The sequence below is a fragment of the Pseudanabaena biceps PCC 7429 genome (genome assembly GCF_000332215.1).
In the GTDB taxonomy this organism is placed as follows: Bacteria; Cyanobacteriota; Cyanobacteriia; order Pseudanabaenales; family Pseudanabaenaceae; genus Pseudanabaena; species Pseudanabaena biceps.
Genome location: NZ_ALWB01000007.1, coordinates 1 through 53,035, shown reverse-complemented (window position 1 = coordinate 53,035; position 53,035 = coordinate 1). Strand labels below are relative to the sequence as shown.

Here is a 53,035-nt window from a genome sequence, read left to right as displayed (position 1 = left end):
TACCGCCCGCTACGCGGGCGGTACGCTCTTCTAGGTTTTAAGTTTACTTATGCTTAGTTACTTATAAGAAGAAGGTGGCACAAAGTGCCACCTTCTTCTTATTAACTGTGACTCCCGCGCAGCGGGAAACATAGTCAAAATTTAATTGCTCATGGCAGCTTGCTTATTAAAGGCAAATTGTTGGAGAATGCGATCGCAGATTTGACCGCTAGATAGACCGAGCGCATTAAAGGACTGCTCTGGGGAAGCATGTTCGACCAGAATATCGGGAACGCCGATACGATAAACGGGAGCCAGCACATTCGCATCATTCAAGGCTTCCAAAACCGCACTACCAAATCCACCCATCAAACAACCTTCCTCAAGGGTAACCACCTTACCAATTTTTTGAGCAAGGGGCAGAATTAGCTCAGTATCGAGAGGCTTCGCAAATCTGGCATTAACCACCGTGGCGCTAACTCCATGCTCGTTGAGAAGTTCCGCAACCTGTAGAGAAGGATAAACCATCGAGCCATAGGCTAGGAGCAGTACATCCTTCCCTTCGCGCAATACTTCAGCTTTGCCAATTGGTAATGGCTCGATATCTTCGTCTTGTAATGGTGCGCCTACGCCGTTACCGCGAGGATAACGCATGGCACTCGCGCCATTGTGAGTCAAGCCCGTAACGATCATGTTCTGCATTTCTGCTTCGTCCTTAGGAGCCATCAGCACTATGTTAGGAATGCAGCGCAGATAGGCGATGTCATACATCCCTTGGTGCGTAGGTCCATCAGCGCCAACGATACCTGCGCGATCGAGACAGAAGAACACGGGCAAATTCTGGATACAGACATCATGGATAATCTGGTCAAAGCCACGTTGGAGGAAGGTGGAATAAATGGCAGCAACGGGGCGCATTCCTTCGCAAGCCATACCCGCAGCCACGGTGATCGCGTGCTGCTCAGCAATGCCGACATCGATAAATTGATTAGGTAAAGCGGCTTGGAATTTGTCTAAACCTGTCCCCGTAGACATGGCGGCGGTAATGGCAACAATGCGCTTGTCATGCTCGGCAAGTTTGATGAGCGTATCCGCAAAAACCTTGGAATAGCTAGGAGGTTTGGGCTTGCTGGAAGTGGATGGCTTCGCTTTGCCTGTAGCGAGGTCAAAGGAATTTTGGGCATGATAGCCAACGCGATCGGCTTCGGCATAGCTGTAACCCTTACCCTTAGTGGTGCTAACATGAACCATGACAGGACCCGTGAGCGTATGCGCCATCTTAAAGGTATCGATCAATTCCCTGAGATTATGACCGTCCACGGGACCAATGTAAGTGAAGCCAAGTTCTTCAAATACGGCTCCCACCTTATTTTGAACCATGGTTACAATCTTGAGATTGTCTTTGATGCGCTCGATTTCGGGACTGATTTGTTCGCCAACAAAGGGAATATTGCGGATTTGTCCCTCTAGATTGTTGGTGATAAATTTCATCGGTGGGCTGAGGCGCATTTTATTCAGATACTTAGGGATTGCGCCCACGTTGGGGGAAATCGACATTTCATTGTCATTGAGGACAACTAATAAATTAGTTTTGGGAAGATGTCCTGCATGGTTGATCGCTTCGAGAGCCATCCCGCCCGTCAAGGAGCCGTCACCGATAATCGCTACGGTTTTGTAATTATCGCCTTGCAAGTCGCGGGCGATCGCCATACCCAGAGCCGCCGAGATGCTAGTAGAAGCGTGCCCAGCCCCGAAATGATCAAATTCACTTTCGCGACGGTTGAGATAGCCTGCAATCCCGTCCTTTTGACGTAAGGTATGAAAATTTTTGTAACGACCAGTGATCAGCTTGTGGGGATAAGCCTGATGTCCCACATCCCAAACCACCTTGTCTCGATCTAGATCAAGGGTTTGGTATAAAGCGAGGGTTAGCTCGACTACACCTAGTCCTGGTCCGAGGTGTCCGCCTGTCGCAGCAATGGTTTCTAAATGTTTTTGTCGAATTTCACGGGCAATCACTTCTAATTGCGAGATCGTCAGACCATGCAATTGGTTGGGATGGGTAACTTCACTTAACCGCATATATACTTATTTTTTTAAAATGGCTTTCTTTAGTTTAACTGAAGCATCACCCACAAACGTTCATTGCGATCGCAGTTCTTAAAACCAAAAAGAGAGGGACGCTATGCACCCCTCTCTTTTTTGGGAGTTTTGTTATTTCGATAAAAGTGACAATACTGCTTGGCGACATCCCATACAGTCACAGCCCAATTTCTGAATTGCCATATCACCAATCCGATCGCTAGTCAAAATATTAGCGCGATCGTCGGAGGAGATATCTTTAGAATCAAGGCTTTGAGCGGTTCGCGTAATGACAATTGAGGAACTATAGGAATCAGAATCTTTGTTTAAGCTGCTAGAGGGATTGGCATGGGCGGGAGCGCTTGCGAGCAAGATAGCTGCAAAAACTGCGGGGCTACTAATCAGGGCTAATGAGGATTTTTTCATGGGTCACAAGAATACCGAATCGCATTCATTAATTATTAGAGATAATAGCATCTCTCAGAAAGCATGGGCGGGCTTTAGATGCTGCCACTTTTTTGAGTTAGCGATCGCTATATACTAAGATTTAAGCCTTTCCCTCAACCGATTAATGCTCTCCGCTAGTCCCGACCTCATAGCCCTAGCTCGATCGCAAATTATATTGCTGACCCAAAGTTTGGGTGCAGTCGCTAGCGCTATGTATATCACCGAAAATGTGGCGGATGGGATGCCTCCCCACCTAATTGAGGTGGCTGTTTTTCCAGAAGAGGGGGCGATCGCTTTACCAGAAGCTTTTTCGACCGAGGCTTTACCGATCCTGTCGATGGGGGCTGGGGGCTTGGTAAGACAACGCCGTTTTGTGTTGCCTTTGATCTACGAAGAGGCAATTTTAGGATTTTTAATGACAGGGCGGGACGATCGCGATTGGCTGGACTACGAACAATCGCAAATTCAGCAAATCGCCAACACATTAGCGATCGCCTGCGCCCTTGATCGCCGCAACCAATGGCTAGCAGCTAACCAACAACGCAGTTACGAAGAGCAAAATAATTTTTTAGCTTCACTACTACATCAACTCCGCAATCCCCTCACTGCCATTCGTACCTTTGCCCAACTGCTGTCGCGGCGCATCGTTGCCGAAGATCCGAATCAAAAATTTGTGACGGGTATTTTGCGAGAGACCAAGCATATTCAAGATTTACTCAGCGAAGCCGATCGCCCTATACCATTGTTGCTATCTGAAGCCGAGCATGAAAAGGCGCTCCTACCTGCGGCAATGGAACTTACAGAGCTCGATCTCAGCGAAATTTTGGATGCAATTACTAATTTTGCCAGCGCGATCGCCCAAGAGCGCAATATTCAATTTCTATCGAATATTCCTTTGAATCTACCCAAAGTGATCGGTCATGAATCGGCGTTGAGAGAAGCGCTCGGAAATTTGGTAGAAAATGCCCTCAAATATACACCCGAACGAGGCTATGTATTTCTAGGAGCAGATGTGAAGCCCGACACGGTTTATATCTATGTTCAAGACACGGGTGTGGGAATTCCTGAAGCAGATCTGCCCCGTTTATTTGAACGCAACTTTCGCGGTAGACAGGCGGATGGTGATATTTCAGGAACGGGACTGGGATTAGCGATCGCTAATGAGTTAGTCCAGAAAATGGAAGGAAGCATTCATGTAATCAGTCAAGTGGGCAAGGGAAGCACTTTCGCCGTAACGTTGAAGCGGAAAGGATAGGTTTATTGAAGCAGTCCTTCCCTTTTGAAAGTTGGGTACATGAAGATTCTTTCTCGAAGAAACTGGATAAAGCTCTACAGTGGCATCATGATCACCCCTCGCAATTATCGAATCTAGACCTATCATAATTCAGCCTATTGAGCAATCAGCGATCGCATTATAAAATTGGCGATCGCATTCATCCTAAATCTTCTAGCTCCTCAGAATGGAATGGACATTATTTGATTGACCCATTCTTCAGCAGTAGAGGCTTCCCAAATGAGGATAAGTGCATCAATTGCGTCACTAACTGGCAATTTCTGGGAAAGAATCAAAACCTCTGAACTGTTTTTTGTCATGATAAATTCGCCAAATTCAGCAGGCATCGTTTTGCGATCGTGGGTCACAAGTACTCTCCGATCTTGTGCTGCTATTGCTAATACTTCTGGGTCTTTCTTGCCTTCAAGTTTGGCACTGTACGCTGATTGAAAACTCAGATTGGGTTGTCTACATCACCAGTAACAATTGCTTGATTAAGGTCAGCATCAGCTTGAAAGTGAACTACCGTCATGATTTGATTAGCTTCTGGGTTTGAGCGGTTTTCAACTTCTGATACAGAAGTGGATTTGTTTGTCTACAAGACTTTTGCAATTTCTCAAATTCTTCTTCACCTTCCTTGAGATATGCGTCAATTAACTCTCGACTGCCAAGATAAAAGGCGATCGCTCCATAAACCTGTTCTAGTGAGAGTAATGGGAAGTCTTGGGCAATGCTTTCAGGTGATTTACCATTCAAAAAGGCATAAACAACTGAATCAAGAGAAATACGGGTTCCTTCGATCCAGTATCCTCGATCGCGTTGCTCGATATATCGTTTTGCTAAGGTTGGTGCTGCGGTCATAAAGTTTTTGGCTACTCTTTATATAACTATTTTAAGCGATCGCTCGTCAGTCTAGGAGTTAAGATGCAGAGTCAGAGTTTTTGTGCGAGTGCAGATAGCTTTTGCTAGTCATACAAAAAGTCGGGATCTGGGCATTTACAAGTAAGTTACTTTCTGGACAGTAAATTACAAGATCACCAAATTACAAGATCACCAATCGCACTACTTCCCGAGGCAAAAAATGATATAATTTACTGAAATTACTGCTATTTTTTCCTATGAAAGGCATTGAATATATCATAGATGACCAAGGAGAGAAGACTGCCGTTGTCATTAATTTGGAGCAATGGGGTAAGGAATGGGAATCGTTTTACAATCTTTTATTGAAGCAATCATTCCCTTCTGAAAGTTGGGTGCATGAGAATTCTTTCTCGAAAAAACTGGATAAAGCTCTACAATGGAATCATAATCATCCCTCTCAGTTATCAAATCTAGACTCATTAGAAACTCAACTATTGAATAATGAGTAGAATTTTACTCGATCTAAATAATCCTGTTTTTCAACAAGACTTGTTTGTTTTGCCGAAGTCTGAGGCTCTTGCAGCCTTGAAAATCCTCAGAAAAGTTTCTCAGTTGACTTGGGAGCAATTGTACAAAGATCAGGGCTTAAAATGGGAATTGATTCGTTCTAAGCAAGGAAAAAATGGTGAAAAACTCTATAGTTTGAGAATTACTCAAAAATGTCGAGCCGTTGCTGTACGGGAAGGTGATTATCTAAGATTTTTATCTTTGCATTCCGATCATGATTCAGCCTATTGAGCAATCAGCGATCGCATTACAAAATTGGCGATCGCACTCAAGAAATTTTAAATAAATAACCAACCTCGTAGCGTGCGTTAGCGAAGCGTAACGCACAAACAGTTAGCATTAAATAAGTAAATTAAGGTGCGTTACATTCCATTAACGCTCCCTACACGATTCGCACTAAAGGTGATGTCAAATTATCGAAGACCAACAATTACGGGAGGAACTTATTTTATTACCCAAGTTACCTATCAGAGAATTCCTTGGTTTTGTAGTGATTTGGGACGGATAGGCTTGCGAGAGGCGATCGCTAAAGTTCGGGAGAAATATCCATTTGAAATAAATGCTTTTGTTCTATTGCCTGATCATTTCCATTGTTTGTGGACTTTACCAGAAGGAGATAAAGATTTTTCTGTGAGATTACGACTAATCGAAACCTATGTCACCAAGCACTATGGGGATAAATTAGGTATTAATGCAGAAGTTTCTCTATCACGACAAAAACGACAAGAAAAGAATCTATGGCAGCGTCGTTTTTGGGAGCATCTAATCCGAGATGAGCGAGATTACGCTCTCCATTGCGATTATATTCATTACAATCCAGTACGACATGGATTATGTGCAAAAGCAGAAGATTGGCAGTTTTCCAGCATTCATCGTTTTATTGCACAGGGGCAATATCCAACCGATTGGGGAGTCACAGAAGTTCTAGAAAAGCCCCAAGATATTTGGGATGAATAGCCATTTCGGTAGGGTGTGTTAGCGTAGCGTAAAGCACAAACATTTGTTATGGCAAAGGTTGTAAAAGTTCATCTAATTGATATTAAAAGGGTGCGTTACATTTCATGAACGCACCCTACAAAATCTGGAATCACACTAATCGGATAGACAAATCTCACCGTTTCTTTTTCTTGGCGACTGCATCAGCAATAGAGAGACCTGCACTTGCAGCTAAATAAGTCCCGTAGACGGGTAAAGCCGCACCACCTGTTAAAATACCAACTCCTCCAGCAGCCAAAATAGAAAGCCAGTGAATTTCGACTCCTCTGGGATCTTTTTCTATTAACTCGTGCGGAATGTGGACATGGGGACGATGTGTGTTGTTGCTCACTTTGGTTCCTCCAAATAGACTGTCTAACTATGAATTAGCCAGAAAAATTCTGTCTAATTTGAATATAGGCGATATAGGCTGAATGTCAAGGTTCTTTCTACATTGCTTATACGAGATCTTATGCAGAAAAATCCTTTCTAAAACACCATTTTAGGGTAGTTATACGGAAAGATTCTACCTAATTACCTGAATTGGGATATTACGCAGAAAAGATTATGCCTAATATTTTTTTAAAATAAAAAGATACAAAAAGATATTTTTATTTACACATATAATAATTTTTGGCTCAATAGGTGATTCGGGGAGGTGAAATAAAGGAAGAAATTGATAATATAGTAGCAACAATAAAAAGCAGCGAACACAATGCTGAGCGTGAACTTAACGCATCTAATCGATGATGAAAATGTTACGAAACAGTGCGTCAGATGCGATGGGAAAGAGGAGTATGCTGTCCCAAATGTCAAAGCTTAGGGGTGATCAAGCGAGGCAAAGATGAAACACAACCTGCTCGCCAACGATACCAGTGTAAAACTTGCAACACCAACTTTGACGATCTAACGGACACAATATTTGCAGGACACCATCAACCCTTACGGATGTGGATATTGTGTCTGTATTTGATGGGATTAAATCTCTCGAATCGACAAATTGCCCAAGAACTAGACCTAGATAAAGATGTGGTGCAAGATATGACCACGCAATTGCGAGCAGGTATTGACCAAAGCAAGCCAGAAGTAAACTTATCTGGTGCGGTCGAGTGTGATGAAGTGTATGTGACGGCAGGACACAAGGGCAAACCCGAAGAAGTTAAAAAAAAGGGCGTAAAGGAAGGCGTAATCGGCTCAAGGGGGTTCGGGGGCGGGGGACACTCGAAAAAGAAAAACCACCTATCTTCGGCATGATTCAGCGCGGTGGTGAAGTGGTAATTCGTATGTTAGAAAATGTGCAACAGCGCACTATTGAGCCTCTGATTAAAGCAACAATTGCTCTTGGTACTTTGGTTTACACGGACGAATACGCTATCTATAACCCTTTACAAGATTGGGGCTATGCTCACAAAACTGTTTGTCATGGCTCAGGAGAATATGCTAGAGATGAAGATGGTGATGGCTTTTGCGAGGTTCATGTCAATACGATGGAAGGCTTCTGGTCGCTTTTGCGCTCTTGGTTACGTCCTCATCGTGGCATATCTCAAGAAAAGTTGCCTTTGTATTTAAGCTTTTTTGAGTTTGTTCATAATGCTAAGAGGAGGGGCAAAGCTTTGCTCAGTGCTTTGCTCCACTCTCTACTTTCCTCACCTCCCTGATTCACCTATTGAGCCAGATTGTATTGCAGGCTTAAAAATATCAGATAGAAAATTCCAAATATGTGTATGAGGTTCCAAGATTAAGATTTTTATACAATCATCGTAGTTATCAAATTTTAGAGTCACGCTCTCAATAATTTTTGACAAACGAGATTTGATCATTGTAATTGATTCATCTATTTGTTTTTTGTTATAAAAACTTGATATTTTTTCAGCCGAACGCCTATACAGCAATCTTTAGGTGCATCTTCTTGTTGCACGAAAGCCCCCCCAAAGATGAGTGGCGGCGCGAAGCGCCGCCACTCATCTTTGGGGTTTTATGTCCTAAGCAAATTGTTAGGGTTTAGCTACTTAATTTATTAGTTTAGTTGATTAGTTTTTAATGGGTTGATCGCGATACCACCAAGAGAGAATTTGCACCCAATTCCAGCCATTTTCAGCCATCTGTTGCGTCATTTCTTGATCGAGGTGTTGCCCGTCGGAGACAGGCATATATCCACCACCCCAACTAATCCAGTTGCGGGGAAGACGGGCGCGATAATAACCCTTAAATCCTGGGCGAAGCATATAGCCCGCCGTAGAAGCAACTGCCTGATCGCTACGACTATGAATTAGGGCGATCGCTTGCCCTGTTTTGGGGTCGAAACGATAGAAACCTTTATATACCTGATCGCGCGTATCACTGACTAGATCGTAGGGAGCCTCACCCCATTTGCGTTGCCTTTGGGTATTAACAGCATAACTACGAGCAGCCACTGCTTGCGCCATTAATGCGTCCATATGCCAACTGGCAGGCATTTCACTGGGAACCACACTACGAAGATATTCCTCAAGGGAGAGTACGTTAACAGCGATCGCCTTATTATTCCAAGCACGAAGTTCAATTTCACCTGGATAAAGATTACTGCCAACCTGAACCAATCCGTTATTGCTAGGGGTAATGCGATATGCCGAGGTAAGCGGTAGCGTATACCACTTACCAGGATCGAGACGACGGCTCGCTTGTCCTGAAGTTTGTAGAGTTGCTGGTTGAGTCACAGCTACAGACATTTTAGAGCCATTTTCCTCTCTGACCAAAACCCTCAATAAGTTTGCGGCAGCGGCTTGGGAAACCCCTGCAACAATTACCAACATCAAGGACAAAATCAGCGTGTACATCCCTTTGGAGAAGTGTTTCATCATTTAGTTAGTCACTCACACCTGATAATCAAAGAATGTAAAATTGTTTATATGAGTTGGGCATTCAATATTAAGGCTTTTTAAGATTAGCCCCGAATAACCAGATAGTTTAGCAAAACAACTTGATTTTGATAAACATTATTTCCGCATACTTATACCAGTTTTTACATGAAATTATCGAATTAATGTATTAATTATTTTTGCTAAGTACCTCAGCATAATTAAAATCCAGAGCTAAAACTTGCGGCGCACGCTGCGCGTGCGCCGCAGGTTTTAGTTTTTTTAGATTTAATTAAGCCCACTTAAGTAGCTGGGCATAATTAAAAAACAGAACTAAGACCTATAGCACAGGCGCAGCCTGTGCTATAGGTCTTAGAGTTTTATATTTAATTGCGCCCAGTTACTTACTTAATAATTTTTTGCAACCATCGCCCAACCCAAGAATACTAGAGAATGCTAGAAGCCACACTTTGTACCGTAACGTTCTTTAGTACATAATGGTAATAAGGGAGAGCAAGCGAGTGGTTGCGAAATCTGACTCAAAAGTCATTGCAAAATGTTTTTGAGTATCGGTTTTGAGGAAAGTCCGGGCTTCCATGAAGATCAGGCTGCTGGATAATGCCCAGTGCGAGCGATCGTGAGGATAGTGCCACAGAAAGATACCGCCAGTTGAGAGATCAAATGGTAAGGGTGCAAAGGTGCGTTAAGAGCGTACCAGCAGAGTCGTGAGGCTCTGGCTCGGTAAACCCCAGTTGGAAGCAAGGCGAGAGGATATAGGTGTTGCGATCTTCAGTCGATCCTATGTCCGTTACTTAATGCGATTATTTAGTGAAAGCTAGGCGATCGCAATTGAGTGTGTGCCGCATGAGGTGTTTGGTAACAAACATCCCAGATAGATAACCGCTAGGGTAGTTGATAAAACTCCCGAAACAGAACCCGGCTTATGTCTTACTCTCCCTATTCAAATTAATGATGAATTTTAATGATGAATTAAGTAGCTAGGCGCAATTAAATATAAAACTCAAAAACCTGTAGCGCACGCGCAGCGTGCGCTACAGGTTTTGATTCTGGGTTTTAATTATACCCAGCTACTTATAACGATAAATTATCTAAATCAAGAGGTCAGGGGCTATGGTATTTGCCTCGCCCTCTAGATCACAGAGCTTAACCGCAGCTATGTCCATAATCTTTCATCAAGTGATCGGTTCGAGTTACGCTCAAATTCCTATCTCAAAATGATACTGAGATGTTTTTTGCCCCATGCCTCGAACCAAGCTTGTACAGATCTTGAGCCAATCTTAGGCAGTCGCATGAGTAGTTGCTTAAGTAGTTGCTTAAGTAGTTGCTTAAGTATTTACTTATGGTCAGAATGTCTGATTTCTAAAGCCTTGCGCCAATCGACCTCAAAATAGTGACGAGATTTTGCGTTTATTGATTGAAATTAACCTTGAAAATCTGGTACATCTAGAAGTCTGAATGAGATCGCCAGATCGCCTGAATTATAAATTTAAGCTGCATTTGTTCTTACGAACCTTTTTAACTAGAGTAATCAAACTATGGGAATTGCTCCCAACCACTCATCTCTGCTCCCTAAAACGACCCATCGCATTTCCCGAAAGTGGTCTGGTAGAGCGGTTATAGGAATTACCTTTGTTTGCCTAATTTCCTCCCTCAGCATTCGCTTTTATTCTGAGCCGAGGTTAGACATTGGCACTTTTGTCGATCAAGATTTGCGATCGCCTAAAAGTATCGAAGCAACTGACATCGAAGCAACTAGACAGGCAAAGGAAATAGCCAAACAGCAAGTGATTCCTGTCTATCGCAGCAACCCTGAGTTTGATGCTAGTGCTGTTAAGCATCTTGAAGAACTATTGCAGGTAGGGGACAACTTACGCATATCATCGGGGAATTTGCCCTATGTAGATCGCCAAATTCTTAGCGATGACGTACAGCGATATCTCAGGAGGATTTCTGAGCCTGAGTGGGTGCAGTTACAAGATAAAGCCAATAAACTTGCTACTAATGTTAGCAATCAGGGCTCGATATCAAGTGCAATCACAAGTGCAATCAATAGAGACAAAGAGTCACCTTCCGTAGCCTTAGCCGAGTTAACGACCTATAAACTCAATGCGCTTCCTCAAGACTACCAAAGGCTCCTCAATAAGATAACTGAGGTTCGTAGAGCCTATGCGATGACTCAGGATAAGGCGGCAAAAGGACCAGAAATGTTTCGCGATCGCCTCTTAGAAATGTCCAATGAGGAATGGGAAAACTGCAAGAAACTAACGCGACAAGCCTTGCTTGATGTACAGTCCGCAGGCATTGTCGCAGGGTTGCCAGACGATATGCTGTTAAAACGCCTTACCAATCTGAGCAATCTACCCATCAATGAAGATCATCGCATGATGGCGATCGCCCTAATTCGGTCTACAGTTAAACCCAATCTAACCATTGACTATGTTGGTACAACCGAAAGAGCGATCAAAGCCTCAGAATCTGTCCAAACCCAGCGAGTGGCTCTGCAAGTTGGGGACTTGATCGTTAAAGGCGGCGAAAAAATTACGGAGCGACAGTTTGTCATTTTAGACGAACTAAAAATGACCCAAAGACAGGTCAATATTAAGAGGTTAGTTTTACTGACGTTAACCACAGCACTTGCTTTCGGCATCTTTGGCTATGCTAACCAGCGATGGCAATATTTACTAAAGGTCAAACTCCATGTCAAAGATCTGTTAGCGCTAGGCATAGTTTGTACGGGTAGCACCCTTGCCACCGTCATTATGGCTCCCAATATGCTCGTATTTGTGCCCTTAGCGAGTATGGGCTTAATTATTGGCAGCTTTTATAGTTCGCGGCTTGCACTCCTAATTACTTTGCTGATATCAGGTTTATTAACGATCGCCATCAGTGCCAATTTGTTATCCCTCGCGCCTGTATTAGTGGGCGCAATTGTTGCGGCAGCAATCACAAATCGACCTTTAACGCGATCTCACCTTGCGGCAACGGGGCTATTAGTAGGATTTTTGCAGGCATCAGTATATATTGCGATCGCGATAATCGCAGGATCGACTCCCCCCGTACTTATGGCGATTACTGCACTTCAGTACGCATCGGGAGGCATCATTGCCGCGATCGTTGCCCTCGGCGCAATTCCCTACCTTGAGCATATTGCCTACGCCTTAACCCCCTTCCGTCTAGCGGAGCTAGCCAACCTCGATCGCCCCCTGCTGCGCCTTTTGGTAACTGAAACTCCTGGTACTTTTCAACATACCTTATTTGTAGCCAATCTCGCCGAAGCAGCCGCTCGCGAACTGGGTGCAGATACCACTTTAGTCAGAACGGGTACGCTCTATCACGATATTGGCAAGACCCTGCGCCCAGAATATTTTATTGAAAATCAAATGGGACAACCCAATCCCCATGACCTTCTTAACGATCCTTGGGAAAGCGCCCAAATTGTAAAAGAGCATGTTTCAGGTGGCATAAAGCTCGCTCAAAAATATCATCTTCCTGAAATGCTACAAGCCTTTATCCCCGAACATCAGGGAACGATCGCAATTACCTACTTTTATTGCCAAGCCCAAAAGCGATCGGATCGAGTCTATGAGTCAGATTTTCGTTATGTTGGTCCCATTCCCCAATCTCGCGAAACTGGAATTGTAATGCTGGCTGATGCCTGTGAAGCAGCTTTGCGATCGCTTGGGACAGATACCACACTTGAAGCCGCAAAGAGCCTGCTTATGAGAATCTTTGAAACCCGATGGAATGATGGTCAACTCAAAGACTGCTCCTTAACTTGGGAAGATTTAGACCGCATTGCCCCCGTATTTATTAAGGTCTGGCAAGAGCGCAATCATGGCAGGATTAAATATCCAAACCTAGCGAACAAACTCGATCCGTCGGGTTCTGCCTTGCCCGATCATCTTTGCGAAACCAATGATTTAGAAACATCGGCAAGTCAAACTGCCGTTCCCAAGAAGATAGCCTTAAAATAGTTAACCACCCAGCTATCTCTTACGTTGCTATAGGTTACATGTTTTTTACTCACAAATTATTAACAAATATTCACAAAATATAGCTATTTTCCAGAAATCATTTTTTGGAGTTCACTTTACACTAACTAATACCAATTCACGAAAGTGTGACAACACTTTTGTGAATTAAAAACCCAGCCTCATAAGGGTTTGAAAAACCAAAAATGGCGTTGCCATTTTTGGTTTTGGTATAACTCAAGCATTGATATATAGCAATAAAAAAGATAATAGGACAAATCAAACTCCAAAAGACAAGTTACGGCGCTTCGCGCCGTAACTTGTCTTTTGGAGTTTACATTCTAAATAACTCTTTCGTTACGATAGATAAAAAGAAACTATTTATAAATACTAAATATAAATACTAAATATAAATACTAAATATAAATACTAAATATAAATACTGCGTATAAATACCACACATAAATACCACACATAAATATGCGTATAAATACTCACTGGGATTACAAGTAAAGTGTTTTTATTCTTTTTTATATTTTCTTAATTATTAACGCGTTTGATTTCTATTTGTAAATATCCTAAAAAGATTGTTAGCAAAGCATTACAGAAGTCAGTTAAGACATTATTAAATTCAAATGGGGGTGGGGATCGCTGAAATAGCCTCTAAGAATGAACTTGAGTGCAATTTATCCTCAATTATCAACCTGACATAATTGAATTATTAATAGATTTTTATATTAAGTTTGGCAAAGTCAGACTAAGACCTATGAACTCTTCAGACAATTCGGTTACAGCTTGTCGATTGTGTCAACATTACAGTCCTGAAGGTCGGAGAGGGGGATTTTGTGGAAAATTAGATGTTCCTGTAAGCCCATCATGGGAGGCATGTAGCTTAGCGGCTCATCCCTTTGAAGCATCATGGCAATCGATGAACAATTTCAATTCACTTTTACATGATTCATTACATGATTCATTGCATGAAAAGGTTGAGATAAGCTGCGAAGAAATGACCGATCTCCAAAACATACAAGGTCAAATGCAAGGTCAAATACACGGTCAAATACACGGTCAAAATATTCACGAGCGATCGCTCAGCTTGTCAGACTATTAGGATCGGTAATTAAATCGATGATCATTTATCTTCTTGTTTACATTTTTTAGATATTAAATCAAATCTTTACTTCTAAATAAGTCAGGAATCAATATTTTGATCGTATTAAATCTTTTTTAGAAATACCAAATACTCAATATTTAAAACATGTAAAATTACTGATATGTAAAATTACTAAGTCATTCGTGATATTTATCACTCAGCTACTCCCTTCCCAGTCAAGAAATAGCGGTGCGGGGCTTTGCTCCGCACCGCTATTTCTTGGTTTTATATATCGATTTCTTTAGTGGGAAGGGAGTAAGTGGGCTTGATTAAACATAAAACCCTAAGCCCTGCGGCGCACGCTGCGTGCGCCGCAGGGCTTAGGGTTTTATGTCCTGACCTAAGTAAATATAGCTATATGAGAAAAATAGAGCTTCGACTTCGGTTAACCAACTTATCCCGATTGCTACAGCGCATTGCGCTCAAACGAACCACAATAAATTTACACTCGTAAATTTACTGTGATATTCTTTATTAACTAAGAATTTGTAAACCTAATTTTCACAGGTCAAACGTGTTAGCAAGGGTTTGGAGTGCAGCAATTTTAGGGATCGATGCCATCCAAGTGGGGGTGGAGGTAGATGTATCGGGAGGACTGCCTGGAATCACTTTAGTAGGATTACCAGATACCGCAGTTCAGGAAAGCCGCGAACGGGTAAAAGCAGCTATCAAAAATGCAGGTTTCGCCTTCCCCATGCGAAAGATCGTCATCAATTTAACCCCTGCCGATCTTCGCAAGGAGGGACCAATTTTCGATCTGCCAATTAGTATTGGGATCCTTGCCGCTTCGGAACAGGTCAATCCCCAATTATTAGGAGATCATCTATTCTTGGGTGAGGTTTCCCTTGATGGCTCACTACGTCCAGTCTCAGGGGTATTACCGATCGCTGCCGCCGCCCAACGTTTGGGGATGATGGGGATCGTCGTACCCAAGGAAAATGCCCAAGAAGCAGCCTTAGTTAAGGGACTAGCTGTATATGGTTTACAAAGTATTACTGAAGTTGGCGATTTCTTAGCTAATCCCAACAAATATCAGCCAGTGGTCATTGATTCTGAACTGAAATGGCATGACAGCGACTTTAAGCTCGATCTCAAAGACGTTAAGGGGCAGCAACATGCCCGCCGTGCTCTCGAAATAGCGGCTGCTGGTGGACATAATCTCATTTTTGTCGGGCCTCCAGGATCGGGAAAAACCCTTTTGGCAAGACGATTGCCCAGCATTCTGCCCAACATGAACTTTGATGAAGCCCTAGAAGTGACCAGAATTCACTCTGTCGCGGGACTATTAAAAGGTAAAGGACTTGTCAGCGATCGCCCCTTTCGCAGCCCTCACCATTCCGCCTCAGGTCCATCCCTAGTCGGTGGCGGCAGCTTTCCCCGTCCTGGAGAAATTACCCTTGCCACGAACGGAGTACTATTTCTGGACGAGCTAACCGAATTTAAGCGGGATGTCCTAGAATTTTTGCGCCAGCCTCTAGAGGATGGATTTGTCAGTATTTCCCGCACCCGTCAATCGGTTACCTTCCCAGCGCAATTTACATTGATCGCTAGTACCAACCCTTGCCAGTGCGGATATTATGGCGACTCGGTGCAGCCTTGTACTTGTACGCCACGACAGCGCGAACAATATTGGGCAAAGCTCTCTGGTCCCCTAATGGATCGCATCGATCTACAGGTAACAGTTGCTCGGCTCAAACCCGAAGAAATGACGCGATCGCCTGAAGGGGAATGCTCCAGTGCCGTTAAAGAGAGAGTACAAGCATCGCGAAAAATTCAACAGAGTCGGTTTCAGCAAGAAATAAAAATAAACTGTAACGCTCAGATGCAATCTAGACATCTACGCCAATGGTGTGTACTGGATCATTCTTCTCGGGAGCTTTTAGAAACCGCCATTAAGCGTTTGGGTTTATCAGCCAGAGCTACAGACAGGATACTCAAAGTATCCCGAACAATCGCCGATCTCGCCCATGCCGAAAACATTCAGCTTGCCCATGTCGCGGAAGCTGTCCAATACCGCACCCTTGATCGAGTTACTTAAAAATATCTATCGAAAATCGATCGACGGTTAATATCGATGGCGATCGGGAAAAGTCTGATTTCACAAGATGAATAAAAATTCTTTGGCTTTAATGAGGGCACAAAGCACTATACGTGCTATTTTGTGACTTGACTTTCGGCTCTAATCTAAATCTCTAGAAAGGAGAAGACTAAGATATGAACAGTTAGATAAAAAATTAACCGCTAACTTAAAATTAAGATGGGCAAAGCACAATGCCAATCATTTAACCCTAATATATTCGTTTGGTGAGTTGCTAGTGGAAGAATCCTATCGGGGCATTCATGTATGAGTACAGTTCTGGTGGTTGAAGACAGCGTGACACAGAGAGAAATGATTGAGGACTTACTTAAAGGCAGCGGTCTAAATGTTAAGACAGCAGGCGATGGTGTAGAGGCCCTCGAGCAAATGCAAGGCAGTTGCCCAGACATCGTCGTCATGGACATTGTCATGCCCCGCATGAATGGCTATGAGCTGTGCCGTCGCATTAAAACCGATCCCAAAACCGAGCGCGTTCCTGTCGTAATGTGTTCGTCAAAGGGTGAAGAATTTGATCGCTACTGGGGAATGAAACAAGGGGCTGATGCCTATATAGCTAAGCCTTTTCAGCCTCAAGAATTAGTTGGCACTGTAAAACAGTTATTACGAAAAACTTAATAATTTCACGAAGAATGCTAAAACTATGAACAATTCTTGATTATTTAAGGGCTGTTGGTTAACATCAATACCTTAAGATTTTTTCAATATTTTCCAAGGTTTTATTTCCAAGGTTTTATTTCCAAGGTTTTATTTTCAAAGTTTATTTCCAAACTTTGAAAATATTTAAGACTTCCTAGACTCGCTATTAAAAATTGCTATTTTGCAAGGTAGAGATCCTCAAATTATGGTAGGAAACCAAGAATTCTTCCCTGGCATCGGACAGGATCAAGCAACTGACTTCGATCAAGGTATTGAAGCTCCAGAGGGTGAGCTGCATTTAAGATTTTTTGTAGCTTCTGGAATTGAATTTGCTTTACCTGCAATTGGGGTCAGTCAAGTTTTAGAATATGCGCCCGATCGCATAAATCCGATGCCTAATGTCTCCCCCTTATTGCTAGGTACAGTGAATATTCGGGGTAGAGTAGTGTGGGTAGGCGATCTCGGTCAGTTCTTGGGAGAAACCCCTCCCGTGAATACGGATCGGGCAGAAATCTCGATTATTGCCATTGAGGATCAGGGCATGATGTTAGGCTTAGCAGTAGAGCAGATTGGTGTAATGGCTTGGCTTGATTCTTCAAAACTCAATGTATCTAGAAATAGCTCTGACAGTATGGCTCCGTTTATCAAAGGTGAGTGGATAATGGAAGACAGCGAGCCGTTAAAACTGCTAGATCAAGTCAATATTTTGAGATCGGCGCGGTGGGCATCCTAGGCAAAGTCGATGCACTATATGTAGATGCACTATATGTAAATGACATAAAGCATGGCTAGGCACAAAATATTAAGAAAGTAATTTCAAAATGATTTCGCACAAATGGCAGAGATTTTAGGGATTTTAGGAGAAAGCAAATGGCATCTAGTACGCAATACCAAAAAGAATACGAAAAAGCTTCCTTAGCCTACATGCAGGGAGACTACAATCAAGCTGGGAAATTGACGCAAGAGCTTGTTAAAGCTTGCCCTAGCGATCCGATGTATCGCTTACTCCATGCCCATATCAATCTCGCCCTAGAGCGCTATCAGGATTCAATTGGTGAATACCAAACGGTTTTGCAGCTAACTGACGACAATTCAATTTTGGAGTATGCCCATAGTGGTATTGCGGCAGCCAAAGAAAGATTAGATATCAATGATGATAGTTACAACCTTGGAGCCTTAGGAAGCGCTAACGATGATTTTAGTAGTAACCAGTACGGTTATGAAAGCAATCGATATAACCAGTCAAACCAATCCACCTATATGCAGGGTTCTTGGTCAAGTAATGACAGTGGTGGACAAAGTACTGGTTCGGGGCGTTCAGAAGATTTTGATTTTGAGGATTTTAGTTCTAACTCTTCACTAAATGGCTCTAGCCAGTATAGCTATGGTGCTGAAACTCAAATTACGGGTGACTCTGGATTTAGTTCTAGCTATAAACCCAGTAGCTCTTCGGGTAGCCTAAACGCCGATACCGATGTAGTCTTTATGGATGAATTTGATGACTTTGATGATATTAGTGAGTCATCTTTTTCAAGTTCTTTTGGCGAATCCGATGCAACTCAGATGGTGTCCGACCGATCGCTAAATGATTTTGGCGGTCAGGACTTTACTACCTCTTCTAGTCGTAATACCACTTCGGTAGCCAGTCAGGACATCGCGACTGCAAGGTTTAACCAATCAGAAAACGAAGCAGAGCTATTTGGATTGGGGAATATCAATACGCCCGTTGGAGCCAAGCGTGGTGGCGTTGATATTGTCACCGAAGCCTCTGACCAAGGTGGATTGTTTTCTCCCTTTGACAATATGCCCCTCAAAACTAAAGGGCTAGTCACAGCGATCGCCGCAGGCGTGGTGGCTATGGTCGCCGCAGGTGTGGTTACTAATTTCGCAACAGGCACGATCAAAGACCAAGGACAACGGGAACAGGTGCGCAATACTGGGTGGATGATGGCTGGAGCCGCCGCCTTAGCAAGTGGTGCGATCGCTTGGGGCTTGGGCAAACGTTCCACCAGAATAATTGACCAATCGACCGCCAACTTGCAAGCTCAGTTTGAAGCCGTAATTCGTGGCGATATGAGCCCCCGTGCAGTGGTTTACAGCGAAGATGAGTTTGGTAGATTAGCAGCTAGCTTTAACCAAATGATTCAATCGATTGTATCTAACACCAATGAAGCGCAACGGAAAGCTGCCGAGCAAGAACAGGCTAAAGAAGATTTACAGCGTCAGGTAATTCGTTTACTTGATGACGTAGAAGGCGCGGCAAGAGGTGACTTGACCGTACAGGCTGAGGTAACTGCTGACGTACTCGGTGCGGTTGCTGACTCCTTTAACCTGACCATTCAAAACCTTCGTGAGATCGTTAACCAAGTAAAAATTGCGGCGCGTCAGGTAAACGAAAGCTCCCGCGAAAACGAAGCATTTGCCCGCAGTTTGTCATCGGACGCATTGCGGCAAGCCGAAGAATTGAGCGTGACCTTAAATTCAGTACAGATGATGACCGAATCAATTCAACGGGTAGCAGAGAGCGCTCGTGAAGCCGATCAGGTTGCTAAGCTTGCCTCTGAGACTGCGATTAAGGGCGGTGATGCGGTAGAACGTACCGTAGCAGGTATTCTGGACATTCGCGAAACGGTTGCCGAAACTACAAGAAAGGTAAAGCGTTTGGGCGAATCTTCACAGGAAATTTCCAAGATCGTTGGTTTGATTTCCCAAATTGCTTCCCGTACCAACTTACTCGCGCTTAACGCTAGTATTGAAGCAGCCCGTGCAGGTGACGCGGGAAGAGGTTTTGCGATCGTTGCAGATGAAGTACGCCAATTAGCGGATCGGGCGGCAAAAGCATCTAAAGAAATCGAACAGATCGTATTGCAAATTCAGAGTGAAACCAGTAATGTGCAACAAGCGATGGAAGTTGGTACTCAACAGGTTATCGATGGTACAAAACGTGCTGAACAAGCCCGTCAGTCCCTTACTGATATTATCCAAGTTTCCCATCGCATCGAAACCCTCGTGCTATCAATTACCGAAGATACGGTCAAACAAACCGAGACATCAAGAACCGTATCGCAAGTTATGCAATCAGTTGAGTTGACCGCCCAAGAAACTTCGCAAGAGTCTCAGCGGGTGTCAGCCTCTCTACAAAATCTAGTAGGTGTTGCACGCAGTCTACAGGATTCAGTAGAACGATTCCGCGTTGATTCGGGTGATAAAACAACGGGAGGTCGTTAGGATTATTACCTCTAGCTCTAGCTACTCACACCCTAATCTTTGAGAGGATTCTGTCATGAACTCGGAACAACAACAGCAGCGCATCATGGGTTACTTCATCGAAGAAGCCCGAGAACATCTTCAGACAATTGAGCAAGGCGTTTTAAACTTGCAAGAAATCCTAGATGATTCCGAATCAATTAACGAACTTTTTCGGGCGGCGCATTCGATTAAGGGAGGAGCCGCCATGTTGGGTGTGGGGAGCATCCAACATGTAGCCCACCGCTTAGAAGACTTTTTCAAGATCCTCAAGGAAAATTCACAGATAAATGTTGATGAGCGTTTAAAAAGCTTACTACTAGCTGGTTTCGATCCTCTATCAGAACTCCTTGAAGAATTGCAAGGGGGTTACAAAATATCCGATGAGCTAACTGCTGAAACCAATAATCGTGTTAAGCCTGTATTTGCCGAGTTAGAAGCCTATCTCAATCAGTTAGTCACCGAGGTAGATGGCGAAATATCTACCCAAACACCTGCCCAAACATCTAGTCAAAAAGTCCCAGAAAAAGCAGTTGCTACCATAGAGCAACCCGATATTGTCTCCCAAAAGTCGATATTTCAAAAAGAAGTTACGACCAAAATGCGAGATATGTTGCAGCTATTTCGCTCGGCGGATACGCCCGAAAGCCGATCGCAGTTACAAACGGTTTGCAATTATTTTCAAGAAGTTGGCAATAACTTTGATCTGCGAAATTGGACGAATTTGGTCATCCAGATTAAAAATGCGATCGCTCAGCCTAATAACTCCTACAGAACCCTCGCGCCAATTTTAATCAGAGAATTAAAGGAAGCTCAGGATTTAGTACTTGACAATCGTGAGGCGGAAATAGTGGTCTCCTCGCAGATTCAAAATCTATTGCCCTATAGATTTTCCGAACCAGAAGATGACGAGGTCAGCACAATCTTCACGACTGCTTCTGGAGATATTGGTTTTGATAACGAGCCAATTGCCGAGGATAAGTCGATTACTGATCACGATAATATAGCTCTCGACCTCAACCCCATTGATATCGACCTGTTTGCCGATGATGCTAGTGAAGTCAACGAAGAAATATTCGATCTGTCCGAGGTCAATGAAAGCCAAATCGATCAGATAGATTGGATGGATGGTGAATATGAGATCGCCGAAAATCAACATATTGATGGGCCAAAAGTAGGGGCTTCAGAGTTGAAGTCCTTGGCAATTCTCTTTGAAAACGACGACATTGACTTTGATGCTGCTTGGGAAGACATCGAATCCAATGAAACAAATATGTCAAACCAAGGAGTCACAAGCGCATCTGAAAATCGCGATGATTTTGCCGACCTACTTGGCAATGCTTCTAGTAATGATGATGAGACAATCCCCAATTTAAATAATAAGGAATCTAGCATCGATCAGTTGTTTGGTGATTTTTCCACGGAAGACTCAGCTGCTGAAATTAGGGCTGAAGAATCTGACGACTCCCTCTTCCCATCTGAGGACTCCCTCTTCCCAGACGATCTAGACGGTGTATTAAACCAAGTTACTGACAACTTCTCAGAACTTGAGACAGATGTTGATGCTGAAGATGCTCAAACAAGTCAAGCGAGTATAGAGGAGCTGTTTAGCAATGATTTTGGCAAGGCCACAGATCTAGATGAGCAGTTTGATATGGACTTAGGGTTGGATCTTTTAGAGGAAAACTACAATCCTCAAATCGAAAATAACCTATCAAATAGTGATCGCATTGACCAAATCGATCAGATTGATCAGATTGATCAAATCGATCAGATTAACCAAATCGATCAGATTGATCAATTTGACCCATTTGATGACATTAACATTAGTGAGATCAATACTGATGATATCGATTTTTACGATTTATCAGAATCATCCGCCGAGCAATTAGACGATCTTAGCGACAGCTATCTTAGCGATCATAATCCTATTATTGATGCTCAGGATGAATCCGACTCTCTCTCTAGTGAAGAATATTTTGCTGAGATTGCCAGACAGGAAAATGCCATTGCGAATGGTAATAATGATGGTTCTATGGAGCCATTTGCTTTGACTTTTTCTGAAGAAGGGATGACCTTACTTGAGGATCCCTTTGCAATTGATGAAAATCTTGATGGATTTTTGTTAGGTGATTCCGCATCTGAGTCTCCTCAAGAGGCAAAATCTGAGAGCAATGACGCTGACCCTCTCGATACTACTGGATTAAAGATATTTGACGAACTCGGCTTTGATAGTGATGAGTTGGATGAATCAGTAACATTCAAAGAAGATGTCAGAATTCATGACTCTTCAACATCGATGGATGAAGAAACTAACGAAGATCTGGGTGGTTTCTTTGCAGGTATTTCCGATTTAGATGATACGAATCAAGCAATCACGAATTTGAGTGAAGCTACCGATGATATTGATCTTATTGGAGAAGATGGTTTAGAGAACTTCTTTGATGGTATTAGTATCGATAGTCCCGATAATAACAATGCTATAAACACTGATGCTACCGATGATATTAGTAGCGAAGATGGCTTAGAGGAATTCTTTGATGGTATTAGTACCGATAGTGCCGATGCTATAAACACTGATGCTACCGATGATATTAGTAGCGAAGATGGCTTAGAGGAATTCTTTATAGAATCAGCCAATAATGCTGATCATAACGAGATATCTAGTCTTTCTGATGCTATTGATGAATTTAGCGAGTTGGATAGCGACGACAATTTAGATGATTTCTTTGCAGCTAACAACTCTTTCGATAGTTCTCTCGCTACCGATCCTTTGGTAGATGATGTTTCTACGGACGAACCAGCACAAGATTTGGGCGATCGCATAGAAGACAACTTTAGTCAACTAGATCAATCCGAGCAACTAGATGATGATTTCTTTGTTAACTCGGAACTCAGTTCCGAATCTATTAGCTCCGAATCTATTAGCGCTGAATCTATTGACGATCTTGGCGATATTACTGTCGATCATGATGAGCAAGAATTTAGTATTAATGGCGATCCTGATGAATTTCTGGATCGCTCTGAACAGATCGAAAACATTACCTTCACCAGCAAGGAACTAAGTTATGAAGATGACTTAGCAGAGGAAATCAGTGATGCTGAATCCTTGGCTGATTTTTTTGCTGAATCCGAAAGCCCTGCAATTGCATCTAGTCACAATATTAATGATGAAATTAATGATGAAATTAATGATGAGCTAGACGATCGCCATCTAGCTAGCTATTCTGAGAACATCACCAATACTGACGATCTTGGCGATTTCTTTGACGTAGCGGAAGATCCTCAAGATTTAAACAAACAGGAATTTGTAAATTTTGGGGAATCTGAGGATGTCAATTTAGACTTCTTAGACATGGTAACGGATGAAGAAGTACCCGCAGAAAGTTCTGTCGATTTAGCGATCGAGCCCTTTTCTGAAGAGTTACTTTCTGAAGAGTTACTTTCCGAAGAGCTACTTGCTGAAGAGTCACTTACAGACAACTCCGACTTAGCAGATTTATTTGTTAATGCTGGAGAAGAAGACCTAACGGTATTGGAAAGTGACTTCGAGTTCGATGGCAATGGAGAACTGACACAAAGCGATGAATTTGCCGATTTAACTAGCGTGTTAGATGGCGCGTTAGATGGCGCGTTAGATAGCGCATTAGATAGCGCGTTAGATAAGGAATTTCAAGATTTTGAATTAGAGTCCATAGAAGCCAATTTGACAACTCAGGAAGATATCGATCTCGAAGTTGACAGTCCAAGCACTGCCACTACAACCATTGACAACCTAGTGGACTTCTTTCAAGGTAATGATGAAATAGAAGATAATTCGCTATCCATTGAAGAAATCGTGAGTAGCGATTTGGCGATTGACGAGTCAATAGTTTTTGATGAGTCTGATCCTCTCTCTGATTTGAATCAAGATGATTTAGGCGTAGATGATTCTTTCACCCAAGATACTCAGACAAAGCCCACCTTAGAAACTGAGAATCAATTACCACCAGAAGAACTCAATGGAATTGATGACAACTTCGATTTCGATGATTTAGAAGCCATGATTGGCAGTTCTATTAATGTTGCTGATGAGGGCTTAAATAGTGAGCAGACCCAGCAATTCAGTAGCTCTATTAACTCTATTAATAGCAATAGTACTAGTCAAGTAGCTCCCTCTGTCAATGTACCAAGGAATCATCAAGATGTAGTCAATCCCGACAATGATGATATGGATTTTGATGCCTTAGAAGCGCTTCTGGGCGATGCGGATACCATCGATGCGGAAACAAACGCCGCTAACAATTTCACCTCCATACCTCCTGTACCTTCAAAGCCTCCCGATGACTTTGACGAATTAGAAAATATGCTTCAGTCAGCATTTGCGAAGGATGTTGGCCCAATCAAAACTAAAGCGCCCGTGCGACCTCCTACGACTACCCGTAAGCAGAGGTTGACCGATACGACTATGCGTGTTGATGTCAAGTATCTAGATAGTTTAAATAATCTAGTTGGGGAGCTGGTTGTCAACCGTAATCTGTTGGAGCAGGATCAAGAGAGACTACAGCAGTTCATTACCAATTTGTTACATCAAGTGCAATTACTGAGCGACGTATCCCAAAGAATGCGGGATCAGTACGATCGCTCCTTACTGGAAGCTTCGTTAACTGCTGGAAGAGGTCGTTCTTACAGTAGCTTTGAGACTTCCTATGCCAATGATGGCGCAAACTCGAATAGTTCGGTTAGCAATGATTTTGAAGGTATTGAGTTCGATCGCTACAACACCTTCCACGTTCTCTCGCAGGAAATTATTGAGTTAATTGTCCGAGTTCGCGAATCTGCTTCCGACATTGAGTTCGTGGTTGGGGAAACGGATCAGGTAACCCGTCAGTTGGGAACGATTACCACCCAAGTCCAAGATGACCTCAAGCAATCGCGCATGGTTCCCTTCGCGCAGATTGCCGATCGCCTGCCAAGAGGTATTCGCGATCGCGCCCTTAAAACTGGCAAACAAGCCGAATTGGAGATCTTTGGACGGGAAACCCTGATCGACAAAGCGATTTTAGAATCCTTGACCGACCCACTTACCCACCTTGTCAACAATGCGATCGACCATGGTTTAGAAGATCCCGCTACCCGTCAAGCAGCAGGGAAATCGGCGACTGGTCGATTAACGGTACGCGCCTATCACCAAGGTAACCAAACCGTCATTTCTATTAGCGACGATGGCGCGGGGATCAGTCCCGATCGGGTTAAGAAAAGTGCTGTTTCTAAGGGAGTGCGATCGCAAGCTGAAGTTGATCGCCTTAACGATACCGAGGTTTATGCGCTGCTGTTTGAGGCGGGCTTTAGTACAGCGGCTCAAGCCGATGAATTTAAAGGGCGCGGCGTTGGGTTGGACGTAGTCAAAACCTGTCTTGATGATATTCGTGGTGTCATTATCGTAGAATCGGTAATTGGCAAGGGAACCACCTTTACCATTCGCTTACCGCTGACCTTAAGTATTTCCAAGGCGATGTTCTGCATTAGCGATCGCGCGAGGATTGCCTTCCCCGTTGACGGTTTTGAAGATATGGTGGAAGTACCACAAAGTCAAATCGTTCTTAACGAAAAAGGACAGCCCTGCTTACCTTGGCGCGATACGATTTTGCCATTCCAGCATCTCTCGAATCTGCTCTCCTATAGCCGTCATCTCAGCCGCAGCAGCATCTACGGTAAGCAGGAAAACGACGAACTCTGCATTATCATTCTTCGCAACGATACGAGTTACCTCGCCCTACAGGTCGATCAATTCCTCGGTGAATACGAGATCGTAATTAAACAGTTAGAAGGTCCCATTCCCCAACCTGCGGGAATCGCAGGTGCAACGGTACTTGGGGATGGTCGCGTTATGGCGATCGCTAACGTTTTAGAGCTATTCGATATCGCTAGCGGTAGATTGCGTCCTTCCACCTCTGGCGCACCAATTCAGCCAACCGTGGAAGAAGATGTTGCCGTCGATCCGACCGTACTCATTGTTGACGATTCGATTACGGTACGCGAACTACTGTCCTTAACTTTTGCGAAGGTGGGCTATCGTGTCGAACAGGCAAAAGACGGGCAAGACGCATGGGAAAAACTCCGTGCTGGGCTGCCCTGCGATATGATCTTCTGTGATATTGAAATGCCACGGATGGATGGATTGGATCTGCTCTCAAGATTGCAGAAGGATTCCCGACTCAAGGAGATTCCTGTGGCGATGTTAACCTCGCGAGGAGCCGATCGCCACCGTCAGTCAGCCATTCAGCTAGGAGCAAAGGGATACTTCACTAAGCCCTATCTCGAAGAAGAATTACTAAGTGCATCCAAACGTCTTTTAAATGGAGAAACCTTGCCGATCTAAAATACAGTCCTTCTCCCTATCCTATGCTGCGGAATTGGGAAATCAAGTTTTCTCCTAGGCTTACGGGAAGGAAAACAAGGGTAAGGGCATGATAAGAAAAACCTATGTTGCTGAGTCTCAAAATCGAAAATTTTGCTCTGATTGATCGCCTCGAACTAGAGCTATATGCGGGATTGAATATTCTCACTGGAGAAACAGGTGCGGGTAAATCAATCGTCTTAGATGCTCTAGATGCAGCACTAGGAGGTAAGGTATCGTCGCGGATGCTTAGAACTGGCTCCGAGCGGGCAAATATCGAAGCAACTTTTTCTACAAATCAAGCGATCGCGCAATGGCTAGAGCTACAGGAAATTGATGCCCTAGATGCTGACACGCTCATCTGTAGCCGCGAGATTACAGCCCGCAGCAATCGCACCCGTGTTAATGGCGTGGTCGTCAACAAGCAACAAATTCAAGAACTACGCGATCGCCTTGTCGAAATTACTGCGCAGGGGCAGACCATTTTGCTCAGTCAAGCTACGCAACAGCGAGAATGGCTGGATAGCTTTGGTGATCGGATCTCCGATCAGGCTTTATTTTCACAACGGCAAAAAGTTGCCAGACTATTTGAAATAAAGGAGCGATCGCGCAAAGCTTTATTAGAAAGACAACAAAACGAGCGCAATCGCTTACAACACCTTGATATGTTGCAATATCAGTTAAAGGAACTGGAAGCCGCAAATCTAGGAGATCCCGAAGAGTTAGAGCAGCTCGAAGGCGATCGCAAACGGCTCGCCCACAGCGTGGAATTACAAAAGCATGGCTATGCAGTCTATGAAGCCATCTATCAGAATGATATTGGTAATGCCTGTGCCGACCTATTGGGACAAGCCGAGTCAACCCTTACGGAAATGGTCACCCTCGATCGCGAAGCAGCGGGAATCCTCGAATTAGTTTCGAGCGCCCTCGCCCAAGTGGAAGAGGCAGGACGGCAAATCAATAATTACACCCATCGTCTCGAATCAGATCCTGAACAATTGGAAATAATCGAACAACGAATTAATCAGATCAAACATATTTGTCGCAAGTATGGCACGCTCCCCGAGGCGATTGCCTATACCCAAAAATTGCAACAGGAACTCGCCGAACTGACTGATCGCGGTATTTCTATAGAAGATTTAGAGCGTAAAGCTGAAGCGGATTTGCAAGCTTTGCTCAAAGCTTGCAAAAAGCTCACGGAACTACGCAATCAAGCAGCCGTTGCTCTAGAAAAAGCCCAAATCGAAGCATTAAAAATGTTAGCAATGGAAAAAGTTCGCTTTCAAGTGGGAATATATCCGAGCGAACCGACGGCTTTAGGTAGCGATCGCATTGTATTTGAGTTCAGTCCGAATCTTGGCGAACCCCTACAACCACTAGCGGAGACGGCTTCGGGCGGGGAAATGAGTCGATTTCTTTTAGCACTCAAAACTTGTTTTGTTCACCAAAAAAGCAACGATGCTCGATCCCTCCCCGATACCTTTGCCCATGCCCATGTCGGCACGATGGTGTTTGACGAGATCGATGCAGGAGTATCTGGTCGGGTCGCTCAGGCGATCGCCACCCAACTATGGCAGTTGAGCCGCAGTGCTCAAATTCTCTGCGTCACCCACCAGCCGCTAATTGCGGCGATTGCCGATCGCCACTTTCATGTCAACAAACAAATCGTAGCCGATCGCACGCAAGTACAAATCCGCCTGTTGGAGTTGGAAGAGCGCAAACAGGAACTTGCGCAGATTGCTTCGGGTATGACGGTTGAAGAAAGTTCAGAAACGCAGGCAAGGAAAGAAATCAAGAAAAAGACCAACGGCAAAAGCCCTAGCAAAGAATTTGCCAACGCTGCGGCTCAAGCGATCGCCTTTGCCGAATCGTTGCTAGAACAGGCTGCCGCCATCAAATCCGAGCGATAGATACTTCTTTTCCACTCGAAGAGTAGATCCAAATATTAGTGCGCGGCTTTGCCGCGCACTGATATTTAACGTCAGTTCGGATTAAGCTGGCAAATTCTCAAAGCCCAAAAGTAAAAGCCTTGCTACGCAAGGCTTTTACTTTTGGGCTTTGAGGAAGGGTTTGCTACGCAAAACCTTCCTCAAAGCCCATTTCAAATTATCCCGAAATCACGTTAAGTAGCTAAGTTGAAACTAGAGCTCGTACCGCTCGCTACGCGGACGATACGCTCTCTAGTTTTGATTTTTAATTATGCTTAACTGCTTAATACTCTTTTCATGACCTCTTGGTATGCCTCAGCAACATTACCGAGATCCTGCCGAAAACGATCTTTATCCATAATCCGCTCGGTAGGATCGGCGATCGCTTTATCCCAAAGGCGACAGGTATCAGGACTAATCTCATCGGCTAGCAATAACTGCCCTTTGCGATCAACACCAATTTCCACTTTAAAATCGACGAGGATCAAATTGCAGCGATCAAAAAATGTTTGCAGGTGTTGGTTAATATTTAGGGCAAGTTCTTTGAGCTGGACAACCTGCTCTGGTGTGGCGAGATCGAGCATGGCAACATGGGCATCCGTGATTAAGGGATCGCCAAGGTCGTCATTTTTGTAAAAAAATTCAACTAGCGGGATCTTGAGTGCTTGCCCTTGTTGCAAACCGAGCCGCTTACAGATACTGCCTGCGGCGATATTGCGAACGACGACCTCAATGGGTAATATCTTGACCGCAGCAACCTGCATTTCATTGGGGGAAACTTGCTGGATAAAGTGGGTCGCAATGCCTTGAGTTTCTAAATACTGAAAAATGTGAGAGGCGATCGCGCAGTTCATTTCCCCCTTGTTGGTGATCGTACCTTTTTTTAGAGCGTTGAAAGCGGTTGCATCGTCTTTGTAGCGAGACAGCAAAATATGAGGATCGTCTGTTGTAAACAGAATTTTGGCTTTGCCTTCGTAGAGCTTGTTTCCACTCATGGATATATTGCGATATTAATTTCTTAAGTATTCTATCGCAATTTAAAACCAATGAAGACTATGGGCTTGTGGGACAAATGATCATGACTTCATACTTTTTTGATGGCTTTTTTGATGACTTAATTTATGACTTGATCTGACGACTTAAATAACTGAAGTGACTGAGAGATAATTGGTAACGAATGGCGAATTGAACCTTAATTAGCAGTTAATTAGCAGTTAATTAGCAGTTAATTAGCAGTTAATTAGCAGTTAATTAGCAGTTAATTAGCAGTTAATTAGCAGTATAGATTATGGCAACTTTGTAGAAAGCGATCTAAATCGAATTTAAAATCAGAGAATATAGCAATTTCACACTATTTGTCTGGATTGTTGGCAAGATTTTATCTCATCAAATAATGCGATTGCTTACTGCGATCTTTTTTGCTATTAAAGCAAATATTGGTTTCTGAGCTATAGATATATTCTATTTCCTCTTGAGACAAGACAAGTTCTAAATAAAGTTCCCCTAACCAGTCGCGAATTTTACTTAGCCTAAAAAATAGGTAGAGTTGCCGTTCGGTTAACATTGTTTGTGTTTTCTCTATTTGTACAGGAGTCATTGATTTGTCCCTCCCTTAATTTACCTATATATTGTGCATTGAAGAAAGGGATTGCTATGTGATGATATAGGCTCTAATTGAGAGATCCTTGTCTCAATAATTAAGCGATCGCGATCACACCCCCCCAGCCAACAAATTGCTATAAACTATGTTTTAGTGTGCTTTAGATATAACAAATATTTTTTAACTAAGACTAAGAAAATATGTAAAAAATAGGATTGTCAAACCCTAGATTAAGTTTGCTGAAAATATATAGTTAGAGTTATATAATTTTTTGTTATTTGTCTTTTTAGTAACAATTTCCCTGCAACATTTATTAGGTGGCTTGAGACTATAGCAGTCCTATTTCATTTACGAGAAAAATAGGGCTTCTACTTCTATCAGACAAATTATCCTGAAGGCTAGGGGAAGTCAAAGCTTCTCATAAATCATTTAGAATTTCTATATCTTGAGGCTATTGATTAGCGATTTTACTAGTAAGTAGCTGGGCGCAATTAAATATAAAACCCTAAAACCTATATGGTATGCTGCGCGTGCGCTATAGGTTTTAGTTCTGTTTTTTGATTATGCCCAGCTACCTATTCTAAAAATAGTATTTATTTAATAGACTAACTTAGGTAGTTTTTAGGCGATATTTATTTTAAGAAAATATACTTAAAGCCCTATTTATGTATAACTTATATATAACTTACGTATAACTTTGATGATTGTCTTTTTGTCGGCTTTTAGTGATTATATTAGGTATTAATTTGTTGGTTTCCCTGTTCAAAGAACCTTAATAAGTTGAAGGGATGATGGTGATGCAAAAGGAAATCCTGATGTTTCAGTTCCTGGCTTCCCTCTTCCAACTCGTTCCCAAGGTTATTTGAAATCCACTTTCTGAGTACAAAGCTATGGCGACATCTAGAGCATTGGAATTGAAAACATCTTCTTCCTCTTCCGATATTGAAGATAATAATTCAGCATTAACTGACCAAAGATATCAATCAGGATGCCAATCAGAGCGTGATTCTCCCAAAATATTGGTGTCCTTATTGGTTCCAGCCTACAATGAATCTTCCATCATTGAAAAAAACTTAGGAATCCTTTGTAAGTATATGCAATCCCTAGAGAATAAGTTTCAATGGGAGATGGTAATCGTTAACGATGGAAGTAGAGATGATACCTATGCCAAAGCTTTAGAGTTTGCTAAAAATCGCGAAAATGTTTTAGTTTTACATCATCGCATAAATCATGGGCTAGGTCAGGCTTTGAGGTACGGTTTCAAAAACTGCCAAGGCGACTACATTGTTGTTGTCGATTTAGATTTAAGTTACTCTGCCGACCATATTGGCGATCTATTAGATCGCATTGTCAAGACTCAAGCCAGAATCGTTGTGGCATCTCCCTATATGCGTGGTGGTTCTATCTCTAATGTTCCTTGGTTACGAAAAACTCTCAGTATTTGGGCAAACCGATTTCTCTCTTTTACCGATAAACGTAGTCTCGCAACCCTAACAGGAATGGTTAGGGTATACGATGCTCAATTTCTCAAAAGACTTAATCTAAGATCGAAGGGAATGGAAATAAATCCTGAGATCATCCATAAAGCAAGACTGTTAGGGGTGAGAGTTGAAGAAATCCCTGCCCATCTTTGTTGGCTCCCTCAAAAAACAGAGGAAGTTAAGCGAGTTTCGAGCATGAAGATCGCTAAGCAAACCACGGCTGTTTTAGTTTCTGGCTTTTTGTTTAGACCCGTAATCTTCTTTTTGATTCCCAGTCTGATTCTGTTTTTGCTATCTGCCTATGCTGACTTTTATGCAATGTTGCGCTCTTGGCATAACTATCAACAGTTGGCATTGTCTCAGCAATTTCCAGATTTTACTGATGCGATCGCCATGGCATATAGTCAAGCCCCACATACCTTCTTTATTGGCGGTATAACTTTGATCTTGGCTATTCAACTGTTTAGCTTGGGAGTTTTATCGATGCAAAGCAAGAACTACTTTGAAGAGATTTTTTATCTCGGTACAGCTATTTATGAAAACAATAGTAGTATCAAGAATGAATCTTGAAGAGGGTGATGTGGCATTATTTTGTTGATATTTATGTTAATTAAAGAATCAATTTGTATCCTTTAAGTCTTTATATTTTAGAAATAAATAGTATTTTTAAAAAGTACTGTTTGAGGCTTATAAATAAAAGAGTGCATTAGATATATTGCTACCCAAGTGAATTAAGTCAGTGAATTAAGAAACAAACCCAGCAAGGTTTGGAGATCGCAAAATGGCATTGACATTTTAGGAATTGGTATTAAAAATGGTATATAAAATGTATTTTAAGTGGTGCTGAAGCCTATGCCCACAATAATTGATTCCTTGCACTTGCAATTGATTCCTTAGTTCTAAATGTATAAATATTTAAATTAAATATTTGAATTAAATATTTGATTCAAATATTTGAATTTTAAATAAAGCTATTCTTAAGTAACTAACGAGTTGCCTTGCAAAAGTGTTACTTCATTATCTAAAAAGATAATTACAAAGAATAAAGATAAAGAATAAAAGCGAAGAATAAAAATAGATAAATTAAGAGATATTAAGATGAGTGAATCTACACCAACACTGACAAAATTAATACAATTGCCTTCCGATCAAGATGCATCTGGGCGGACTCTAGGCGAAGAAGAGATTAAATTGCTATCCGAAGCGATTCGCAGCGGTACTCTCACCAGCACCAAAGGAAGTTTTGTCAAAGCCCTTGAAAATCAGTTTGCCGAAATGATTGGTGTTAAATACGCCTATGCCTGTTCTTCAGGATCAGGGGCTATTCATACTGCTATTTCGGCGATCGATCCCGAACCTGGTGATGAGATTATCACCACTTCCATTACCGATATGGGTGCTTTGACTCCGATTCTCTACCAAGGTGCTATTCCTGTATTTGCTGATGTCGATCCCAGAACTTGGAATGTCACTGCCGAGTCAATTGAATCTTGTTTAAGCGATCGCACAAAAGCGATTATTGTCACCCATTTATTTGGCAATCCCTGCAATATGACTGAGATTGTCCAACTTGCTGAATCTCGTGGTATTCCCATCATTGAGGATTGCGCCCAGTCATTTTTAGCCGAGCACAATGGCAAAAAAGTTGGAGCGATCGGTTCCATTGGTTGTTTTAGTTTGCAACAGGGTAAACATATTACAACGGGAGAAGGCGGGATCGTCACGACCAATGACGATGCTTTTGCTAGACGAATGTTTTTATTTGTCAACAAAGCTTGGGGCTACGGCGATCCCCAACCCGATCATTACTTTCTCGCACTCAATGGAAGGATGTGTGAATTGCAAGGAGCGGTTGCAGTTGCCCAACTTGATAAACTCGAGGGGATTGTCCAAAATCGTCAGGATGCGGCTAGCAAATTAACTGGCAAGCTACAGGGACTGAATGGAATTTCTACGCCGCAAATTGATGCTAGAAATACTCATGTCTATTGGAAATATTGCTTGAGCGTGGATAGCAGTAAAATTGCTGATGGCGCTGTAGGATTGGCAAAGAATTTAAAAACCAAGGGTATTTTCTCTGCCCCCCGCTATATTCAAAAGCCTGCATTTATGTGCGAGATTTTCCAGAAACAACGTACATTTGGTAATTCACGCTTTCCCTTTACTCTGGCGAGCCCTGAGGCTGTGGATTATAATGCGGCAAAATTTGCTGGTACCTATGCTGGTTTAGAGGCTGTATTGGTATTGCCTTGGAACGAACGTTATACCGATGAACATATTGATTATATTGCTGATGCTATTCATGAAGCAGTCAAACAACTCAGTTACTAATTCTTAAGTATCTAGGCGCAATTAAATATAAAACCCTAAAAGCTGTAGCGAAAGCTGCGCGTAAGCTACAGCTTTTGACTCTAGTTTTTAATTATGCCCAGCTACTGGGTAATACCAAGTTAAGAAATGGCGTAGCCATTTTGAACTTTGAAAACCCCTATACCAATTCACTGAAGTGAGCCAACACTTCAGTGAATTGAAAAACAAGCCCAGTAAGGTTTTGAGATTCCCAAAATGGCAACGCCATTTTGGGAATTGGTATTACTTAATATGAAAAATCGTACTTCACATTTGCATACTGTATACAATAAACTAAGACTGAGGATAAGCATTATCCAAAGTTATTTATCTTCCTAAACCCATAATTTTCAGCCTATCTTTATGACAGTATCCAACGGGACAAGACATGTATTTATCTGTGGTTCGGCACTGCGCGGACAACCAGATCATGGCAATTTGCAGAACGCAAAATTTATACGTGCGGCAAATACTCAGTCACGTTATCGCCTTCATGCCGCAGGAGATGCATGGCATCCCGCAATTTATGAAGTTGAGACAGGTGGAATTTCTATTCCTGGGGAGGTTTATGAGATGCGTGACGATGAATTTGAATATCTTGCCAAAAACGAACCACCCCATATGTATCCTACGGACGTTTATCTTGAGGATGGCGAGGTTCTTACCGCCTTTTTCTATCCTCAAGAATTAATTGAAAAGTTCAATTGGATTGATATTTCTCACCTTGGCGGTTGGGCAGCCTATAAAAGAACTTTAGTTACGGCTTAGTAAGTACCTCAACCTGCGGCGCACGCGCAGCTTGCGCCGCAGGTTTTAGGGCTTTATATTTAATAACATTTTTTGAATTGTTGCCACTAACTGACGAAATTTGACAGGCTTAGCAACATAATCATTTGCTCCTGCTTCCAGACATTTTTGGCGATCGCTTGCCATAGCTAGAGCCGTCATCGCAATAATTGGAATATCCTGCAAACTTGGATCGAGACGAATTATCTCAATTGCCTTCAGTCCGTCCATTTCGGGCATTTGGATATCCATCAAAATCATATCGGGACAAAATTCCTTAGCAAAGGCGATCGCTTCCCGACCGTTCTTAGCAACGCAAACCCGATATTCTTTTGCCTCAAGGTAGGAAACCGTTGTCAAAATATTTGACTCATTATCTTCAGCCAACAGGATTAGTGGATGGACTTGAGGGTTAGTGGGAATATCTGACTGTATATTCATATCCATATCCATAGTCTGTTTGGTTGCAGGGGAAGATCCAAAATTATTCTCAAAGGGAAGATCGAAGGTAAAACAACTGCCCTTTCCCAAAATGCTATTTGCCTCTAACTTGCCATCATGTAGCTCTACGATTTGTTTGACAATTGCTAGTCCCAATCCCAGACCTTCATATCTACGACTGAGCGTACTATCTATTTGCATAAAGGGCTGAAATAGTTGGGAAAATTTCTCTAATTCAAAGCCAATACCTGTATCGATAATCGTAAATCTCAGCCAATTACTGAGATTGAGATTATTGACATAGGTACTGACCTCAAGACGAATAGAACCACTTTCAGGGGTGAATTTAATAGCATTGTCGAGGAGATTGAGTAAAACCTGTTGAATTCGGGTGCTGTCTATTACGATCGTCGATAGGCTTGGCTGAATGTTTAGTTCCAAGCTTAGATGTTTTTTAGCAGCCGATCGCTCAATTAGATCTAAACTGTTTTGGCAGAGATGATTAATGTCGGTTACCTCAAAATTCAGTTTGAGTCTTCCCGCTGCGATGTTTGTCAAATCGAGAATATCATCGATCAGCTTTAACAAATGAGAGCTACTGAGATCAATTGTTGTAAGAGCGATGATCTGTTGTGGATTGAGACTCCCAAATATTTCATCCTGCAATAGCTCGGTCATACCCAGAATGGCATTAAGCGGAGTACGGAGTTCGTGACTCATCAGCCCCAGAAACTCATCCTTCAATTGGTTAGCTTTGACAAGTTCGGTATTGGATTTCGCGAGTTCCAGTTGCGCTTGCTTAAGTTCGGTGATATCGCGGACTATTTTGGAAAAGCCGATAATCTCTCCATTTTTGTCAAATAAAGGTGAAATTGTCGCTGAAATATCACTATAGGAACCATCTTTACAAATGCGGACTGTTTCAAAATGTTCGACCCTTTCTCCTTTTTTAAGTCGGGCGAGTATGAGTTTCTCTTCTTCTAAGCGATCGGGTGGGAAAAGCATAGAAATGGGCTTGCCGATCGCTTCCGATTGCGAATAGCCGAATATATTCTCGGCAGACTGATTCCAGCTAGTAATAATTCCCTCTGAGGTCTTCGTAATAATTGCATCATTACTTGACTCCACCACTGAAGCCAAAAGTCGAGAAGATTCTTCCTTTAGCCTTAACTCAAATTGGTCGATGACCAATCGACTGAGAGATTCTAATTGCTTGATTTGGGTATGGGTTAATTCGTGCGGCTGGCGATCGATCACGCATAAAGTCCCCAAAGTATAATTATCTGGTGTTGTTAATGGGGCTCCAGCATAAAATCGAATATAGGGCTCTTGCGCTACGAGCGGATTATCCGAAAAACGCGGATCCTTGGAGGCATCTGGAACAATCAAAAGGGCATTTTCGGAAACCGCATGACCGCAAAAGGAAATATCGCGAGGAGTCTGCGTAACATCGAGTCCAATATGAGATTTAAACCACTGACGATCTTTATCGACTAAGGAGATTAAGGCGATCGGCGTTCCGCAAATGTCTGCTGCAAGTTGGGTCAGGTCATCATAGACCTGCTCGGTTAAGGTGTCGAGAATTTTGTACCGATCTAGCGCCACTAAACGTTCGCTTTCATTTTGTGGAATTTCTGGTATCTTCATGTAATTCCAAAATTTGTTTGAGAATAATAAAAATTCGCCAAAGTAATTAGTAAAAAGTAGCTTTTAAAATTATCTTTTTAGTTCGGCTTTACTAAATAAATATGCAAAATTAGAAACTAGATTTAAGTTCTGGGTGTCATCCTGATACCCATCTAAAGGCTTTGGGTTTTTATACTTAATTGAAATTCACTTTTTAAGAAAGAATTTTTTTAGTCAATCAAGGTTTTTTAATAACAGCTCTAGTTTATAAGTTAAATTTGGTAGTTAAGTTAATTCCTTCATTGTTATTAACATAGTTATTAACATATAATGCAGAATATAATGCAAGAGAAATATTGTTGATTTATAAAACCTAGATATCCAATGAAATCTGGATCATTTGCAGGTTTAATAGGGATTTTTCTCAAAATATAGCAATTTTAAATGAGTTGTGAGACCCTACGATTTCGCTCAGCCAAAGTATCCCGATGGCTGAGCACAGTCGTAGCCCTAATTTGCTCATACATGATTTGGGACTGCTATATTTTTAGCTTTAGGTTTAATTATTTCTTGCTCAGACTTTATTGCTGTATGTAATAGGATATAAACCCCAAGAATTGACTAGCGGCGCAAAGCGCCGCTAGTCAATTCTTGGGGTTTGATTTGCCCTAAATCAAGTGGCTGTAGCTATAAATAACCTCATCCAATTATTACTAAGATAATCCCTTAAAGCTAAGAAATATTGCGCTGTTTTTGGGCTTTAAGGGATTATCTTGATAAGAAAAATAGTCGTCTTTCTTAATCTGGCTTGTGGTGTTTATACCAATGATTGGCAATATCGATACGGCGGCAGAGCCAGACTCGTTCGTGTTTCTGCACATAGTCGAGAAATTTTGCCAAAGCAGCCGCTCTGCCAGGTCGTCCGACTAATCGGCAATGCAAACCGATGCTCATCATTTTAGGTGATGTTTCTCCTTCCGCATAGAGAACATCAAAGGCCTCGCGCAAATAAGTAAAAAACTGGTCTCCTGAATTAAATCCTTGGGGCGTAGCGAAGCGCATATCATTATTGTCAAGGGTATAGGGAATGACCAGATGTGGCTTGCCATATTCATAATTCCAATAGGGAAGATCATCGGCATAGCTATCAGAATCATAGAGGAATCCACCTTCTTCCACGACCAACCTTCTTGTATGCGGACTAGTCCGCCCCGTATACCAACCGCGAGGACGCTCACCTGTAACTTGTGTATGGATAGCGATCGCCTTTTGCAGATGTTCGCGTTCTTGTTCTGCTGAAAAATATTTGTAATCAATCCATCGATAGCCATGGCTGGCAATTTCCCAATCGGCTTCAAGCATTGCTGCTACGGCTTCAGGATTGCGAGTGAGAGCCATCGCGATCCCATAGATCGTGACAGGGATATTGCGATCGCAAAACATGCGATATAAGCGCCAAAAACCCGCTCGACTTCCATATTCATAGCAGGATTCCATATTCATATGCCGTAGTCCTTGCAGAGGGATCGCACCGACAATTTCAGAGAGAAAAGTCTCCGAACTACTATCGCCATGAAGGATACAGGTTTCTCCTCCCTCTTCGTAATTAATAACAAACTGGACGGCAATAAGGGCATTATCTTTCCATTTTGGATCGGGAACAAACCTCCCGTAGCCGATCATATCTCTTGGATAGTTCATGGGTGATTGGTGATGGGGAATTGGTGATTGGTGATGGGGAATTGCTAATCGCTAATTGCTAATCGCTAATTGCTAATTGCTAATTGCTAATCGCTAATCGCTAATTGCTAATCGCTAAAATCAACCGCCATCTGGCAATCTCGATAATTTCGGCGATCGCTTGTTTTTTTTCGGTATCTAAATTATTTTGGAGCCTTTCCATAAAATTCATCAGAATCGTGTCTTTAGTATGGTTGCGGACGGCAATAATATAGGGGAAATTAAATTTTTCTTTGTAGGATTGATTGAGTTGTTGAAAGCGATCGTATTCTTCTATTGATAGGCGATCTAATCCAATAGTGGACTGTTCTTGTACGGAAGCATCTGCCATTTTTACCTTACTCCCAAGATCGGGATGGGCGCATATGAGCTGTAACTTTTCGGTATCGGTCATTTTCATCACGATCGCTGCCATAGTTTGATGCAGGTTCTCGATATCTGCAAAGGGACGAGCCTGCCATGTGGTAGTGGCGATTGCTGGGGTATGTTCAAAAATACTGCCGAGGGCTTCGGTGAATTCGTCTTGGCTCATTTGGTTGAGCCTGTCGAGGGTATAGATTAATGGCAAACTCAATGTAAAGGTCCCCCGCTAATAATTTTGGCGATCGCTGTGGTGACATCTAGGGGATTTTCTTGGGCAAGTTGTTCGTACCACTTTTGCGTAGCTGCGGGATCTTTACCATGGATCGTTTCAGCGCGATTGCGGGCTTTGTTCACGATTTCGGTAGTGCGCGTTTTGCGTTCAGCTTCGTATCGGGTTAAGGCATCAACTACACTCACATTCGTAGATACGAGATAATTTGTCAATACCAACCCATCTTCCATCGCTTGACATCCACCCTGACCGAGATCGGGACAGGTAGCATGGGCGGCATCACCAAGGAGAGCCACTCGTCCTTGCACCATTTTGGATATAGGTCCTACATCATGAATTTCCACGCGGGCAACGGTGGCGGGATCGAGGCGATCGATCAGTAACTGTACGGGTTCCGCCCATCCTTGAAAGTAGGCTTTCAACTCAGTTTGATAGTTTGCGCGATCGCTCGTCGTTCCCTTAGCTAGGGGCACATCAAAAAAGAAATAGAAGCGATCGCCTGCTACGGGCATCATGGAAGCCCTCTTATGTTCTCCCACGTAAATCGCCCACATATCCGCAGGTGCAAGATCTTCGCTGATAGGAACCAATCCATTCCAATTCACATAGCCGCCATACTGGGGACTAACCCTTTCCTTGAGAATATATTCTCTGAGAATAGAATGTACGCCATCAGCAGCTACTAGTACATCGCCTGTAGCCGTACTTCCATCCTCAAACTTTGCCGTCACATTGCGATCGCTTTCCACAACCTCGATACATTTTGCCCCAAGGGTGACTTTGCTTCCTAAGGATTCAAAGGATTCTAGTAACATATTTTGTAAATCGCGCCGCGCGACTGGATAGGGGCGCTGTCCAACCGATGCGATGAGGGGGGCAAGGGAGATCTCGTTAAGCAAGTTTCCCGATAGATGGCGATATTCCATGCGGTTCATCTGTCCGCCGATCTCCGCTATTTTTTCCCCTAGTCCCAATCTGTTTAAGACCTTGACTCCATTTGACCAGAGAGATATTCCCGCACCAATGGGACGGAGATCGCGAACGCGATCATAGATTTCCACTTCATAACCCGCCTGCCGCAGGGCAATTCCTGCCGTGAGTCCACCAATACCCGCACCAATTACTATTGCCTTTAAGCCGTACATTGCAATAAACCCACATTTTGTATACAGTATACACGAACGATACACGAACGTTTTTTGATGCGTTCGCACATCTTAAATAAATATCGGCTGGATAACTGTGCTTAGAATTGCGTTTCTGCCTTTGCACACATCTTGTATAGCTACAGTCACTTGAATGAGGACAAATCAAACCCCCAAGAATTGAGTGGCGGCGCGAAGCGCCGCCACTCAATTCTTGGGGGTTATGTCCTAATACACTTGGCGACAGCTATAAGTAGCTAGGCAAGTAAACTTAAAACCTAGAAGAGCGTACCGCCCGCGCAGCGGGCGGTACGCTCTTCTAGGTTTGGGTGGCTATACCCAGATATAGGTTGTGAAACCCCTATATTGTTGTGTTCCATGCGATCGCAGATGCAGATAAGATTGTGAAGTTCTTCAGCGATCGATAGCGATCAAGTATTGTATGGATTTTAAAAGTATTATTCGCGATATTCCCGATTTTCCTCAAAAAGGTATCATTTTTAGAGATATCACGCCTTTACTAGCCCATCCTCAAGGTTTAACAGCAATTATTCAAGGATTTCAAACTAAATTTGCCGAATTAAATATTGACATCGATGCGGTGATTGGGATTGAGTCGAGGGGATTTATCCTCGGCGCACCACTAGCGATGCAATTAGGGGCAAGCTTTATCCCAGTTCGCAAGCCTAAAAAATTACCATCAGCCGTATTTCGCGTTGAATATGCGCTGGAATATGGAACCGATACGCTAGAGATTCATCAAGATGCGATCGGGGTGGGAAAACGAGTAATCATCATTGATGATGTGATCGCCACAGGGGGAACGGCAGCGGCTACCGCTAAATTGGTCGAGCAAACTGGAGCGAAATTGGTAGGTTATGGATTTTTAATTGAGTTGGATTTCCTTAATGGCAGAAAGGCTTTGCCAGAGGTTCCAATTGTTTCTTTAGTTAATTATTAAGTAGTTCGGCATAATTAAAAAACAAAACCTAGAAGAGCATACCGCCCGCGCAGAGGACGGTATGCTCTTCTAGGTTTTATAGCTGTCGTCAACTGTATCAGGAAACCCCAAAAGAGGGTTGCCGCGCTCCGCGCGGCAACCCTCTTGTGGGGTTTCATACCAAGTTAAGAAATGGCTACGCCATTTCTTAACTTGGTATGAGGCTTTAACAATTAAGCCAAGCGGGAATCAATTGCCATGCATGATTCAGCGATTTATCTAGAGATTTATAGTTAGGCTCAAACTTGCTCACCAACTTCCAAAACCGATCCGAATGATTCATATGGACGGTGTGGCAAAGCTCGTGGATCAGCACATACTCCACGACATTCGCTTCGAGAAAAAGTAACTTGTAGTTGAGACTAATATTGCGATCGCGAGAACAGCTCCCCCATAGAGTTTTTTGATTGCGCACAGCGGTAGTTCGATAGGGCAACTCAAGACGAAGACTGGTTTTGCGCAACCACCGAAATAGATGATTTTCTGCCTTTTTCATCAACCATTGCTTCAGAAAAAATTTGCAAGCTTCGACATCCGTAATATTGCCATTGACCACTAACTTTAACTCAGTTCTCTTTTCTTGGATGGCGATCGCCCCCGATTTAGTAAAGGTCGGAGAATATTCAATCTGCCATTCCTCACCCAGCGATCGCAAATTGATCCTGTCAGGCAATTGATGGGGCGATTGAGATTGAAAGAAGGCTTCGCGCTGATCGAGTTTGAGTTGATTGCGGGCAATCCAATCTTTTTTTTTCTGAATCAGTTCGGGAATGTTCTGGCGATCGTAATCTGCGGGGATCACCACCTCTAAGCCAGCTTCTACCGAGAGAGAAAGGCGCACTGATTTGGCGCGATCGCTTACCCGCACCGTATAGGTTGGTAAATTATTATTACCCGAAGGTAAAAAACCAGATGCCATAGGGTTAATCGTTAACTTTAATCTTGGAGTAGAATCGTGCCAACAAAGCGAGCATTTAGGCGATCGCGTTCGCGATGGGCATTGCTCCGATTACTATAGGTGCGTACCTGAATGTAAGACTTCCCTTTAAAAATAGTCACAAAAGCATCAGGAGCCAGTTCCCGTACCTGCGCTAAGGTATTTGCATTGGCATTCGGAACGAGAACACGATAGATAGTCGTACCCGTTCCTGTCGTGGGCTTTGATTGGTTGGAAATAGGAACAGAATTAGTGGGTAGCGATCCCGTCGAGTTTGCGGTCGTATTTGTATTTGTATTTGTAGATGCGGTAGGAGAAGCAATCAAAGATGCCCCAATTACTTGAGCACCTAGTCCCTGCCCCCGCAGCTTTGCCGCGATCGCATTGGCACTCTGTTGGCTCGATAGGGGCGCAGCTAAAATGACCGAACGATTATTAAAAGTCGCCAGTAAAGTACTCTTTCCTGATAAAGATTGTACCTGTTGCATTTCCAGATTTGGATCTTTGCTCATCTCCACTAAAATCACGGCAGCCTGTAAGTTAGCAGGAACATCATTGACCTTAGCGGAAAAAGAATGAATTACCGCATCAAGCCCTAACTCTCGCAGTTGATTTGCCCGAAACGTAGAAGACTGAGCATTATCAAATCCACCAAAGAAGGTCATGGAAGTATTGAGATAGCTGCAAGGGGCCGCGGCAATGGCAAGAAATTCGGGTAACTGGGGCAATTGGTTGGCAGCACGATCCAATATGACTACATAGCGGCGATTGGTTAGCTGCGGACAGGTTTGCGTACCTATAGGCTGAGCGATCGCTGTAGAGCCACCAAAATTATCACTGAAGGTAAAACCAGCCAGACAAAAGGTGCTTACGATGCAGATCGCCCCTGTCCAACTCCCTTTAGTAGAAATTCCCAAGGATTTCATATTGATAGACCTATTCCCTCTAACACAGTGATTTTGCTCATCTACAATCACCAATTTGTCATCAATAACTGAGATATACCACTATATGTTGCGAATTGTCATAACTATGCCAAACTTTTCGGTCTTGGATTACTGTTAATTTATTATCAAACAAGATGTTACTGTCTTTCCACGCATTCAATAATCGTTTTTGTGAGGCTTTGACCAAAAATAACCATTCTTGAATGGCAAGGCAGCAGTCATCGGTAATCGACGGTAATCGACATTGAGAGGGGGAGCTAATTGCTAGGTTTTAAATTTCATTCTGAATTTTCATTCTGAATTTTCATTCTGGCTTGTTATACATAGACGCACTGACAATGGAGCCAAGATCTTGGCAAATCAAGAACATATAACACAATTGCAACAAGGGGTAAGTTGCTGGAATACATGGCGATCGCAAGAGCATCGCTTGCAAATCGATCTTGTAGAAGCGAATCTTGCCTATGCTGAAGTAAGCAAAGCCAACTTCAGCGGTGCTGACCTGAGCTTAGCAAATTTGGGCGGTTCTAACCTAGTTGGGGCAAATCTGCGCGAAGCTAATCTAACTCTAGCTAATCTGAGCGGATCGAACCTCAGTTTGGCGACATTCCAAGATGTTACCCTCTGCATGACCAATCTTAGCGGCACGAACTTAAGTCTGGCAAACCTCAGTACGGTCAACCTCAGTCTAGCTAATCTGAGTGGGGCAAATTTGAGTGGAGCAGTTTTACGTAATGCCAATTTGATGGGGGTAAATTTGAGTGGGGCAGACTTAACTAATGCCGATCTGACCGATGCCAATCTGAGTGGGGCAAATCTTAATGGGGCAAATTTAAGTCATGCCCAACTATGTGATACGGAGCTAAGTGGGGCAAATCTCAGTGGAGCAAATTTAACTAGGGCAAACCTGAGTGGGGCAGTTTTACGAAAAACTAACTTTAATGGGGCAAGACTGAAAGAAGCCGACCTGAGCAATACCGATCTTCATGCAGTCAAGCTGGATGGTGCGATTTTGGAAAACGTCAAACATTAATGGCAGAAGGCTCGCAAAGCGAGCCTTCTGGTAAACTAGCCTGCCCAGATTGTCTCTAAAACGATGAGGGGATCGACAGCCTTGAGTGACTGTCCCGCACTTGCCTGTACGTATTTGATCCGTTTTTCGGCGATCGGTAGAGATTTACCCGCAGGCGTATTGGCTCCTAAAATAGCGACTAAAGCCGTACCCACAGCAACGCCTAGCTGCATCGCATCACCCTCCGCACAGATAAATAAATTGGCTGAGGCAATAAAAGCAGTCAGCTTGCCAATATCCGTAGGGCTCGTAATTAAAAGGTTAGGAACTAGGGTGGTTAACTGCTTTAGGAGAGCGGCATTGTTAACGCTATCGATCGCCACAATGGGCAAATTTGGCTGTTTGGCTTGAAGATCCTTGGCGATTGTTGCCCAGCTTGCCGCAGGATAATTAGCGTAAGCACCACAATTGAGCAAAATGAAGCCACTTTGTTGAATGCCTAGACGCTTTTGTTCGTTAGTTGACCAGTCCAAATCATTTTTGGGGAGATTAACTTTAATGGGCGGACAGTGTTTTTGGATATTTACTGCCATCAACAAGTTATGGTTTTGGACTGCGGTGTATTCCTGCGGATCCATAGCAATAATATCCGTAAGCAAAAAGTCACCCTGACCTTTGAAGGAAATCCGTTTAGGGATACCGCTCAACCATAACAGGACGTTCATGGATAAATTAGGCTGAGTAACGATCGCGGCATCATATTCGCGATCGCGGATTGTCCCAAGCAAATTACCAAAATCAGCCAGAGAGTTACGATCTTTAAAGTCAAACTTGAGCACTCGGTTGACAGATTGGCAAACGCGATAAGCTGCCATTGCCCGTGGCTCTACTACCACATCAATCTCGGCATTGGGATACTGCTGCTTGAGGGTATCCAATGTCGGGAAAAACAGTAACTGATCGCCAGTCCCACCTGGAACCAAGGCCAGTATTCGCATCATATTTATACATCTCTAGACGAAGACCGTAAGTAATATTACTTTGTTTTTGAGGGTTGATACAGATAGCATTAATACAAGAAAAAATTTCACCCAGTTACTTACAGCGCTTCGCGCTCAAACCCAAACCAAGGAAATTTTTGAAAGCGTTGAGAAGCAACGCTTTCAAAAATTTCCTTGTGGTTCGTTTGGTGGTTCGTTTGGTGGTTCGTTTGGTGGTTCGTTTGGTGGTTCGTTTGATCGATGATTACTGTAAATAACGTCAGTTCGCGTTAAGTTGGCAAATTTTCAAAGCTCAAAAGTAAAAGCCTTGCTACGCAAGGCTTTTACTTTTGAGCTTTGAGAAAGGATTTGTGTAGCAAACCCTTTCTCAAAGCCCGTTTCAAATTATCCCGAACTCACGTTATATAGCTGCCGTCAACTGTATCAGGACATAAACCCCAAAAGAGGGTTGCCGCGCGGAGCGCGGCAACCCTCTTTTGGGGTTTAATTTTGTCCTAACAAGACTGGCGGCAGCTATACCAATTCACGAAAGTGCGGCAACACTTTTGGGAATTAAAAGCCAAACCCAGTAAGGATTTTCAAAGTTCAAAATTGCTACGCCATTTTGAACTTTGGTATTAAATATAAAAATCGGGAATGGGAATTTGATGGTTAAGCGCCCAATCCCCGATCGCCTTAATTTTATATTCCACGGGATCGTGCAGCGTAAAAGTCCGCAAATTTCGCCAATAGCGGTCAAATCCATATTTAGCCGCGGTCGATCTCGCGCCCATCACCTCAAAAATACGGCTAGTTACGTCTAAGCCGACCTTGTGGGCTGCAACCTTGGCTGTCGCGATCGCGATCGCTGTTTCGCCCCTTTCGCCCGCCGTGAGATCCCATTCCCTTTCCCATGCAGCTTGTAAGGCTAATCCTGCGCGATCGACAAGAGCCTCCGTAGCTTGCAGATCTACCCACATATCACCATATTTTTCGAGGATATAGGGATCTTGGGTCGCCCTAGCTACCCCTGAATTGAGGAATGATCGAGTTTCGGTTTGGGTATATTCCCTCGCCGAGGCAAAAGCGCCGATCGCGATGCCTAAATAGATATTGGCAAGATTTAATTGTGTCAAACAAGCACGAATCGTTTTAAAAGGGCGATCGTTTTGACGGCGATCGCCAAAGGTTTCTTGGGGAAATACTTCCACTTGATCGAAACTGATGCTACCGCTATCGGTCTGACGCTGTCCAATATTGTCCCAATCATCGTGAATAGTTACGCCTTCGCGTTTGGTCGGAATCGCTAAAACTATTAACTCAGAGGTCTCTCGATCTACAGCTGTGATGGGTAAAATATCAGAATCTTTGGAACCCGAACAGAAACTCTTAATGCCATTTAATCGCCAGATATCACCATCTCTGGTTAGGGTCGATCGCCGATCTAGGGGATTGAGTGCATTACACCAAAACCAATTATGGCTGATCGTTTCGGTGTAGAATTTTTCCTTCTGTTCCTCAGAGCCGAATATATGCGGAATCGTTACGCCGAGGTGATGGTAGGAGTAGACATGGGCGATCGCACTGTCAACCTTGGCAAACTCACGACTGATTTTAAATATTTCATCCCAAGGTAATCCCCAACCACCATAAATTTTGGGAACCGCAATTTTTAGCAAACCGCATTCTCGGATGCGATCGCGTTCTTGCTTTGGCGTACCGCCAGCCTTATCGCGATCGGATGCGGTGGCGGCAAATTCGGCGACCAAAGTCGAAACTGTCTCTCGATAGTTGAGGCAACTCATAACTGGCAAGCGCTATAGTAATTCGCTAACCATTGTATTTCCAAAACTACTAGGACAAATCAAAACCCTAAAGATGAATGGCGGCGCTTCCCGCCGTCATTCATCTTTAGGGTTTTATATTCCAAGCAAGCCTTACGCTGCTATCGCAGTTTTAAAAGGATGGGCGCTGTGAAGCAAGGTTCTTAACTATCTAGCGCTGCCAAATATTGCGCTATTTAGCAGTATCTATAACAGCTTCTCTCGGATTTACAATAAATAATCGCAATTGTATTAAACCCCATCACAAACCAAGGAAATAATGTGGAAATTTAGCGTGCTTCATCCATCTAAAAACTTTAATTTCAGCTAAAACAATAAAATCTAGAAAACAAACATAAAACAAGTATAAAACTATAAAAAAGCTATATGGTTGTCCTAAATGAATCGTATACAAGGGCAATTTGCGAATTGTTTTTGTATAAATAGCTCTAGAAAACATCTTTTTTAATGATTCGAGATTGCCAACTAAAATCACGGAAAGATTTAAGATTGCCAACTAAAATTGCTGAATGATGTAGTAATAGAAATATTTATCAATAATTTCATGCTTTAAGGTGATGTGTATTGTTCTGTCCTGTATTAAACCTAGACTCTAGATTTTAAAATACTTTAGAGGGATTAATCAAGAGCAATCGATTATTCTGTTTGACAGCAAGTAAAGAAATGATTTAGATTATAAATGGGGGATAAGTAACCAAATAAATGATAAACAACTAAACATTAAAAAGCTGAATATTAAAAAGCTAAATGAACTTAGAAGTAAATATTCTGAATCTCTTGGATTTGAAAGTCATTACAAATTGTTTCAGTTCACGCTCAAAGAAATTATTTGTAAAACCGTAGCTATGTTGATTTATGTTTCTCTTCTATTTTCTGGTCTGTTTTCTGGAATTAGTTGTCTAAAACTCGCTTTATTTTCTTCTTGCTATAAGAATCCATCATCTTTTTAAGCAGGTGTTAACTTTTACTTTAATCAATACACATATTTATCATGCATTCAAAAACCCCTATTCCAGCCAATGAGGTAGAGCGTTTAGCTGCTTTACAAAGGTACAATATTCTCGATACGCTTCCAGAGGAAACCTATGATGAGCTAACATCTCTTGCTGCGTATATTTGTGGTACTCCCATTGCGCTTATCAGCTTAGTTGATGCTAATCGCCAATGGTTTAAGTCCAAAATTGGGATAGAAACTTCGGAAACTTCAAGAGATCTTGCCTTCTGCGCTCATGCAATTCTCCAATCTACTCCCTTGGTCGTACCCAATACCCATGAGGACGAACGATTTGCGAATAATCCTTTAGTAGTAGATGAACCAAATATTCAATTCTATGCGGGAACTCCCTTAGTAACTCCCGATGGTTTTGCATTGGGAACACTTTGCGTCATTGATCGCACTCCCAAAAATCTCAGCACAGAGCAGCTTAAAGCATTACAAACCCTAGGTAGGGAGGTAATTACTCAATTAGAATTACGCAAACATGTCTCTACTCTGAGCGAAAATATCATAGAAAGACAGAAGGTAGAAGAGTCTCTACGAGAAAGCAATCAACAACTTCAACAAACCGTAGCAGAATTAAAAAATACACAGGCCCAACTTATTCATTCGGAAAAGATGTCTAGCCTAGGGCAACTAGTTGCAGGTATTGCCCATGAAATGAATAATCCCATCAACTTTATATGCGGTAATATCGGGTATATTCACGCTCAATTGCTAGAAATACTAGAGCTTCTAAAACTCTATCAGGATGAGTCAGATCCTAGCGACAAGATTAAAACCAAAGTCAAAGAGATAGACTTGGAATTCCTTGTTGGAGATCTACCAAATACTCTGTCTTCAGTTAAAAAAGGTGCAGAACGCATCAATCAAATAGTATTGTCCTTGCGTAACTTCTCTCGTTTGGATGAAGCTAAAAAGAAAGAATCTGATTTGCATGAAGGGCTTGATAATACGCTTTTACTTTTACAGCATCGCCTTAAGCATATCCATATTAAGCGTGAATATGACGATTTACCGATGTTAGATTGTAATGCGTCGCAGCTTAACCAAGTTTTTATGTCTATCATTACTAATGCCATTGATGCTGTAGAGGGGGTAATGCAGGAGCGATCGCCAGAAATTACTATTCGCACCGAGTTAAGCGATCGCGCGATCGCAGTCAAGGTTATTGATAATGGCGTAGGTATTAACCAAGAAGTTCAAAATTCTATTTTCGATCCGTTTTTTACAACCAAGCCCGTCGGGAAGGGTGTGGGTTTAGGACTGTCTGTTAGTTACAACATCGTTCGGGAGCATGGGGGAGAACTTCAGGTTGTCCCAAGAGAGGTCGGGACTGAATGCATCATTAAACTTCCCATATCTCCCATATCTCATGATTAGCCTGAAGGTAAGTAGTTTTGGCTTAGCTACTTAGTCATATAACGCTTTACGCTCAAATCCAAATCAAGAAACTTGTTAAAAGTGTTGCAAAGCAACACTTTTAACAAGTTTCTTGTGGTTCTTTTGATCGAAAAAAGCTACGAAGAGAAGGTTGGCATAATTAAAAACCAGAGTCAAAAGCTGTAGCGCACGCTGCGCGTGCGCTACAGCTTTTGGGGTTTTATATTTAATTGCGCCTAGATACTTAGTAAGGTTTTTCAAGTTAAGAAATGGCGTAGCCATTTCTTAACTTGGTATTATCTATGCAGTAGCTGCTCTTTGTAGACGCTGCAAGGCAATCCCTTTACGGTGGAGCAGTACAAGGGTTGGCAGAATCTCTGGCCCATGCAGATCACCCGTAAGGGCAGCCCGCAACGACTTCATGACAACGCCTTTCTTCACCCCTTGAGACTTAGTGACGGTCTTGATTGCTTCACCCGCAAGGTCAACATCCAGTTCAGAAGTTTCTTGGAGCGCTTCGATAAGTGCGGTGATGATCCCCGCGATCGCATCACCTTGGAGGGTTGCTTTTGCCTCATCGGTGTATTCTTCAAACTCAGTGAAGAAAAACTTGCTGATGGTGGCGGCATCGGTCAAGACCGTCAAACTTGGTGCAATCAGCTTGGTCAAGTCGAGGAGCCATTGACGATCAACGGATGTAAGGTCGTAGCCAGCTTCCTGAAGAAATGGAGTCAAGCGATCGCAAACATCTTCAATGGGTAATGAGTGTAAATATTGGCTATTAATCCAATTCAGTTTATCCCAATCAAATTTTGCCCCAGCTTTATTAACGCGATCGAAACTGAAAATCTGGGCTGCCTCTTGGATGCTAAATAACTCCTTACCGTCGGAAGGCGACCAACCAAGTAACGCCATATAGTTATTAAAGGCTTCGGGAATATAGCCCATATTCCGAAATTCCCAAACTGAAGTTGCGCCATCCCGTTTAGAAATTTTTGCCCCTTGTTGGTTCAGAATGAGGGGTGTATGTCCGAACTGGGGTGCTTTCGCGCCTAGGGCTTCATAGATCAAAATCTGTTTGGCTGTATTAGCGATATGATCTTCCCCTCGAATTACTTGGGTGATTTCCATATCAATGTCATCGACCACCACCGCAAAGTTATACAGCGGCAAGCCAATATTGCCTTGATCATCAACACGGGCAATAACCATATCACCGCCGAGATCACTACTATTCCAAGACACTGTGCCGCGCACGAGGTCATGCCATGTGATATGGCGTGGTTCCTCAATCACGAAGCGTACTACAGGACGACGACCTTCGGCTTCAAAGGCTTGACGTTGTTCGTCGGTGAGGTGGCGATGGCGATTATCGTAGCGGGGGGCTTGCTTATTGGCTTTTTGGGTTTCCCGCATTGCTTCTAACTCTGCTTCGGTACAGTAACAGAAGTAAGCTTTTTTCTCGGCTAGTAATTTGTGGACTGCGGCAATATAGCGATCGCTCCGTTGTGTTTGAAAAAATGGTCCTTCATCAAAATCAATCCCCAACCATGCTAATCCTTCCAAGATATTTTGGGTATATTGATCCTTAGACCGCTCGCGATCGGTATCTTCGATCCTCAGGATAAATGTCCCTTGATGGTGACGGGCATACAGCCAGTTGAATACAGCCGTGCGGGCAGTGCCTATGTGCAGATTACCCGTGGGGCTTGGTGCAATGCGAACTCGAACAGACATGAATTTCCAAACATTATAAAATCCGATTATCCTTCATAACATGTTCCCGTGACTATGAAAACACTTCGCACTGGTTTATACCAATTCACGAAAGTGTTGCCACAGTTTTGTGAATTAAAAACTAAACCTCGTAAGGGTTTTCAAGTTAAGAAATGGCGTAGCCATTTCTTAACTTGGTATTAGATAGGGTAAATGTGAATTTAGAATCTTGACAAATAATTTATAAGCTTATGAAAAAAACATCCTCAAAAAATGTTGATGCTTCAGAAGGAGCTATCTACATGCGGGAATTTCCCCAATCTTTTAAATTTGTAAGGCATTTCTCCGCAGTTCGATGGTTTGTGAAGCTAGCAAAAAGTAAGTCTCCCTTATTTTTTCTCATTGGCATAGCATTTTGGATATTTTGTGCCGAGGTAATAGTTATGTTCTTTTTTATGGCTATACCAAAACTCTCTGAGATTGAGGAAGCCTTACTTGATGGCGCTTTACTGTCGATCCTCGTCGCCCCAGCCCTTTATTACTTTATTTACAGCCCCTTACGGACTGAGAATCGAAAAAGAGAATTAATTGAAAAAGAATTACGACAATTATCAGAACAGTTAAAGTTAAAAACTCAACAACTTGAGGAATATAGCCAGATTTTAGAACTAAAGGTAGCCGAACGCACTCAAGAACTAAATAGTAAAAATAGTCATTTACAAGAAATATTAGAGGAACTTCGTAGCACTCAACTACAGATGGTACAGAGTGAAAAAATGTCTTCTTTAGGTCAACTGGTAGCAGGGATAGCCCATGAAATTAATAATCCTGTTAATTTTATTCACGGCAATCTTTCCCATGTCGATCGCTATAGCAAGGACTTACTGAGATTAGTCCAAGTCTATCAATCCCATTATCCCAATCCACCTAAAAATATACTATCTATCCTAGATGATCTGGAACTTGATTTTCTCAGTGAGGATTTAGGAAAAATTCTGCAATCAATGCAATCAGGTACGAATCGTATCAGACAAATTGTCGTATCGCTTCGGAATTTCTCTTGGCTGGATCGATCTGAATTCATGGCAGTCGATCTCCATGAATGTATCGACAATACGTTAAATATTTTGGATCATAAATTGAGAGGGATAGCGGATTCTGAAAATATTGAAGTGATCAAAGATTATGGGGAATTACCTCTAGTGGAGTGCTATCCAAGTAAAATCAATCAAGTATTCATGAATCTACTATCAAATGCAATCTATATTCTGGAAGAATCTGTACAGGTTCATGGGAGGCAGTCTTGTAGAATTTGGATTACAACTCAAGTAGTGAATGATGATTGGGTACAGATTGCGATCGCCGACAATGGTATTGGAATACCTGAAGATTTACAAGCTCGAATTTTCGATCCTTTCTTCACGACTAAACCCGTTGGTAAAGGTACTGGTTTAGGCTTATCAATTAGTTACCAAATCGTAACAGAGAGACACAAAGGCTCAATGCGCTGTGAATCAAGCATAGGAGAAGGAACTATATTTGCGATCGATCTCCCCATTCGGCAAATTAGTGATTGACGTATCTGCGCCACTTGCTGAGCGGGTGGTACGCTCTTCTGGGTTTGGTTTTTTAATTATGCTGAACTACTTAGGGCTTGCTGAAAAAGAGACTAAGCGGAAAGGAGTGTGCAAAGAGGAAGGGGATAATACTTTGACTGTCTACTAGGAAATTGCCAAGAAAAAGAATTAAAGTTAAAGAGCGGTTTCCGCGAAGGAAGAACAAAGAGTTGCCAGCAAAACAAAACCAAGAAAACCGAAAAACAATCCGCTTGAGCAGGGCTTCCAAATTCATCACCAAGAAAGTGATAGCGATCGCTGTTTCCGAAGTATTTGCTAACTTGGTCATGACACGATTTAAACTGAACCGTCGTTTAGCCTGTCCAAACTTACCTTCAATTCGATTGCGAACCTTAGCATCTTCGAGAGTTTGCTTGCGAATAGTCG

The 53,035-nt window shown here is 42.8% G+C and carries 36 protein-coding genes, 1 other RNA gene and 2 pseudogenes; 21 read left to right on the top strand and 18 right to left on the bottom strand.

Going from position 1 to position 53,035, the window contains the following annotated elements; all coding sequences use genetic code 11:
* Positions 1-141: 141 nt before the first annotated feature.
* Together dxs and PSE7429_RS01635 are read right to left on the bottom strand one after the other, a co-directional pair.
* The gene (gene dxs, locus PSE7429_RS01640; RefSeq protein WP_009625299.1) at positions 142-2,061 is read right to left on the bottom strand and encodes a 1-deoxy-D-xylulose-5-phosphate synthase; all 1,920 of its coding nucleotides are present in this window, start codon (positions 2,059-2,061) and stop codon (positions 142-144) included.
* Between the two features lie 132 nt (positions 2,062-2,193).
* Entirely contained in the window at positions 2,194-2,487 is a 294-nt protein-coding gene (locus PSE7429_RS01635) for a hypothetical protein (RefSeq protein ID WP_009625298.1), read from the bottom strand.
* 145 nt (positions 2,488-2,632) lie between these two features.
* Between PSE7429_RS01635 and PSE7429_RS01630 the strand changes: the two genes are divergently transcribed.
* Positions 2,633-3,763, top strand: a complete 1,131-nt coding sequence (locus PSE7429_RS01630) for a sensor histidine kinase (RefSeq protein ID WP_009625297.1) — start codon at positions 2,633-2,635, stop codon at positions 3,761-3,763.
* A 200-nt stretch (positions 3,764-3,963) separates the two neighbouring features.
* On the opposite strand, the pseudogene PSE7429_RS27700 reads toward PSE7429_RS01630, so the two are convergent.
* Both PSE7429_RS27700 and PSE7429_RS01620 read right to left on the bottom strand, forming a co-directional pair.
* Positions 3,964-4,313, bottom strand: a pseudogene (locus PSE7429_RS27700) (DUF5615 family PIN-like protein).
* Entirely contained in the window at positions 4,310-4,642 is a 333-nt protein-coding gene (locus PSE7429_RS01620; RefSeq protein ID WP_009625295.1) for a DUF433 domain-containing protein, read from the bottom strand. The pseudogene PSE7429_RS27700 and the gene PSE7429_RS01620 overlap by 4 nt, the downstream one beginning before the upstream one ends.
* A 257-nt stretch (positions 4,643-4,899) precedes the next feature.
* Here PSE7429_RS01620 and PSE7429_RS01615 point away from each other — a divergent pair, with 257 nt between their 5' ends.
* The 3 genes from PSE7429_RS01615 (at position 4,900) to PSE7429_RS01605 (ending at position 6,166) form a co-directional block, all read left to right on the top strand.
* The gene (locus PSE7429_RS01615) at positions 4,900-5,151 is read left to right on the top strand and encodes a hypothetical protein (protein ID WP_009625294.1); all 252 of its coding nucleotides are present in this window, start codon (positions 4,900-4,902) and stop codon (positions 5,149-5,151) included.
* A complete protein-coding gene (locus tag PSE7429_RS01610) occupies positions 5,144-5,440 on the top strand; it encodes a hypothetical protein (RefSeq protein WP_009625293.1) in 297 nt (98 codons plus the stop codon). The genes PSE7429_RS01615 and PSE7429_RS01610 overlap by 8 nt, the downstream gene beginning before the upstream one ends.
* 174 nt (positions 5,441-5,614) lie before the next feature.
* A complete protein-coding gene (locus PSE7429_RS01605) occupies positions 5,615-6,166 on the top strand; it encodes an REP-associated tyrosine transposase (protein ID WP_009625292.1) in 552 nt (183 codons plus the stop codon).
* Between the two features lie 154 nt (positions 6,167-6,320).
* On the opposite strand, the gene PSE7429_RS01600 is transcribed toward PSE7429_RS01605, so the two are convergent.
* Complete coding sequence (locus PSE7429_RS01600) at positions 6,321-6,536, bottom strand: hypothetical protein (protein ID WP_009625291.1); 216 nt, start codon at positions 6,534-6,536, stop codon at positions 6,321-6,323.
* Positions 6,537-6,899: 363 nt separating this feature from the next.
* Between PSE7429_RS01600 and PSE7429_RS27865 the strand changes: the two are divergent.
* A pseudogene (locus tag PSE7429_RS27865) lies at positions 6,900-7,842 on the top strand (IS1595 family transposase).
* Positions 7,843-8,214: 372 nt separating this feature from the next.
* Here the strand turns inward: PSE7429_RS27865 and PSE7429_RS01585 are convergent.
* Positions 8,215-9,024: a SpoIID/LytB domain-containing protein gene (locus PSE7429_RS01585; protein ID WP_009625286.1), complete on the bottom strand. Its 810-nt coding sequence runs from the start codon at positions 9,022-9,024 to the stop codon at positions 8,215-8,217.
* A 506-nt stretch (positions 9,025-9,530) separates the two neighbouring features.
* Between PSE7429_RS01585 and rnpB the strand changes: the two genes are divergently transcribed.
* The 9 genes from rnpB (at position 9,531) to recN (ending at position 28,435) form a co-directional block, all read left to right on the top strand.
* Positions 9,531-9,981, top strand: an RNA gene (gene rnpB, locus PSE7429_RS23220) — RNase P RNA component class A.
* A gap of 596 nt (positions 9,982-10,577) precedes the next feature.
* Positions 10,578-13,016: an HD family phosphohydrolase gene (locus PSE7429_RS01580; protein ID WP_009625285.1), complete on the top strand. Its 2,439-nt coding sequence runs from the start codon at positions 10,578-10,580 to the stop codon at positions 13,014-13,016.
* A 763-nt stretch (positions 13,017-13,779) separates the two neighbouring features.
* The gene (locus tag PSE7429_RS25870; protein WP_009625284.1) at positions 13,780-14,124 is read left to right on the top strand and encodes a hypothetical protein; all 345 of its coding nucleotides are present in this window, start codon (positions 13,780-13,782) and stop codon (positions 14,122-14,124) included.
* A 556-nt stretch (positions 14,125-14,680) separates the two neighbouring features.
* Entirely contained in the window at positions 14,681-16,204 is a 1,524-nt protein-coding gene (locus tag PSE7429_RS01575) for a YifB family Mg chelatase-like AAA ATPase (protein WP_009625283.1), read from the top strand.
* 306 nt (positions 16,205-16,510) lie between these two features.
* Entirely contained in the window at positions 16,511-16,879 is a 369-nt protein-coding gene (locus tag PSE7429_RS01570; RefSeq protein WP_009625282.1) for a response regulator transcription factor, read from the top strand.
* A gap of 226 nt (positions 16,880-17,105) precedes the next feature.
* Positions 17,106-17,633: a chemotaxis protein CheW gene (locus tag PSE7429_RS01565; RefSeq protein ID WP_009625281.1), complete on the top strand. Its 528-nt coding sequence runs from the start codon at positions 17,106-17,108 to the stop codon at positions 17,631-17,633.
* A 137-nt stretch (positions 17,634-17,770) separates the two neighbouring features.
* On the top strand, positions 17,771-20,128 hold the full coding sequence (locus PSE7429_RS01560) for a methyl-accepting chemotaxis protein (RefSeq protein WP_009625280.1): 2,358 nt from the start codon (positions 17,771-17,773) through the stop codon (positions 20,126-20,128).
* A 55-nt stretch (positions 20,129-20,183) separates the two neighbouring features.
* Entirely contained in the window at positions 20,184-26,507 is a 6,324-nt protein-coding gene (locus tag PSE7429_RS23215) for a hybrid sensor histidine kinase/response regulator (protein ID WP_009625279.1), read from the top strand.
* 104 nt (positions 26,508-26,611) lie between these two features.
* The gene (gene recN, locus PSE7429_RS01550) at positions 26,612-28,435 is read left to right on the top strand and encodes a DNA repair protein RecN (RefSeq protein WP_009625278.1); all 1,824 of its coding nucleotides are present in this window, start codon (positions 26,612-26,614) and stop codon (positions 28,433-28,435) included.
* Between the two features lie 293 nt (positions 28,436-28,728).
* Here the strand turns inward: recN and purC are convergent, their stop codons facing one another.
* The gene (gene purC / locus PSE7429_RS01545; protein WP_009625277.1) at positions 28,729-29,448 is read right to left on the bottom strand and encodes a phosphoribosylaminoimidazolesuccinocarboxamide synthase; all 720 of its coding nucleotides are present in this window, start codon (positions 29,446-29,448) and stop codon (positions 28,729-28,731) included.
* A gap of 383 nt (positions 29,449-29,831) precedes the next feature.
* Positions 29,832-30,050 (bottom strand): hypothetical protein, encoded by a 219-nt coding sequence (locus PSE7429_RS01540; protein WP_009625276.1) that lies wholly within the window; start codon positions 30,048-30,050, stop codon positions 29,832-29,834.
* A gap of 893 nt (positions 30,051-30,943) precedes the next feature.
* On the opposite strand from PSE7429_RS01540, the gene PSE7429_RS01535 reads away from it, so the two are divergent.
* From PSE7429_RS01535 to PSE7429_RS01525, 3 genes are all read left to right on the top strand, one after another.
* Entirely contained in the window at positions 30,944-32,104 is a 1,161-nt protein-coding gene (locus PSE7429_RS01535; protein WP_009625275.1) for a glycosyltransferase family 2 protein, read from the top strand.
* Between the two features lie 528 nt (positions 32,105-32,632).
* Positions 32,633-33,865: a DegT/DnrJ/EryC1/StrS family aminotransferase gene (locus tag PSE7429_RS01530; protein WP_009625273.1), complete on the top strand. Its 1,233-nt coding sequence runs from the start codon at positions 32,633-32,635 to the stop codon at positions 33,863-33,865.
* A 381-nt stretch (positions 33,866-34,246) separates the two neighbouring features.
* A complete protein-coding gene (locus tag PSE7429_RS01525) occupies positions 34,247-34,651 on the top strand; it encodes a gamma-glutamylcyclotransferase family protein (RefSeq protein ID WP_009625272.1) in 405 nt (134 codons plus the stop codon).
* A gap of 45 nt (positions 34,652-34,696) precedes the next feature.
* On the opposite strand, the gene PSE7429_RS01520 is transcribed toward PSE7429_RS01525, so the two are convergent.
* The 4 genes from PSE7429_RS01520 to hpxO all read right to left on the bottom strand — a co-directional run bounded on the left by PSE7429_RS01520 (position 34,697) and on the right by hpxO (position 40,216).
* A complete protein-coding gene (locus PSE7429_RS01520) occupies positions 34,697-36,757 on the bottom strand; it encodes a PAS domain S-box protein (protein ID WP_009625271.1) in 2,061 nt (686 codons plus the stop codon).
* Between the two features lie 777 nt (positions 36,758-37,534).
* Positions 37,535-38,437 carry an allantoinase PuuE gene (gene puuE, locus PSE7429_RS01515; RefSeq protein WP_009625270.1) on the bottom strand — a complete coding sequence of 301 codons (903 nt, stop codon included), beginning with the start codon at positions 38,435-38,437 and terminating at the stop codon, positions 37,535-37,537.
* Between the two features lie 100 nt (positions 38,438-38,537).
* The gene (gene uraD, locus PSE7429_RS01510) at positions 38,538-39,008 is read right to left on the bottom strand and encodes a 2-oxo-4-hydroxy-4-carboxy-5-ureidoimidazoline decarboxylase (protein ID WP_009625269.1); all 471 of its coding nucleotides are present in this window, start codon (positions 39,006-39,008) and stop codon (positions 38,538-38,540) included.
* Between the two features lie 38 nt (positions 39,009-39,046).
* Positions 39,047-40,216, bottom strand: a complete 1,170-nt coding sequence (gene hpxO / locus PSE7429_RS01505) for an FAD-dependent urate hydroxylase HpxO (RefSeq protein WP_009625268.1) — start codon at positions 40,214-40,216, stop codon at positions 39,047-39,049.
* A gap of 442 nt (positions 40,217-40,658) precedes the next feature.
* Between hpxO and PSE7429_RS01500 the strand changes: the two genes are divergently transcribed.
* On the top strand, positions 40,659-41,177 hold the full coding sequence (locus tag PSE7429_RS01500; RefSeq protein ID WP_009625267.1) for an adenine phosphoribosyltransferase: 519 nt from the start codon (positions 40,659-40,661) through the stop codon (positions 41,175-41,177).
* Positions 41,178-41,382: 205 nt separating this feature from the next.
* Here the strand turns inward: PSE7429_RS01500 and PSE7429_RS01495 are convergent, their stop codons facing one another.
* Positions 41,383-42,135 (bottom strand): M48 family metallopeptidase, encoded by a 753-nt coding sequence (locus tag PSE7429_RS01495; protein ID WP_009625266.1) that lies wholly within the window; start codon positions 42,133-42,135, stop codon positions 41,383-41,385.
* Between the two features lie 17 nt (positions 42,136-42,152).
* Positions 42,153-43,079 (bottom strand): hypothetical protein, encoded by a 927-nt coding sequence (locus tag PSE7429_RS01490; RefSeq protein ID WP_009625265.1) that lies wholly within the window; start codon positions 43,077-43,079, stop codon positions 42,153-42,155.
* A gap of 373 nt (positions 43,080-43,452) precedes the next feature.
* Between PSE7429_RS01490 and PSE7429_RS01485 the strand changes: the two genes are divergently transcribed.
* Positions 43,453-44,133, top strand: a complete 681-nt coding sequence (locus tag PSE7429_RS01485) for a pentapeptide repeat-containing protein (protein ID WP_009625264.1) — start codon at positions 43,453-43,455, stop codon at positions 44,131-44,133.
* A gap of 35 nt (positions 44,134-44,168) precedes the next feature.
* On the opposite strand, the gene PSE7429_RS01480 is transcribed toward PSE7429_RS01485, so the two are convergent.
* Together PSE7429_RS01480 and PSE7429_RS01470 are read right to left on the bottom strand one after the other, a co-directional pair.
* The gene (locus PSE7429_RS01480) at positions 44,169-45,113 is read right to left on the bottom strand and encodes a glycosyltransferase family 9 protein (protein ID WP_009625263.1); all 945 of its coding nucleotides are present in this window, start codon (positions 45,111-45,113) and stop codon (positions 44,169-44,171) included.
* A 617-nt stretch (positions 45,114-45,730) separates the two neighbouring features.
* Positions 45,731-46,897 carry an acyl-CoA dehydrogenase family protein gene (locus PSE7429_RS01470; RefSeq protein ID WP_009625262.1) on the bottom strand — a complete coding sequence of 389 codons (1,167 nt, stop codon included), beginning with the start codon at positions 46,895-46,897 and terminating at the stop codon, positions 45,731-45,733.
* A gap of 1,030 nt (positions 46,898-47,927) precedes the next feature.
* Between PSE7429_RS01470 and PSE7429_RS01460 the strand changes: the two genes are divergently transcribed.
* Complete coding sequence (locus tag PSE7429_RS01460) at positions 47,928-49,316, top strand: ATP-binding protein (RefSeq protein WP_009625261.1); 1,389 nt, start codon at positions 47,928-47,930, stop codon at positions 49,314-49,316.
* A 300-nt stretch (positions 49,317-49,616) separates the two neighbouring features.
* On the opposite strand, the gene gltX is transcribed toward PSE7429_RS01460, so the two are convergent.
* Positions 49,617-51,053: a glutamate--tRNA ligase gene (gene gltX / locus PSE7429_RS01450; RefSeq protein WP_009625259.1), complete on the bottom strand. Its 1,437-nt coding sequence runs from the start codon at positions 51,051-51,053 to the stop codon at positions 49,617-49,619.
* Positions 51,054-51,283: 230 nt separating this feature from the next.
* On the opposite strand from gltX, the gene PSE7429_RS01445 reads away from it, so the two are divergent.
* Positions 51,284-52,609 carry a sensor histidine kinase gene (locus tag PSE7429_RS01445; RefSeq protein ID WP_100228863.1) on the top strand — a complete coding sequence of 442 codons (1,326 nt, stop codon included), beginning with the start codon at positions 51,284-51,286 and terminating at the stop codon, positions 52,607-52,609.
* Between the two features lie 70 nt (positions 52,610-52,679).
* Here PSE7429_RS01445 and PSE7429_RS26995 read toward each other — a convergent pair.
* Positions 52,680-53,035 (bottom strand): transposase (locus PSE7429_RS26995; RefSeq protein ID WP_009625257.1); only part of this gene is annotated, 356 nt, incomplete at its 5' end.

Coding starts and splice junctions, on each gene's coding strand:
- PSE7429_RS01540 (WP_009625276.1), bottom strand. CDS start 30,050: ATGACTCCTGTACAAATAGAGAAAACACAAACAATGTTAACCGAACGG.
- PSE7429_RS01565 (WP_009625281.1), top strand. CDS start 17,106: ATGGTAGGAAACCAAGAATTCTTCCCTGGCATCGGACAGGATCAAGCA.
- recN (WP_009625278.1), top strand. CDS start 26,612: ATGTTGCTGAGTCTCAAAATCGAAAATTTTGCTCTGATTGATCGCCTC.
- PSE7429_RS25870 (WP_009625284.1), top strand. CDS start 13,780: ATGAACTCTTCAGACAATTCGGTTACAGCTTGTCGATTGTGTCAACAT.
- PSE7429_RS01615 (WP_009625294.1), top strand. CDS start 4,900: ATGAAAGGCATTGAATATATCATAGATGACCAAGGAGAGAAGACTGCC.
- PSE7429_RS01630 (WP_009625297.1), top strand. CDS start 2,633: ATGCTCTCCGCTAGTCCCGACCTCATAGCCCTAGCTCGATCGCAAATT.
- PSE7429_RS01605 (WP_009625292.1), top strand. CDS start 5,615: ATGTCAAATTATCGAAGACCAACAATTACGGGAGGAACTTATTTTATT.
- PSE7429_RS01525 (WP_009625272.1), top strand. CDS start 34,247: ATGACAGTATCCAACGGGACAAGACATGTATTTATCTGTGGTTCGGCA.
- PSE7429_RS01620 (WP_009625295.1), bottom strand. CDS start 4,642: ATGACCGCAGCACCAACCTTAGCAAAACGATATATCGAGCAACGCGAT.
- PSE7429_RS01490 (WP_009625265.1), bottom strand. CDS start 43,079: ATGAAATCCTTGGGAATTTCTACTAAAGGGAGTTGGACAGGGGCGATC.
- PSE7429_RS01500 (WP_009625267.1), top strand. CDS start 40,659: ATGGATTTTAAAAGTATTATTCGCGATATTCCCGATTTTCCTCAAAAA.
- PSE7429_RS01585 (WP_009625286.1), bottom strand. CDS start 9,024: ATGATGAAACACTTCTCCAAAGGGATGTACACGCTGATTTTGTCCTTG.
- PSE7429_RS01520 (WP_009625271.1), bottom strand. CDS start 36,757: ATGAAGATACCAGAAATTCCACAAAATGAAAGCGAACGTTTAGTGGCG.
- PSE7429_RS01610 (WP_009625293.1), top strand. CDS start 5,144: ATGAGTAGAATTTTACTCGATCTAAATAATCCTGTTTTTCAACAAGAC.
- hpxO (WP_009625268.1), bottom strand. CDS start 40,216: ATGTACGGCTTAAAGGCAATAGTAATTGGTGCGGGTATTGGTGGACTC.
- PSE7429_RS01495 (WP_009625266.1), bottom strand. CDS start 42,135: ATGGCATCTGGTTTTTTACCTTCGGGTAATAATAATTTACCAACCTAT.
- PSE7429_RS01460 (WP_009625261.1), top strand. CDS start 47,928: ATGCATTCAAAAACCCCTATTCCAGCCAATGAGGTAGAGCGTTTAGCT.
- purC (WP_009625277.1), bottom strand. CDS start 29,448: ATGAGTGGAAACAAGCTCTACGAAGGCAAAGCCAAAATTCTGTTTACA.
- puuE (WP_009625270.1), bottom strand. CDS start 38,437: ATGAACTATCCAAGAGATATGATCGGCTACGGGAGGTTTGTTCCCGAT.
- PSE7429_RS01560 (WP_009625280.1), top strand. CDS start 17,771: ATGGCATCTAGTACGCAATACCAAAAAGAATACGAAAAAGCTTCCTTA.
- PSE7429_RS01470 (WP_009625262.1), bottom strand. CDS start 46,897: ATGAGTTGCCTCAACTATCGAGAGACAGTTTCGACTTTGGTCGCCGAA.
- PSE7429_RS01480 (WP_009625263.1), bottom strand. CDS start 45,113: ATGATGCGAATACTGGCCTTGGTTCCAGGTGGGACTGGCGATCAGTTA.
- uraD (WP_009625269.1), bottom strand. CDS start 39,008: ATGAGCCAAGACGAATTCACCGAAGCCCTCGGCAGTATTTTTGAACAT.
- PSE7429_RS01580 (WP_009625285.1), top strand. CDS start 10,578: ATGGGAATTGCTCCCAACCACTCATCTCTGCTCCCTAAAACGACCCAT.
- dxs (WP_009625299.1), bottom strand. CDS start 2,061: ATGCGGTTAAGTGAAGTTACCCATCCCAACCAATTGCATGGTCTGACG.
- PSE7429_RS01530 (WP_009625273.1), top strand. CDS start 32,633: ATGAGTGAATCTACACCAACACTGACAAAATTAATACAATTGCCTTCC.
- PSE7429_RS23215 (WP_009625279.1), top strand. CDS start 20,184: ATGAACTCGGAACAACAACAGCAGCGCATCATGGGTTACTTCATCGAA.
- PSE7429_RS01635 (WP_009625298.1), bottom strand. CDS start 2,487: ATGAAAAAATCCTCATTAGCCCTGATTAGTAGCCCCGCAGTTTTTGCA.
- PSE7429_RS01570 (WP_009625282.1), top strand. CDS start 16,511: ATGAGTACAGTTCTGGTGGTTGAAGACAGCGTGACACAGAGAGAAATG.
- PSE7429_RS01535 (WP_009625275.1), top strand. CDS start 30,944: ATGGCGACATCTAGAGCATTGGAATTGAAAACATCTTCTTCCTCTTCC.
- PSE7429_RS01445 (WP_100228863.1), top strand. CDS start 51,284: ATGAAAAAAACATCCTCAAAAAATGTTGATGCTTCAGAAGGAGCTATC.
- gltX (WP_009625259.1), bottom strand. CDS start 51,053: ATGTCTGTTCGAGTTCGCATTGCACCAAGCCCCACGGGTAATCTGCAC.